Raw genomic sequence first — 56,244 nt, 5'->3', positions numbered from 1 at the left:
TATCGAGCTGGTGCCCTGGACCCGTGGTTACCAGCAGGTTCAGCATGAGGCCAACAGCGGACTGTTCTCTACCGTGCGCACGGCTAAGCGCGACCCCTTGTTTCAATGGGTCGGACCGATTGCGGTGGGGCACACCAGCTTCTATGCGCGACGCGGTAGTGGTTTGAAGGTGCGTACGTTGCAGGAAGTTGAGCGGCTCCAGAGCGTGGCGGTGCCCAAACAGTGGTACTCCTACGAGTACCTCAGTGATAGAGGCCTGAAAAACTTGTACGGCGTTCCCACGCCACAGCAGATGACCAAGATGTTCAAGCATGGTCGGGTAGCGCTGCTGGTGGCCAATAACTTGACCCTGGACGAGATGCTCGCGGAGCAGGGCATGCGCCGTGAGGAGGTCGAATTACAGTTCACTTTTATGGACAACAGTGCCTATATCGCCTTTTCAAAGAACACCGATCCTCAGTTGGTACAGCGTTGGCAGCAAGCGCTTGAACAAGCGACGCGTGATGGAAGCCTGCAGCGCATTCAGCAGCGCTGGTTTAGTGAGCCCTACAAGGTGCCTGGAATAGCACCGACACCTTGAGGTAATCCGGCGGCACTGAGCTAGCCTGACTGCATGGCTCGGAGATTTGATCATGCTGCTACGACATTGCCTGCTGAGCATTTTGCTGATGGGCTGCCTGGTTGACTCGGTATTGGCCGAATTGCAACTGCTCACAGAAGACGCCCCGCCAACCAGCTTTAGCCGCGATGGCGAGCTGCAAGGCTTGGCCGTGGAGGTGGTGCGTGCGTTGATAGCGCGTACGGGCGATCCTGCCAAGATCGAACTGTTGCCCTGGACGCGTGGTTATCACCTGGCTCAGCAGCAGGCAAACACGGCAATCTTCTCTACCGTGCGCACGCCGGAGCGCGAAGCCAAGTTCCAGTGGGTGGGGCCGCTGCTGATTGGCACCACCAGCTTCTACTCGCTGAAATCGCGCAATTTGCATTTTGACAGCCTGCAGCAAGCTGCCGAGAGCGGCCCGCTTGCCGTGCCGAAGCAGTGGTACACCTTTGAAACCCTAAGTGCGCGTGGTTTCAAGAATCTGTACGGGGTTACCAGCTCGAAGAATATGGTGACCATGCTCAGGCATGAGCGGGTGCAATTGATTGCCACTGAAGACCTGACCCTTGAGGACGAACTGGCCAGCGGCGGTTTACGCCCGGATCAGGTGCAGGCGCACCTGCCGTTTATGCGATCGGCCTACTACATCGCCTTCTCCCCGCAGACCGATGCGGCGCTGGTCGAGCGTTGGCGGCGCGCGTTAGATGCCATGCATCAAGATGGCAGTTTTGCCCAGATATTCCGCCGCTGGTTGCCACATGCCGAGTTGCCCACCGCTACCGAATAGCACGCCGCGCCGCATCGCCGGCCTGCTAACCTGGCGACTAGTCTGTTGTCACCTCGTTGAGCCTACTTATGCCTTCCCCAAGTCCTGCCCTGCTTGATCTTGCTGCGCGTGCCCAGTTGTTTGCCCATTTGGCGGCCATGGAAAAAGCCGGCGTGCCAGTCGAGCGGGCGTTGCTCAGCGTGCAAGTGCCAGCGCGCGCCAAGGCTGCGCTGGCCAGCTTGCAAACACAGATTGCCGGCGGTAGCGATATGGCCAGTGCCGGGCTGCGCAGTGGTTTGTTTACCCCGCTGGATAGCACCCTGCTGCGCGCCGCCCAGGCCAGTGGCTGTCTGGCGGCGATCTACCAGCGGCTGGCCGAGCGTTATAACCACCGGGCGCAACAGGCCGCTGCAATCAAATCACGCCTGCTGATGCCGGCGGCGGTGTTGGTGCTGGCGCTGTTTATCCAACCGCTGCCGACGCTGGTCGGCGGTCAACTGAGCATCGCCGGTTATCTGTGGGGCGTGCTCTGGCCGTTGCTGGTGCTGGGGGCGCTCTATGCTCTGGGCCGTGGGCTTTATCTGCGTCGCGAGCACGCACCCGCCGGCGCGGCTTCACCCCTTGATGGGATGTTGGCGAGCGTGCCGATCCTCGGTCCAGCGCTGCCGCGGCGTAATTTGCGCGATTTCTTCGACAGCCTGGGGCTGATGCTGGAGGCTGGCATGCCTATGCTTGAGGCCTTGCCCAAGGCCTGCGCGGTGATCAGCCATGCGCCGCTGCGTAAGCGTTTCAGTGCTGTTCATCTGGCGATACAGCGTGGGCACAGCCTGGCTCAGGCGCTATCCGCCCTCGACTTTCCCGGCCAGGGCTTGGCGCTTGGGCTGATTCGCACGGGGAGGCCAGCGGAACCTTGCCGGCCAGTCTGCTCAACTATGCCAGTGTAGAAAGCCAAAAACTGGATAGCCTCAACGAGCAGTTGGCCACCTGGCTGCCGCGCCTGTTGTACGCCGGGGTCATGCTGTGGATGGCCTATGGTTTACTCACCGGCGCAGGTTTTGGCCCGCGTTTGCCGGCTGAGCTGAGTTAAGAGCGTCGTGGTTTTAACGTTGAAAGGCGGGCGTAAGGCTGCAGGTCGATAATGTAGTTTTACTACATGGCTGGTTTTGTAGTTTTGCTACATAATTGCTCGCCCTAGCCGAACCTGACCAATGGTGCATTCCCATGCAAAGAGCTTCGCATCATGACTTGCGCGCGCAATTTCGTGCACTTCTCGCGTCGAATAGCTGCTATCACACCGCTTCCGTGTTCGATCCCATGGCCGCGCGTATTGCTGCTGACCTTGGATTTGAAGTGGGTATCCTGGGCGGTTCTGTAGCTTCACTACAAGTTCTGGCCGCCCCTGACTTTGCCCTGATCACGCTCAGCGAGTTCGTTGAACAGGCCACTCGGATTGGCCGCGTCAGCCGTTTGCCGGTGATTGCCGATGCCGACCATGGCTACGGCAATGCGCTGAATGTGATGCGCACTGTGGTTGAGTTGGAGCGCGCAGGGATTGCCGCGCTGACCATCGAGGACACCCTGCTGCCAGCGCAATTCGGGCGCAAGTCCACCGACCTGATCAGCATTGACGAAGGTGTTGGCAAGATCCGCGCGGCGCTGGAGGCACGGGTCGACCCGGACTTGGCCATCATCGCTCGCACCCACGCTGGCGTGCTGGCCGTGGACGAAGTGATTCGCCGCACCCAGGCTTATCAAGCGGCCGGTGCCGATGCCATCTGCATCGTCGGAGTCGAGGATTTTGACCATCTGGAGCAGATTAGTGCTGCCTTGAGCATTCCGCTGATGCTGGTCACCTACGGCAACCCCAAGCTGCGTGACAACGAGCGCCTGGCAAGCTTAGGCGTACGCATTGTGGTCAACGGTCATGCGGCCTACTTCGCGGCCATCAAGGCCACCTACGACTGCCTGCGTGAGCAGCGTGGCGCGCAGTCCAGCGACCTCAGTGCCACTGAGCTGACGCACACCTACACCCAGCCGGAGGATTACATCGTCTGGGCTGAAGAATTTATGAATGTGAAAGAGTAGGCCGCCGATCAGCTGCGCTTGTAAATAACCGTGGTGACGTCCATATCTTCTACTCAGTGCAACGTAGGTGGAGACGATTATGGCGGGCGGTTGGAGCAGTGACGGGGCGGTGCAAGAACAGATCGACAGCAGCATCGATGACGCCATTCAACGTGTGCGCAGCCAACTGCCCAGCGGGGAGAGCCTGACCCACTGTGAAGCTTGCGATGCAGTGATCCCCGAGGCCCGCCGTCAGGCGATTAAGGGCGTTCGCCTGTGTGTGGTTTGCCAAGCCGAGCACGACAAAGAGCAGGCCCAGTTCAGTGGCTATAACCGCCGTGGCAGCAAGGACAGCCAGCTGCGCTGACGGCGCGGCTTGAGCAGTTACGGCACTTTTCGGCGGTTATGGCGGTCATAGCACGGTGTATCGATGATCACGGAAGAGGTTAAGCCCATGACAATTTTTGAAGCCCTGCGCATCAGCCACGACCGTCAACGTGAGTTGGCCGAAAAAATGGTAGCGACCAGCGGCGACAGCCCTGAACGCCAAGCTCTGTTTAGCCAACTCAAAGAAGAGTTGGCCGCGCACTCGGTGGCCGAGGAGCGCCACTTCTATGTTCCGTTGCTGCAAGATGACCTGGGCGTTGATCTTTCACGGCACGCCATCGCCGAGCATCACGAGATGGATGAAATGATCGAAGGCTTGGAAGAAACCGACCTCAGCAGCCCGAGCTGGCTGGCCCAGGCCAAAGCCTTGTCGGAGAAGGTGCATCACCACCTGCATGAGGAGGAACAAAAGTTCTTCCAAATGGCCGGCAAGCTGTTGAACGAGACGCAGAAGAGCAAGCTCTCATCTGCCTACCTCAGCACCTATGATGAGCAAAAAGCTGCCGTCAGCTGAGCCGCGCTTGGCCCGCACGCCGCGTGCGGGCTTTCGCTTTACCTCACTATCAGCTTGGATAGAGAGCCCTCAGAACAGAAAGTAACGCTGCGCCATTGGCAACACATCGGCCGGCTCACACCAGAGCAACTGGCCGTCGGCTTTGACCTGATAGTTCTGTGCGTCCACCTCGATGTTCGGCAGATAATCGTTGTGGATCAGGTCAGTCTTCTGCACCTCACGACAGCCTTTGACCACGCCAATCTTCTTCTTCAAGCCGAGCTGCTCGGGTACTCCTGCATCGAATGCGGCCTGGCTGATAAAGGTGAAGCTGGTGGCGTGACGGCTGCCGCCATAGCTGGCAAACATCGGCCGGTAATGTACGGGTTGCGGGGTTGGGATCGAGGCGTTGGCGTCGCCCATCAGGCTGGCGGCAATCGCGCCGCCCTTCAAAATAAGCGTCGGTTTTACGCCGAAAAACGCCGGACGCCAGAGCACCAGATCCGCCCATTTACCCACTTCAATCGAGCCCACTTCATGGCTGATGCCGTGGGTGATCGCCGGGTTGATGGTGTACTTGGCGATATAGCGTTTAACCCGGAAGTTGCTGTTGCCTGCACCGTCGCCAGGCAGCGGGCCGCGCTGCTTGTGCATCTTGTCGGCGGTCTGCCAGGTGCGCGTGATCACCTCACCGACGCGGCCCATGGCCTGGCTGTCAGAGCTGATCATCGAGAAGGCGCCGAGGTCATGCAGGATGTCTTCGGCGGCGATGGTTTCACGGCGGATGCGCGATTCGGCAAAGGCCACGTCCTCGGCGATGCTCGGGTCGAGGTGGTGACAAACCATCAGCATGTCGAGGTGCTCGTCGATGGTGTTGCGGGTGAACGGCCGGGTCGGGTTGGTCGAGCTGGGCAGCACATTAGGAAAGCCGCAGGCCTTGATGATGTCCGGTGCATGACCGCCGCCCGCACCCTCGGTGTGATAGGTGTGAATGGTGCGGCCTTTGAACGCGGCCAGGGTGGTTTCGACAAAGCCGGATTCGTTGAGCGTGTCGGTGTGAATCGCTACTTGCACGTCGTATTGGTCCGCGACGCTCAGGCAGTTGTCGATGGCGGCCGGTGTAGTGCCCCAGTCTTCGTGCAATTTCAGGCCAATGGCGCCGGCTTTGACTTGTTCAATCAGCGGCTCTGGCAGCGAGGCGTTGCCTTTGCCGGTAAAGCCGAGGTTCATCGGGAAGGCGTCAGCGGCTTGCAGCATGCGCGCCATATGCCAGGGGCCCGGCGTGCAGGTGGTGGCGTTAGTGCCGGTGGCCGGCCCGGTGCCGCCGCCGATCATGGTGGTCACGCCACTCATCAAGGCCTCTTCGATCTGCTGTGGGCAGATAAAGTGAATATGACTGTCGATGCCGCCGGCGGTGAGGATCATGCCCTCACCGGCGATGACCTCGGTGCCGGCGCCGATGGCGATGGTGACGTCGGGCTGAATGTCCGGGTTGCCGGCTTTGCCGATGGCGGCGATGCGGCCATCCTTGAGGCCTACGTCGGCTTTGACGATGCCCCAGTGATCGATGATCAGCGCGTTGGTGATCAGGGTGTCGACCACATCAGCGGCGCAGAGTTGGCCCTGGCCCATGCCGTCGCGGATCACTTTGCCGCCGCCGAATTTCACTTCCTCGCCGTAGGTGGTGAAGTCTTTCTCTACTTCGATCCACAGCTCTGTGTCGGCCAGGCGCACCTTGTCGCCGACGGTGGGGCCGAACATATCGGCATAGGCTTGGCGGGAAATTTTCATCAATAAAGTCCTGACACAGTGTGTTCGCTGTCGTGCTGTGGGAGGGGCTTTAGCCGCGATACGTTGGCGTCGCGACTAAAGCCCCTCCCACAGGCCCTGTATGCGTGCGTTTAATCCAAGTCGCCCATGACTCGGCCGGCAAAGCCGAACACCCGGCGCTGCCCGGCGAGATCGACCAGTTCGACTTCACGGCTTTGGCCCGGCTCGAAGCGCACCGCCGTGCCGGCCGGAATATTCAGGCGCATACCGCGCGTGGGCTCGCGCTCAAACGCCAGTGCGTCGTTGGTCTCGAAAAAGTGAAAGTGCGAGCCGACCTGAATCGGTCGGTCGCCGCTGTTGGCGACGTTCAACGTCAAGGTGCGGCGGCCGGCATTGAGTTCAATCTCGCCGTCCTGGATCTGGTATTCACCGGGAATCATTGATGGGGCCTCGACAAGGTTTTGTAGTAGATGGCGTTGGCCCGGTAGGTACCGTCCGGGCCGCAGGCGTAATCGGGTAGGCCGCCGATGCAGCTGTAGCCCCGTGCCTGGTAGAAGGCTTCGGCGTCGCTGCCGGCTTCGGTGTCCAGGTACAACAAGCCGCGTTGCAGCTCGGCCGCTGCGCTTTCCAGGTGTTGCATTAGGCTGTTGGCGATGCTGCGGCGGCGCGCGTTGCTGTGTACCAGCAGCTTCTGCACTTCGGCGCGGTTGAGGCCGTTGGGTTTCTGGCACAGCAGCAGTTGCACGCTGCCCAGTACCTGGCCCTGTTCCAGGGCCAGCCAGAGCAGGTAAGTGCCGTCGCGCAGCCCGACTAGAACTTGGTCGAAATAGGTGTTGGCCGCGTCAGCATCGAGGTCGGCGAGAAAACCCACTGAGGCGCCATGCGCGACGGAGTCGAGCAGCAGGGCTAGCAGGCCTTGGCGATACGACTCAAAGTCAGCCGCGTCGAGACGCTCGATGCTCAGCATCAGGACGCACTCTTTTCGGGGCTAAGCATCAGTTGCATAAAGGTGAGGTCGAGCCAGCGGCCGAACTTACGGCCTACTTGCGGCATTTGTCCGCTGGTCACAAAACCCAGGCGCTCGTGCAGGCGGATCGAGGCGCTGTTGCCGCTCTCGATGGCGGCGACCATCACGTGCAGGCCTGCCGCTTGCGCGCGCTTGATCAGCGCCTGCATCAGCTGCGGGCCGAGGCCCTGGCCGCGTTGATCGCTGCGCACATACACCGAGTGTTCGACGGTATGGCGGAAGCCTTCGATGGCGCGCCAGGTGCCGTAGCTGGCGTAGCCGACAACCATGCCAGCAGCGTCATGCGCGACCAGTACCGGGAAGCCGGCAGCACTACGCTCAGCAAACCATGCTTGGCGATTGCTGAGGTCGACCAGCGTTTCGTTCCAGATCGCCGTGGTGTTTTCGACGGCATCGTTATAGATAGCGAGGATGGCGGGCAGGTCGGTGGCTGTGGCGTCTTGGATCTTCATTGGCTGTTCCTGGAGTCCATTCAAGGTCGGTGCAAGCGCCGCTCAGGCGATCGGTTGGTGGACGGTGACCAGCTTGGTGCCATCCGGGAAGGTCGCTTCTACTTGGATTTCTGGGATCATCTCCGGGATGCCTTCCATCACCTGATCGCGGCTGAGCAGGGTGGTGCCGAAGTGCATCAGGTCCGCCACGGTTTGGCCGTCGCGGGCGCCTTCCAGCAGGGCGGCAGAGATATAGGCCATGGCTTCCGGGTAGTTGAGTTTCACCCCGCGTGCTAGGCGGCGTTCGGCGACTAAGCCGGCGGTGAAAATCAGCAGTTTGTCTTTTTCGCGGGGTGTCAGGTCCATCGTTTTGCTCCGTTCGTAGGGTGGATGTCGTTTTTCACATCCACCTGTTGGTGGTGGACAAGGCTGCGCGATTGTCCACCCTACGTGCTCCAGATTCTTGGGGGGACGGCTCTGCGGCCGAGCAATTCAGGACGCAGCAGACGCCAGAGTTCGATCAGCCAGGCGCGCGCATGCAGCGCTTCGTTGGCCAGGCAGCGGGCCACCAGCAGGCCCGGCAGTTGGGTCAGGTCGCCGCGTACCGCTGTGGTCAGATTGCGGCAGCGCTCGAGTAATTCGCTGTCGATTTCACCACTGATCAGCAGGGTGGCAAATACCGGCTTGCCGTCCAGACCGATGGGCGAGTCGAGCAAGCCATCGCCACCGGTCACGCGCTGGCGTTCGTGCCAAAGCAGTTGGCCGTCGCGGCGAATATTCAGCTCAGCCTGGAAGTGCCCGGCGTCGAAGCGTTCGCCACTGGCCGGACGGCCGAGGGCGATGATGTCCCAGTACAGCAGCTTGGCATCGCCCGCTAAGTCGATCTCGGTGGTGATCTCCGCTTGGGCGCCGGCGTAGACGATGGTTTCCTGCGGCAGCCATTCCAGGGTGGCGCCGGCGGCAACGCGCAGGTTGAGCTGCTGGTAGGCCGGGCCGGCAGCGCGGTACCACTTGGCCGCGCCGGGGCTGGTCAGTTGGGCCCAGGCGTTGGCACCGACCGTGGCGCAAATATCCAAGCGGTCACCGCCGGCGATGCCGCCGGGCGGGTGCACGATGATGTGCTGGCACACTTCTGGGCCTTCGGCGTACAGGTGCTTTTGCACCCGCAGCGGGCCTTTATGCCGGCGCAGAGTGGGCCGGGTAGCGTCGCCGTCGCGGCCGTAGGCCAGCTCCAGTTCGGCCTGCCAGCTTGGGGTGAATAGGCTTGCGGGGGCGTTCATGCGCTCACCTTATTACGCCGTTGCCACCAGCTTTGGCCGGCGGAATACAGGGTCAGTAGCGCTAGACCTAGACTGACCAGCAGCCACCATTGCAGGTGCATGCCGTAGTAGGGCGGTGCGTGCATAAAGCCGCTCAGCCAGAACCCGGCTATCGCCAGCGCGAGCAGGCTGGCGCACAGGGCGCGGCCCCACGAACGGCAATAGGAGCCGGGGCGTAGCACGGCCAACAGCAGCAGGCACTCGGCCAGGATAATCGCGCAGAAGGTCAGCACCGCCTGTCGGGGGTAGTCGGGGTCGACGCCTGGCGGCAGATGGCGGAGCATCCAGTAGTCAGGCATAAAGCCGCCCCAGACGACCATGCTCAGGCCAGCTATTGCGGTGAGTGGCAGAAGCAGGTGGCGCCAGATCATTATTGGGTACTCGGGCCATAAGCGAAGCGCCGATTATGCGCAAAGTGCAGGCTCGGCGTCGCCATTCAGATCGCAACCAATCCGCGCACGCCATCGGCTTCCATGCTTTCACCGCGACCTTGCTGGACAACTTCACCGCGGCTCATCACCAGGTACTGGTCGGCCAGTTCGGCGGCAAAGTCATAGAACTGCTCAACCAGCAGGATGGCCATGTCGCCGCGTTCGGCGAGCTTCTTAATCACCACGCCGATCTCTTTGATCACCGACGGCTGAATGCCTTCGGTGGGTTCATCGAGAATCAACAGGCGTGGCTTGCTCGCCAGTGCACGGCCAATCGCCAGCTGCTGCTGCTGCCCGCCGGAGAGGTCGCCGCCACGGCGCTGCTTCATCTCGCGCAGCACCGGGAACAGTTCGTAGATAAATTCCGGCACCACTTTGGCGTCGCTGCCAGGGAAGCGTGACAGCCCCATCAGCAGGTTCTCTTCTACGGTCAGGCGGCCAAAGATCTCCCGGCCTTGGGGTACGTAGGCGATGCCGGCGTGCACGCGCTGGTGCGACTTGAGGTTTGTGATGGCCTTGCCTTCCCATTGCACCGCGCCTTCTTTGGCCGGAATCAGACCCATCAGGCATTTCAGCAGGGTGGTCTTGCCCACGCCGTTGCGCCCAAGCAGGCAGGTGACTTCGCCGACCTTGGCCTCGAATGACAGGCCGCGCAGGATATGGCTGCCGCCGTAGTACTGATGCAGTTGTTCAACTTGCAGCATGTCGATGTCCTTGTTTCTGCGTAGGGTGGATGGGTTTTTATCCATCCACCGTGCGGTGTTCTTGGTGGATGAGAAAAGCGTCATCCACCCTACGTCTGTGTTGTGGGAGGGGTTTTAGCTGCGACGCTTTTGATCATTAAGCGCTCGCGGCTAAGGCCCCTCCTACAGGTATGCATTGCCCACCCAACTGCCTGGTCAGCGGCCGAGATACACCTCGATCACTCGCTCGTCGGCCTGCACCTGCTCCAGTGAGCCTTCGGCCAGTACGCTGCCTTGGTGCAGCACGGTGACGTGGTCGGCGATGCTGCCGACGAAGCCCATGTCGTGCTCGACCACCATCAGCGAATGCTTACGCGCCAGCGACTTGAACAGCTCGGCGGTGAACTCGGTTTCGGCGTCGGTCATACCGGCTACTGGCTCATCCAGCAGCAGCAGTTGTGGGTCTTGCACCAGCAGCATGCCGATCTCGAGAAACTGCTTCTGGCCGTGGGAGAGCAAGCCGGCTGGGCGTTGCCGTGAGCTGTCCAGGCGGATGGTGTTGAGCACTTCGTCGATGCGGTCTTTCTGCTCGCCGGTCAGTTTGGCGCGCAGGCTGGCCCACACCGATTTATTGGTTTTCTGCGCCAGCTCCAGGTTTTCGAACACGCTGAGCGCCTCGAACACCGTGGGCTTCTGGAACTTGCGACCGATGCCGGATTGAGCAATTGCCACCTCGCTCATCTGGGTGAGGTCGAGGGTTTCGCCGAAGTAGGCGACGCCGTTGTCGGGGCGGGTCTTACCGGTGATCACGTCCATCATGGTGGTTTTGCCGGCGCCGTTAGGGCCGATGATGCAACGCAGTTCGCCGACGCCGATGTACAGGGTCAGGTTGGTCAGCGCCTTGAAACCATCGAAGCTGACGTTGATGTCTTCCAGGGTCAGGATGGTGCCGTGGCGGGTGTTCAAACCCTTGTTGGCCAGGCTGCTGGCGCCAATTGCATCGCGGCTACTGCCGGCGGGATCAAAGGCCGGTTCGAGCATGGTTTCGGGTACGGGTGTGGCTCTCATTGTTCTTTGCCCTTTTTCAGAAGACCAATCACGCCTTGGGGCAGAAACAGCGTCACGACGATAAACAGGAAACCCAGGGCGAACAGCCAGTATTCGGGGAAGGCCACGGTGAACCAGCTCTTCATGCCATTGACCAAGCCGGCACCAAGCAGCGGGCCGATCAGCGTGCCGCGCCCGCCCAAGGCAACCCAAACGGCGGCCTCGATGGAGTTGGTCGGCGACATTTCGCTGGGGTTGATGATGCCCACCTGCGGCACATACAACGCGCCGGCCAGGCCGCACAGCACCGCGCTCAATACCCAGATAAACAGCTTGTAGCCGCGCGGGTCGTAGCCGCAGAACATCAGGCGGTTCTCTGCATCGCGTAGCGCCGTGAGCACCCGACCGAATTTGCTGCGCGCCAGCGTCCAGCCCAGGTACAGGCTGGCCACCAACAGTGCGACGGTGGCGAGGAACAGCACTGCGCGGGTGTGCGCCGAGGTGATGTCGAAGCCCAGAATCGTCCTGAAATTGGTAAAGCCGTTGTTGCCTCCAAAGCCGGTTTCGTTGCGAAAGAACAGCAGCATGCCGGCGAAGGTCAGGGCCTGGGTTATGATCGAGAAATACACGCCCTTGATCCGCGATTTGAAGGCGAAGTAGCCGAACACCAGTGCCAGCAAACCGGGCGCCAAAACCACCAAGCACAGCGCCCAGAGGAAGTTACTGGTGCCGTACCAATACCAGGGCAACTCAGTCCAGGCGAGGAAGCTCATAAAAGCTGGCAAGCCGTCACCCGCGGCTTCGCGCATCAGGTACATGCCCATGGCGTAACCGCCGAGGGCAAAGAACAGGCCGTGACCGAGCGACAACAAGCCGGCATATCCCCAGACCAGATCGAGCGCCAGGGCGACGATGCAATAGCAAAGGATCTTGCCGACCAGAGTCAGGCTATAGGCGGAGATATGCAGGGCGTTGTCCGCCGGCAGCAGGTGCAGCAGCGGCATGGCGATCAGTACCGCCAGCACCAGTAAGCCGATGGCAATCGAGACCTGCGGGCCGAGCTTGGCGCTGGCGCGGGCCAGCAGCGTTTGGTTAAGGGGCATAGTCATCAGTCGATCACCCGTCCTTTCAAAGCAAACAGACCTTGCGGGCGTTTCTGAATAAACAGAATGATCAGCGCGAGGATGAGAATTTTGCCGAGTACGGCACCAATCTGCGGTTCGAGAATCTTGTTGGCGATGCCCAGGCCAAAGGCAGCCATGACGCTACCGGCCAGTTGGCCGACGCCGCCGAGGACCACCACCAGGAAGGAGTCGATGATGTAGCTCTGGCCGAGGTCCGGGCCGACGTTGCCGATCTGGCTCAGGGCCACGCCACCGAGGCCGGCGATGCCGGAGCCGAGGCCGAAGGCGAGCATGTCCACCTGGCCGGTTGGGACGCCGCAGCAGGCGGCCATGTTGCGGTTCTGGGTGACGGCGCGCACGTTGAGGCCCAGGCGGGTTTTGTTCAGCAGCAGCCAGGTCAGCAGCACCACAAACAGGGCGAAACCGATAATGACGATGCGGTTATACGGCAGCACCAGATTCGGCAGCACCTGGATGCCGCCCGACAGCCAATACGGATTGGCCACCTCAACGTTCTGCGCACCGAACACCACGCGTACCAGCTGGATCAGGATCAGGCTGATGCCCCAAGTGGCCAGCAGGGTTTCCAGCGGACGACCGTAGAGGTAACGAATCACCGTGCGCTCAAGGGCCATGCCGATGGCAGCGGTGACGAAGAACGCGACTGGCAGCGCGACTAACGGGTACAGCGCGAGGGCCTCGGGGGCGAAGCGCTGGAACATCACCTGCACCATGTAGGTGGAGTAGGCGCCGAGCATCAGCATCTCGCCGTGGGCCATGTTGATCACCCCGAGCAGGCCGAAGGTGATGGCCAGGCCCAGCGCCGCGAGCAGCAGGATCGAACCCAGCGAAAGGCCGCTGAATGCCTGACCGAGCAGTTCGCCGACCAGCAGTTTGCGTTTAACCTGAGCCAGGCTGGTTTCGGCAGCGGTGCGTACTGCGGCATCGCTTTCTACCGCTGGATCCAGCAGGGTCTCCAGGCGAGTGCGCGCCAGTGGGTCACCGGTTTCACCGAGCAAGCGCACGGCAGCCAAACGCACGGCGGGATCGCTGTCGACCAGTTGCAGGTTGGCCAGGGCCAAAGTCAGGGAATCGCGTACCGCATCATCGCTTTCGCTGGCGACCTGGGCGTTAAGCAATTGCAGCTGCGCCGGCTTGGCGCTTTTCTGCAATTGCTGAGCAGCGGCCAGGCGCAGCGCTGGATCGTCTGCCAGCAGCTGGTGGCTGGCCATGGCGGTGATAATCAGGCCGCGCAGGCGGTTATTCAGGCGCAGTTTGCGCGGGGTTTGCGTGGCTACAGCGTCGCCTTCGGCGGGTTGGTACTGGCCGTCCGTTTCGATAAAGGCGTGCTTGGCACTGTCGGCAGCGACGCGGCCTTGTTGCAGTGCTTCAAGCAGCGGCAGGCGAGCGGCATCGGGAGCGGCAGACCATTGCGCCAGCAGGCTGGCCTGCTTGGACGGGTTGGCCGCGACAAAGTCATTGGCGTCGCCTGCTTGGGCGGTCAGAGGCAGCATCAGCAGCAGGCTGAGCAGAATTCGGGTAAAGGCAGTGGGCATAAAGGACAGTCCTTCGAGGGAGGTCGTAGCCCGGATGTAATCCGGGGCGGCCTTTCCCGGATTGCATCCGGGCTACAGGCAGCGGGCAAACCCACTCGCTGGCTGCTCCCCCGTGTAGCGGAGAGCGCCAGAGGGCGGGGGTTGCCTTAGTTCGACTTCACCGCGTAATCCGGCTTCTTGTCGTTGCCTTCGATGTATGGGCTCCATGGCTGCGCGCGCAGCGGGCCTTCGGTCTGCCACACCACCGAGAACTGCCCGTCTTCCTGCACTTCACCGATCATCACTGGCTTGTGCAGGTGATGGTTGGTCTTGTCCATGGTCAGGGTGTAACCGCTTGGCGCGGCGAAGGTCTGACCGGCGAGGGCGTCACGCACCTTGTCGACGTCTGTGGTGCCGGCTTTCTCAACCGCCTGGGCCCACATGTTGATGCCCACATAAGTGGCTTCCATCGGGTCGTTGGTCACGGCCTTATCGGCGCCTGGCAGGTTTTTGGCCTTGGCGTAGGCCTTCCACTTGTTGACGAACTCGGTGTTGACCGGGTTTTCCACGGACTGGAAGTAGTTCCACGCCGCCAGTTGGCCGACCAGTGGCTTGGTGTCGATGCCGCGCAGTTCTTCTTCGCCCACCGAGAAGGCCACCACTGGGATGTCGGTGGCTTCGATGCCCTGGTTGGCCAGTTCTTTGTAGAACGGCACGTTGGAGTCACCGTTAACGGTGGAGATCACTGCGGTTTTGCCGCCGGCGGAGAACTTCTTGATGTTGGCGACGATGGTTTGGTAATCGCTATGGCCGAACGGGGTGTAGACCTCTTCGATGTCTTTTTCGGCGACGCCTTTGCTGACGAGGAAACTGCGCAGGATCTTGTTGGTGGTGCGCGGATAAACGTAGTCGGTGCCGAGCAGGAAGTAGCGCTTGGCTGCGCCGCCGTCTTCGCTCATCAGGTATTCAACTGCGGGAATGGCCTGCTGGTTTGGCGCGGCGCCGGTGTAGAAGACGTTAGGCGACATCTCTTCGCCTTCGTACTGCACGGGGTAGAACAGCAGGCCGTTGAGTTCTTCGAATACCGGCAATACGGATTTGCGCGACACGCTGGTCCAGCAGCCGAAGACCACATCGACTTTGTCCTGGGTCAGCAGCTGGCGGCCTTTTTCCGCGAACAGCGGCCAGTTGGAGGCGGGGTCAACCACTACGGCTTCAAGTTGTTTGCCATTCACGCCGCCCTTGGCGTTGATTTCGTCGATGGTCATCAACGCCATGTCTTTCAATGAAGTTTCCGAAATGGCCATGGTGCCGGACAGCGAGTGCAGGATGCCGACCTTGATGGTCTCGGCGGCTTGCACGGTCCAGGTCATGCCCATGGCGGCGATGGATGCGGAAAGGGTGAAGGCCTTGATCAGATTACGACGTTGCATGGTGCGATCTCCATTCACGAACTTAAGTGTTTGAGCTGCTGGTTTTAGTTGTTTATTTGGCAGTTGAAACAGGGCCGATTCTTAAGGCTTCACCGCTGGTGTTGGCATGCTGCGCTGACGCGCGTTATGCAGCATGTGCAGGGTGATGGTGTGCACTTGTGCCTTGCTGACCTCTATATGGGTCTTGAGCAATAGCTGTGCCTCTTCGCTCCGACGCGCCAAAATCGCTTCGATAATTTTTCCGTGCTCAGCATAAGTAGCGGCTACGCGCGGGCTTTGGGTGAAGTCCAGGCGCCTGATAATGCGGATCTTCTCGCTGACTTCGGCGTGTAGGCGGGCCATTTCGCGGTTGCCAGTGGCCTCGACCAACAGGCAGTGAGAACGCTCATCGAGCTGCGAGACTTCACGGCCGTCCTGCAAACGCTGCTCGGGTTGCACCAACCAGGTGCGCTTGAGTTGCTCCAGTGCGGCGGGATGCTCATCTTGGGTGCGTGCACACAAACGTCGCACGGCTTCCAGTTCGAGCACGATGCGCACCTCGTAGAGTTCCGCGAAGTGTTCAAAATCGAACGGCTTAACCTGCCAGCCGCTGCGGAAATACACCTGCAGGTAGCCCTCGCGTTGCAGGCGATACAGCGCCTGACGCACGGGGGTGCGGCTGACGGCCATGCGCTCGGCGATTTCACCTTCGGAGAAACGGTCGCCTGGCAGCAGGCGGAATTCGAAGATGTCGTCTTTGAGCTGCAGGTAGATGCGCTCGGCGAGATTCCCCGCACGCTCCTTGGCAGCTTGTGGCACGGCGTTCAGTGGCATCCTGGCTTAGCCCTGCTGCTGGCTGGCAATAAAGGAGCGCCAGCCGCCGAAGCTGGTGATGTTGCGCGCCCCACTCAAGGCGTACGGCTCGCAGATAAAACCTTTAACGCTGCGGCCATCGGTCAGGCTCAGGTTGCCGATGCCCAGTGGTGCAGGGATCTCGGCGACGAACTCGCCAAAGCGTGCCAGGGGGATGTCCCACAGCTCGACGATGATCGCTGCGCCATCGGCGGTTACCCGCGCCAGCCCAGGTTTGGGCGGTACGGTGCCGGGTAGGGCGTAAAGGTTGTAGCTTGGTGCGGTGAGGGTCTGCTCCACCAGTACTGCATCGCGACTGGTTAGCTGATGGTTCAGTGGCATGCCGGTGAGGTGCGCGCCGACCACCGCCACCCGTACGCAGCCGGGTGCAGGCGAGTTGCTCGGCGTTGCAGCGGGTAGGGCGCGGCCAGTGGCGCCGAGCGGCAGATTGAGTGCGTGTTGCCAGCGTTGGCCGAAGGCGGCCAGGGCTTGGTCATGCCAGGCTGGCGCGATCAGGGTGATGCCGGCTGGCAGCCCGTCGCTGCGCATGCCCGCCGGTAGCGCCAGGGCGCTGAGGTCGGCGAGGTTGGTGAAGTTGGTGTAAGTGCCGAACTGGCTGTTGAACAGCACGGGTTCGGCTTCCATCTCGGCGAGAGTGCGAATGGTCGGTGAGGTCGGTACCACCAAGGCGTCGAAACCGGCCAGCGCATCGTTAATCTGTCGGCTCAGTTCGGCGCGGATGTATTCGGCTTTGTAGGCATCGCAGGCGCTGTATTTCAGACCGTTCTCGACGATGCCGCGCACTACCGGGTTGATCGCGTGCGGCTGGTTCTTGAGCATGTCATCGAGGGCGACCGCGCGCTCGGCGACCCAGGATCCGTAATAGAGCTGCTCGGCCAGGGCGCGGAATGGGCTGAAGTCGATTGGGGTGATTGTTGCGCCCAGTTCGCGCAAGCGCTTGATGGCCTGCTCGAAGACCGCCTGGTTCTGGCTGTCGCCAAAGAACTCCAGTTGATCGGGAATGGCCAGCTTGGGCGCCGCCGGCATGTTGACTGGCGCGCGGTTGGGATTCTGCCGCGAGTAGGCATCGCTGGCGTCATAACCGCCGGCGATCTGGGCGACGCACTGAGCGTCGGCCACGGTCAGGGCAAAGATTGAAATGCAGTCGAGGCTGCGGCATGCCGGTACCAGGCCGGTCGTCGACAACCAGCCTTTGCTCGGCTTGAGCCCGACAATATTGTTGAAACCAGCGGGTACACGCCCGGAACCGGCGGTGTCGGTGCCCAGTGCAAATGGCACCAGGCCGCGCGCCACCACACTGGCTGAACCGGAGCTGGAGCCGCCGCTGACATAAGCAGCGTTGAAGCTATTGGCCACGGCGCCATAAGGCGAGCGGGTGCCGACCAGGCCGGTGGCGAATTGGTCGAGGTTGGTCTTGCCGATAAGAATGGCGCCGGCCGCACGCAGCTTGGCCACCACTGTGGCGTCGGTTGCAGCGGTGTAGGCGAACTCAGGGCAGGCGGCCGTGGTGGGCCAGCCAGCGGCGTCGATATTGTCCTTGATGGCGAAGGGCACGCCATACAGCGGTAACGTGCTCAGTTCGCCGTTGGCACTTTCCAGCAAGGTGGACAAACCATCGAGCTGGGCGTTGAGCTGAGCCTCGCTGGCCAGCGCAATCCAGGCGTTATCCGCCGCGCTCAATTCAAGGCGCAGGTGGTGCAGCAGTTCGGCCGGTGACTGGCCGTCGCGGAAAGCCTGTTGCCAGTCGGCGAGAGTGAAGGCGATAGGGGCGTTGGACATGCTCTGAAATCCCATCTTGTATCCAAGTGATGGAATGCTTAGAGCAAGCCCGGTGCCAGGTTTGATAAGTTGTTTTATTTCAACGAGTTAGCTTGGGTTTTTGGCGTTATAGCGCGGGGCGTCGGGCGCTTGATGCACCGCGGCGGGGCTGCTTGCCAGCTTATGGTGCGCTGCTCAGGCGGCCCGGCATACATTCGGGCTGGATCAGAGGGCGAGGTAGTTCTTTACCCCGGTAAAGATGATCTGAGCGGCCAGCGCGCACACGAACAGGCCCATCAGGCGGCTGACGATTTGTAGGCCTTGGTCGCCCAGCAGGCGTTCGAACTGGTTGGACATATACAACACCACGCCCACGGTGAAGCTGGCCAACGCAATGCCCAGCACGGCCACGGCTTTATCGCCCCAGTCCGGTTGGCTGGCGCCCATCAGCAGCAGTGCACCGATGGTGCCGGGCCCGACAGTGAGCGGAATGGTCAGCGGGACGATGGTCACGTCCTGCTGTACGTTGTCGCTCTGCACCGCCGACTTGCCTTGAGCCATGCCCAGCGCCGAGATAAACAGTACGCTGCCTGCACCGATACGGAAGGCGTCGATGGTGATGCCGAACAGGGTGAAGATGTGCTTGCCGAACAGGTACAGCAACACGCTGGCGATCAGTACACCGAGGGCTACTTTCCAGGCCAGGCGCTTACGCTCTTTGACCGTGTAGCCGCGACTCAAGCCGATAAAGCACGACAGCACGAAGAACGGGCTGTAGAGCACCAGCAGTTTCAAATACAGGCTGAATAGCGCGGACGCCATGGGACAGACTCGCTTGGCAAAAGAACGGGCAGGGTAAGAGCGTAGCGGCCGTGGGGCAACCCACGGCGTCAATCAGGAGGTCAGGGCGTCGCGTTGCCGGCGGATTTCCCGCTCGATGACCCAGTGTTCGATCAGCTCGCGCAGCTGTGACATTTCCACCGGTTTGGACATGTGCCCATCCATGCCGGCCTGGCGTGCCCGCTCTTTGTGCTCATTGAGGATGTGCGCCGTGAGTGCCACCACCGGCGTGCGCGAACGCTGTTCGGCGGCCTCCCAGGCGCGCAGTTGCTCGGTGGCGGAGAAGCCGTCGAGCACGGGCATTTCGCAGTCCATCAGCACCAGGTCGTATTGCTGGGCTTTCATTGCACTGAGGGCTTCTTCGCCGTTGCTGGCGGTGTCCGGCTGCAGTTTGAGTTTGCCGAGCATGCCGCGAATCACCTTGGTGGAGATGGTGTTGTCCTCGGCCACCAAAATGCGGAAGTCGCTGGGCACGTTCAATGGCGCACTGACCGGCGCTGGGCTGAACATTGGCGAGTCGCCCTTGCCGCGCTGCGCTAATTCATCGGCCAGGGTGGTTTTCAGGGTGTAACCGGCTACTGGCTTGGCCAGAATGCGTTTGATCCCGGCGTTGCGCGCGATGATCTTGCTCGGCGCGTTGCTGATGCCGGTGAGCATGATCACCAGAATGTCGTGATTGAGGTTGGCGTCTTCCTTGATCCGTGCGGCCAGTTGCATACCGGTCATGCCGGGCATGTCCTGATCGAGCAGCACCGCATCGAAGTATTCGCGCAGATGCGCCTTGGTGCGCAGCAGGGCCATGGCTTCCTTGCCCGATGGCACGGCGCTGACCTGCATGCCCCAGGCGCTGCATTGCTGCACCAAGACTTTGCGGCAGGTGTCGTTGTCGTCCACCACCAGCAGGCGCGCGCCTTGCAACGAGGCGTCGAGGTCGGCGGTGGGTTGCTCCAGGCGCGTGGCGTCCAGCGGCAGGGTCAGCCACAGGGTCGAGCCCTGACTGCCACCGCTTTGGATGCCGAATTCGCCTTCCATCAGGCGTACCAACTGGCGGGCGATGATCAGGCCCAGGCGACCGCCGAGTTTGGTTGCGGCGAGGAAGTCCTTGCTGTGCAGTTCGGCGTTGAGCAGGGCGTCACGTTCACTGGCGTCCAGCGGCTTGCCGCTGTCCTGCACGGCAATACGCAAACGCGGTTGCTCGCCGGTGGTGTCGAGGGCCACCACCAACAGGATTTCGCCTTCGTCGGTTTGTTTGAAGGCGTTATCCAGCAGGCTTAAAAGGGTTTGGCGCAGGCGCGTGGGGTCGCCGCTGATGACCCGTGGCACTTGCGGCTGCATAAAGCTGATCAGCTCGACCTTCTGCTGTTCGGCCTTGGCGCGGAAGATATCCAGGCAGTCTTCGATTAGCGCGTTTAGATCGAACTGCACGTCATCCAGCTCTATCTGTCCGGACTCGAGCTTGGAGATGTCGAGGATTTCGTTGATCAGGGTCAGCAGCTCGTTGCCTGAGCTGTGGATGGTTTGTACGTAATCGCGTTGTTTGGCCGAGAGTGGGGTGCCGAGCAGCAGCTCGGTCATGCCCAGTACGCCATTCATCGGTGTGCGGATTTCGTGGCTGATCTTGGCGAGAAACTCCGCCTTGGCTTTCAGTTCTGCGGAGCTGGCGGCGAGCGCGCGGCTGATGCTGAAATGGTCCTGCATGATGCGTCGCTGTCGCTCGCTCAACGCCATGCTGAGGATAAACCCGCTGGTTACCGTGACAGCCAGCAGGCCGTAGGCCATCCATTCACTCTGCACTGACCAGTAGCCGAAGAAAATCGGCAGGGCGCAGATAAACGCCGCGCAAAACAACAGCACGGCCAGGCTGAACAAGCGCGCTGGTTGGTAGCCGTGCCGCCAGTGACTCAATGACACCAGCAGGATGCTTAGACCGGCGACGATGGTGAGCAGGTAGACCAACTGATTGAATTGCAGGTTGGTGGCCACCAGCAAGATCACGCAAAGCACACCGATAACCACGACTTCGCCGGTCAGCAGGTGGTTCAGTGGCGTGCGGGGGCAGACCTTGTTGAAGAAACTGGCGGTAAAACACAAGGCGCAGAGTGTGGCGAGCAGCATCGACAGATTGGCGATTTGCGGTTGCAGGCTCTGCCAATCACTTAGCCAGGGCGTGCTGATGCCAAGTAGGCTAACCACTGCGACCAACTGGCAGGTTTGTGTTGCCGCCAGCCATAACCCACTGGCGGCGCGGGTATAGATGAAACGCACGACGTTGTAAGCCACCAGCATGCCGAGGCAGCCGAGCAGCAGGCCGAAGAGCAGCGGGCGATTGTCATCGGCGGCCATCGCTTGGGCGCTTTGCAGCGTAATGCTGGGGCGCAGCGCGTGTTCCGATGCCAGGCGCAGGTAGATATCCAGCGGCTGTTCGGCCTTGGGCAGCGGCAGGAGAAAATCACGGCTGGCCAGCGGTCGACTGGAAAATGGCAGGTTGTTGCCGGTGTGAGCCTGCTCAATCAGCGTGTCGCCTTGCAGCACATACAGATCGAGGTAGGCCAGGTAGGGGGCGAATACACGCAACATCTGCGCATCGCTATTGGCCGGCAGGCGGTGGTGCAGCCACAGTGCAGTGTCGCCGCCAGGGGTGTACAGCTGAGTCAGGTCGGTGGGGTGGAACTGCGCTTGACGCTCGGGGCGGAGCACGTCATTGAATTGCAGCGCGGCGTGCGGGTCGATGAAACTCGACCAGGATGGCTGTGGCTCTGCCTGAGCTGACGCTACAGTGAGCGCCATCAGCAGCGTGCTGAGTAGCAGGTAGGTGGCAATCCTCAGCCGGCGCACAGTGAAGTCCCTTCAATAATAAGTGGTCGGATTATAGCCAAGCTGTCCGTCAGGGAAATATGACAAAGGCGGCCAAATGACCACCTTTGTCGTGTTTTACCCTTTATTTACCTTCACTTTGCTCCGCGCTCGCGGGCAATGGCGCGGTAACCAATATCGCTGCGGTAGAAGCTGCCGCTCCAACGGACTTTCTCCGCCAGGCGATAGGCCTGCTGCTGCGCCTCCTCAACCGTCCGGCCGATGGCGGTGGCGCAAAGCACACGACCGCCGGCAGTGACGATCTGGCCGTCCTTCAACGCCGTGCCAGCATGGAACACTTTACCGTCCAGTTGCGCGGCAGCGTCCAGCCCTTCGATCACATCGCCCTTGGCGTAGTCGGCCGGGTAACCGCCAGCGGCGATCACCACGCCCACCGTCGGGCGTGGGTCCCAGGTCGCTTCAACCTTGTCCAGTGCCTTGGCCAGTGCGGCCTCGACCAGCAGCACCAAGGAGGATTCCAGGCGCACCATGATCGGCTGGGTTTCCGGGTCGCCGAAGCGGCAGTTGAACTCGATGACTTTCGGGTTGCCGGCTTTGTCGATCATCAGTCCAGCGTAGAGAAAACCGGTGTAGACGTTGCCTTCGTTAGCCATGCCGCGCACGGTGGGGTAGATCACTTCATCCATTACGCGCTTGTGCACGTCAGCGGTGACCACTGGGGCCGGAGAGTAAGCGCCCATGCCGCCGGTGTTCGGGCCGCTGTCGCCGTCGCCGACACGCTTGTGGTCCTGGCTGGTGGCCATTGGCAGCACGTTGGCGCCATCGACCATGACGATAAAGCTGGCCTCTTCGCCGTCGAGAAACTCTTCGATCACTACGCGTGAGCCGGCTTCGCCGAAGGCATTGCCAGCGAGCATGTCGCGCACGGCGTCTTCCGCTTCTTGCAAGGTCATGGCGACGATGACGCCTTTACCGGCGGCCAGGCCGTCGGCCTTGATCACGATGGGCGCGCCAACCTTTTGCAGGTAAGCCAGTGCTGGCTCGACTTCGGTGAAGTTCTGGTAGTCGGCCGTTGGAATCTGCTGGCGAGCGAGGAAGTCTTTGGTGAAAGCCTTCGAGCCTTCCAGCTGCGCGGCGGCGGCGGTGGGGCCGAAGATATCCAGCTTGCGTGAGCGGAACAGATCGACCACGCCGGCCACCAGTGGCGCTTCCGGGCCGACGATGGTCAGTTGCACGTTCTTTTCAGCGAAGTCGGCCAGCTGTTCGATGGCCAGCACATCGATGGCGATGTTTTCACATTTGGCTTCGGTGGCGGTGCCGGCGTTGCCGGGGGCGACGAAGACTTTGTTGACGCGCTTGTCCTGCGCCACTTTCCAGGCCAGGGCGTGTTCACGACCGCCGCTGCCGATGATCAATACGTTCATGTCTCTCTCCCTCTGGAGGCGGGCCGGTGGCCCGATTGGTGGATAGATAAAGCGCTATCCACCCTACAAAACGGTGTTGGGTATCGCTGCGCTCAACCCAACCTACAAATTTGTTCTTTACGATCTTTCGGGCCGTGATGGGGCGGGTGGATGCTAGGCGCGGATGGCTTCGATAAGCGCAGTTGCCGGCTGGCAATGAGCATTAGCGAAGTCGTCCGCAACAACGCAGACGCCTGCTCCAGCGTGGCCATGCCACTTAGTGACGGAAGTGGCGCATACCTGTGAAGACCATGGCGATGCCGGCTTCGTCGGCGGCGGCGATCACTTCCGCATCGCGCATCGAGCCGCCCGGCTGGATCACCGCAGTAATGCCATTGGCCGCCGCGTTGTCCAGGCCGTCGCGGAACGGGAAGAAGGCGTCAGAAGCCATCACCGAGCCGGCGACTTGCAGGCCAGCATGCTCGGCTTTGATTGCAGCTATACGCGCGGAGTTGACGCGGCTCATCTGGCCAGCGCCGACACCGATGGTCTGACGGCCTTTGGCGTAGACAATGGCGTTGGACTTAACAAATTTGGCCACTTTCCAGGCGAAGATCAGGTCGTGCACTTCCTGCTCGCTCGGCGCGCGCTGGGTGACGATTCTCAGGTCTTCTGCCTTGATCATGCCGATGTCGCGGCTCTGTACCAGTAGGCCACCGTTAACGCGCTTGAAGTCCCAGCCGGCGCTGCGCTCGGCTGGCCATTCGCCGCACTCGAGCAAGCGGACGTTGGCTTTGGCGGCGACGATAGCGCGGGCTTCAGCACTGATTTTCGGCGCGATGATCACTTCAACAAACTGACGCTCGACGATAGCCTGGGCGGTGGCGCCGTCCAGCTCGCGGTTAAAGGCGATGATGCCGCCGAAAGCCGACTCGGTGTCGGTGGCGTAGGCCAGCTCATAGGCTTGGCGGATGCCGCCTTCGCTGTCCAGGGCCACGGCCACGCCACAGGGATTGGCGTGCTTGACGATGACGCAGGCGGGCTTAACAAAACTCTTCACGCACTCCAGCGCGGCGTCGGTGTCGGCCACGTTATTGAACGACAGCTCCTTGCCTTGCAGCTGGATGGCGCTGGCGATGCTGGCCTCACCCTTCTGTGCTTCAACATAGAACGCCGCGCTCTGGTGCGGGTTCTCGCCGTAGCGCATTTCCTGAGCCTTGATGAACTGGCTGTTAAAGGTCTGTGGGAAGGCGCCGCGCTCTTCGGTGGAGAGAGTGTCGCGGCTTTGGTCGATAGTGCCCAGGTAGTTGGCGATCATGCCGTCGTAGGCGGCGGTGTGCTCGAAGGCCTTGAGCATCAAAGCGAAGCGCTCGGCATAGCTCAGGCCGCCGGCTTTCAGCGACTCAACGATACCTGCGTAGTCACCCGCGTTGACCACGATGGCCACGTCTTTGTGGTTCTTCGCCGCAGAGCGGACCATGGTTGGGCCGCCAATGTCGATGTTCTCGATGGCGTCAGGCAAGGTGCAGCCCGGTTTGGCCACCGTAGCGGCGAAGGGGTAAAGGTTGACTGCAACCAAGTCGATCGGCTTGATACCGTGCTCGCTCATGATGCCGTCATCGATACCGCGACGTCCGAGGATGCCGCCGTGGATCATCGGGTGCAGGGTCTTCACCCGGCCGTCCATCATTTCTGCGAAACCGGTGTAGTCGGCCACTTCCACGGCGGCAACGCCGTTGTCCTTGAGCAGCTTGTAGGTACCGCCGGTGGAGAGGATTTCCACATTGAGGGCGACGAGCTCACGGGCAAACTCAAGGATGCCGGTCTTGTCGGAAACACTGATCAAGGCACGGCGAACGGGGAGGCGGGTGGTCTGGTCGGTCATTTCAGAATCCATCAGAGCAGGAGTATGAGCAAAGGAAGCTTCAGCAAAAAGGGCGGCTCATGTGGGCCGCCCTTTTCGGGAGTTCGGGGTTACAGCAGGTCGTATTGCTTGAGCTTTTTACGCAGGGTGCCGCGATTCAGGCCCAGTAGTTCAGAGGCCTTGGTCTGGTTGCCCTTGACGTAATTCATCACGGTTTCCAGCAAGGGCGCTTCCACTTCGGTGAGCACCAAGTTGTAAACGTCACTGACGTCTGCGCCCTCAAGGTGGGCGAAGTAGTTGTGCAAGGCTTTCTCAACACTGCCGCGCAGGGTTTGCCCCTCTTCGCTAGGCGTATTGAGATGCTGCTTTAAACTGCTGTTGTCACTCACGGGAGCCATCGCACTTCCTAAAGTCTCAGTCAACATCGTCATGCGGCCACCCCTTCTCCATTGTTATGCCGTTCGCTGAAGAACTCGCGAACGTTGGCGCACTGCGCGTCCGTACTGTCCAGACGATTGAACTGGGCGCGGAACTCCTTGGCGCCCGGCAAGGTTGCGAGATACCAACTGACATGCTTGCGGGCGATACGTACGCCCATTACATCGCCGTAGAAGGCGTGCAGTGCAGCCAGGTGTTCAAGCAGAATACGTTCCACTTCGAGCAGGCTGGGTGCCGGGAGGTGTTCACCGGTACGCAGGTAATGCTCGATTTCACGGAATATCCAGGGCCGGCCTTGAGCCGCGCGCCCGATCAGCAGGCCATCTGCACCGGTCGCCGCCAGCACGGCCTTGGCCTTCTCGGGCGAATCGATGTCGCCATTGGCCATGACCGGAATTGACACCGCCTGCTTGATCGCGGCGATGGTGTCGTACTCGGCCTCGCCCATGTACAGGTCGGCGCGGGTGCGGCCATGCACCGCCAGGGCGACAATGCCGGCGTCTTCGGCGATTTTCGCCACGTTGATGCCGTTTTTGTTCTCGCGGTCCCAGCCGGTGCGAATCTTCAGGGTTACCGGCACATTCACCGCGGTAACCACCGCCTGAAGGATTTCGCGGACCAATGTTTCGTCTTTCAGCAGAGCGGAGCCGGCGGCCTTGTTGCAGACCTTTTTGGCCGGGCAGCCCATGTTGATGTCGATAATCTGCGCGCCCATCTCTACATTGCGCCGCGCTGCTTCAGCCAGCATCTCAGGGTCGCCCCCGGCGATCTGTACCGAGCGTGGCTCGGGATCGCCGCTGTGCATCATGCGCAAGCTCGACTTGCGGGTGTTCCACAGGCGCACGTCGCTGGTGACCATTTCCGACACCACCAGGCCTGCACCCATGCGCTTGCACAGCTGGCGAAATGGCTGGTCCGTGACGCCCGCCATGGGGGCGAGGATCAACGAGTTTGGCAATGTGTAGGGGCCGATGCGTAGCGCCGACATAGGGCTTCCCTGCTCAAGAGACCTGCTGTTGAACAATTAGGAGAGTGCGAAAAAGGGTGGGCATGATACCCGCTCTGGATGACCGGAGAAAGGCTGTTTTGAACAAATTCTGAACAGCTCTGGGCTTATCGCGAAGGGTTTGGTTGCGGCGGGTTCTCAAGCAATCCGCCGCGTACAGACTATTCCGGCGAGTGGAAGCTCAGGCTGTAGTTCACCGCCTGGTTGCCTGGGTCGAGGATGTCCAGGGAGATATGAATGGGTGTTTGTGGCGGCATTTCCGCATTGCCGGCCAGCTCGCCTGCTAGGTATTCGCTGGGTTTGAAGCGGCGGCTGGCCAGTAGCTGGCCGTTGATATCGGCAAAGCGCATTTCCAGCAGCGGGAAGGGCTGGGAGAACGCTGCGCGGTTGTAGAGGATGGCGTCGACTACCAGTGCGCCACTGAATTCTGGGTGGCTGCGCACCACCAGATTGCTGCTCTTGATCTGGGTGATATCGACCTTGGACGGCAGTTGGCAGCCGATTGCCGGGCACAGTTGCTCGAACCAAGGACGATATTGGTCTTGGCGCGCCAGCTCGTTGAAGTGGTAAATCACGTACTGTCCAGCCAAGGCGCTGGCCCCGATTAGGTTCAGCAGGCCCCAGCCGATCCAGCGGCCCCAAGGTTTTTGCGGTTGTTGCCAGTCCAGCTGCAGTGGCTCGTCATCCAGCTCAAACAGGTGCTCGTCACGCAGTTCGGGTTCGCTGCGTGGTGCCTTCTTCGGCGCGGCCGGCTTAGCCAGGGCCGCGCTTTCATCATCGTCACGCTGTGCAGTGAAAGGTTTGTGCGTGGCGTGCAGCTCAATGTGTTCGATTTCAGGCGCTGGCGGCGCGACGCGGCGGTCGTTAGCGCGAAGGTTGTAAGGCGGTTGCGCTGCGAGCGGGGCTGCTGGCGTCAGCTCCGCGGCTGCAGGTTCTACAGGCGACTGCGCCGGTATCGCAGAGGCGGTGATTTGCGCGATTGCTGGAGGCGCGTCCTGCAATGTCAGGTGGCTGGACGGTTTGGGCTGTTCATCCTGCAGCAGGGCTTCAGCCCAGCGCTCGTCATGGGGGTCATGCTCGACGGGTTGCGCGGTCAGAAAGCTTTCGTTGTAGTGGGGTGCGCTATCAATCGCCAGAAACTGCTTGGACAGCTGCTGTTCCTGGGCTTCCAGCTTAGCCAGCTCTTCGTCCAGGTCGAGGCCGTCGAGGTCCAGGTCGTCATGAATCCACAAAGTGTCGCTGCCGGTTTTGCTGCTAAGCGGCGCGACTGATACTGCCGGCGCGACACTCGGCGCTACTGGCTGGGGTGTTGGCGCTGCAGGCGGTTTGCTGGGCAGTGGCGTTGCTGCCTGCGCCGCAGGGCTGGCGGGCAATTGTTGGCCTTGTTCGCGCAACTGCTGCGCGGCATTAAACACATGCAGGCAGGCCCCGCAGCGCACAGCACCATGGGCAGCGCCCAGCTGCGTGAGGCTCACGCGAAAGCTGGTGCGGCAATGGGGGCACTGGGTGACGAAACTCTGGGTCATGCGGGGATCCGGCGGCCTGCGCTCAGGCGAAACAAGGCGGTTAGTCTAACGCAAGTGCTTAGCAATGCAGCAGCTGTGCACACTCGAGCGGTTAGCGGCGTACGCCGCTGATGCGCACCCAGCCATCTTTATCGGCCGTAGGGTCGAGGATAAAGGCCTCGTCGTAGGCGGCACGCACCTCTTCGGCTTGTTCGGCCAGGATGCCTGACAGCGCCAGGCGGCCGTTGGCCTTGACCAAACGGGTGATCTGCGGCGCGAGCGCCACCAGGGGGCCGGCGAGAATGTTGGCCACCACCACGTCGGCAGGCTCTTGTGGCATGTTCTCGGGCAGGTAGAGCGGGAAGCGCGCGGGATCAATGCCATTGCGCCCGGCATTATCACGCGAGGCCTCGATGGCTTGGATGTCGATGTCGGTGCCCACCGCGTGCGGTGCGCCGAGTAGCAGGGCGGCAATGGCGAGGATGCCCGAACCGCAACCGAAGTCGATCACGCTGCAATCTTGCAGGTTCTGACCGTCTAGCCATTCCAGGCACAGTGCGGTGGTGGGGTGGGTGCCGGTACCGAATGCGAGGCCTGGGTCGAGCAGCAGGTTAACGGCGTCCGGCTCGGGAGCGGCATGCCAGCTGGGCACGATCCACAGGCGCTGGCCGAAGCGCATCGGCTGGAAACCATCCATCCAGCTGCGTTCCCAGTCCTGGTCGGCAATCACTTCAGCGTGATGCTCGGGCAGCTCGGCGTCGGTCAGCAGCTTTAGATGGGCAAATACCGCGTTTTCGTCGGTATCGGCTTCAAACAGGGCGAGCAAGTGGGTGTGCGACCACAGTGGAGTGGTGCCCAGGTCCGGCTCGAAAATCGGCTGGTCTTCGGCGTCCATAAAGGTCACCGAGACGGCGCCCACTTCCAGTAGCGCGTCTTCGTAGGTTTCGGCCTGCTCCGGGGTGATGGCGAGACGGACTTGTAACCAGGGCATGGGAAACCTCGAGAGCGTTGTGGCGTGATAGCGCAAATTGGCGCGCAGCTTACTTGAAGCCTGGGGTCACCTGCCACCGCTGCAGGCCCGAAACGACAAGGGCTGCCGAATGGCAGCCCTTGTTTAGCATTTCAGTCATGACATCGCGAGCTAGAGCGGGACAAGGCAAAAACGGGCGAGGAAGCGGAGTTTACGTCTGTAAATGAGCATTCCTCGGGCGTTTTTAACGCAGTACCGCCGACGCGCAGCAGGTCATGGGGCTTAGTGCTTATCCATGCCTAGCTTTTTCTCTAGGTAATGGATGTTTACACCGCCTTTGCAGAAGCCTTTGTCGCGGACCAGCATGCGGTGCAGCGGCACGTTGGTTTTGATGCCGTCGACCACGATCTCGTCCAGGGCGTTGCGCATACGGGCCATGGCCTCGTCGCGGGTGGCGCCGTAGGTGATGATCTTGCCGATCAGCGAGTCGTAGTGCGGTGGCACGGTGTAGCCGCTGTACAGGTGCGAGTCGACACGTACGCCATTACCGCCTGGAGCATGGAAGTGCTTCACCTTGCCGGGGCAGGGCATGAAGTTGTCCGGGTCTTCGGCGTTGATGCGGCATTCCAGCGAATGGCCACGAATCACTACGTCACTCTGCTTGAACGACAGCTTGTTGCCAGCGGCGATGCTGAGCATCTCCTTGACGATGTCGATGCCGGTGACCATTTCCGAAACCGGATGCTCAACCTGTACGCGGGTGTTCATCTCGATAAAGTAGAAATGACCATCTTCGTAGAGGAACTCGAAGGTGCCAGCGCCGCGATAACCGATTTCGATGCAGGCATCGACGCAGCGTTGCAGCACTTCGGCGCGAGCTTTTTCATCGATGCCCGGGGCTGGTGCTTCTTCCAATACCTTTTGGTGGCGACGCTGCAGTGAGCAGTCACGGTCACCCAGGTGGATGGCGTTGCCCTGGCCGTCGGAGAGAACCTGGACTTCGACGTGACGGGGGTTACCGAGGAATTTTTCCAGGTAGACCATCGGGTTGCCGAACACCGAGCCGGCTTCGCTGCGAGTCAGCTTGGCCGATTTGATCAGGTCTTCTTCTTTGAACACCACGCGCATGCCGCGGCCACCGCCGCCGCCAGCGGCCTTGATGATGACCGGGTAACCGACGTCGCGGGCAATTTGTAGGGCAGTCTCTTCGTCTTCCGGCAGCGGGCCGTCGGAGCCAGGCACGACCGGCACGCCGGCGCGTTTCATGGCGTCTTTAGCGGAGACCTTGTCGCCCATCAGGCGGATGGTTTCGGCAGTTGGACCGACAAAGGCGAAACCGGATTTTTCCACCTGTTCGGCGAAGTCGGCGTTTTCTGCAAGGAAGCCATAACCAGGGTGAATGGCGGTTGCACCGGTCACCTCGGCAGCGGCGATAATCGCCGGAATCTGCAGGTAAGAAAGCGCGCCAGAGGCGGGGCCAATGCAGACGGATTCGTCAGCCAGGCCCAAGTGCATCAGTTCGCGGTCGGCGGTGGAGTGCACCGCGACAGTCTTGATGCCCAGCTCTTTACAGGCGCGCAAGATGCGCAAGGCAATCTCGCCGCGGTTGGCGATCAGAACTTTTTCCAACATCGCTGGCTCTCCGCGGTTCAAACGATGGTGAACAGAGGCTGGTCGTATTCCACCGGCTGGCCGTTCTCGCCCAGGATGGATTCGATCACGCCGCTAGTTTCAGCCTCGATGTGGTTCATCATTTTCATCGCTTCAACGATGCAGAGGATGTCGCCCTTTTTCACGCTCGAACCCACTTCGACGAAGTTGCCCGACGTTGGCCCAGAGGCGCGGTAGAAGGTGCCGACCATCGGCGAACGCACCACGGTGCCGTTCAGCTTGGCTGCAGCCGGAGCGGCTGCTTCAGCTGCGACCGGAGCGGCAGCGGGGGCTGCTGGTGCTGGTGCTGGTGCTGGCGCTGGGGCGTACATCGGCTGTTGCATAAAGGCCGGTTGCTTGCTGTGACGACTGATGCGCACGGATTCTTCGCCTTCGCGAATCTCCAGCTCGTCGATACCGGATTCTTCCAGCAGCTCGATCAGTTTTTTGACTTTACGAATATCCATAGTGGTTCAACTCCCGGTGAGGTCAGGGGCGCTTAAGTTCAAGTTGTTCGAGTGCAGCCTCCAGGGCCAGTCGGTAACCACTGGCGCCAAGGCCGCAGATCACGCCTACAGCTACATCTGAAAAGTAGGAGTGATGGCGGAAAGCTTCGCGTTTGTGCACGTTGGACAAATGCACTTCGATGAATGGGATGCTCACCGCCAGCAATGCGTCACGTAATGCGACGCTGGTGTGAGTAAAAGCGGCAGGATTGATCAGAATAAAGTCGACACCTTCGCTCTGGGCGGCGTGAATCCGTTCGATCAGCTCGTATTCTGCGTTGCTCTGCAGGTACAGCAGGTGGTGGCCGGCCTCGCGGGCGCGGCGTTCGAGATCAAGGTTGATCTGCTCCAGGGTGACGGCGCCATAGACCCCTGGCTCGCGGGTGCCGAGCAAGTTGAGGTTGGGGCCGTGCAATACCAACAAGGTCGCCATGATCCTTCATCCTTATTTCTACTGTGCGGGACTATGCCGCGACAGCGCGGAGCTGTCCAGTTCTCAGCAATAGTCGACACGATGGACGTAGATTGCGGCAGATATATGACTGCTGGCGCTAAAATCGTTCGCGCGCGGTGGTTAGGCGGGCGGCAAAGGTCGCCGCATCCACTTCCCCTACGACACGCAAATCCAGCCATTCGTCACCCTTGGTGTCGAATAGCAAAATAGCCGGGGGGCCAAACAGCTGGTAGCGGTCGAGTAGGGCGCGTTGTTCAGGGTTGCTTGCGGTGATGTCGAAACGTACCAGTTGATAGTCGCTCAGCTGGCGGCCGACCTCGGGGGCTGCCAACACTTCGCGTTCGATCACTTTGCAGCTGATGCACCAATCGGCGTACCAATCGAGCAGCAGCGGCTTGCTACTGTTCTTGGCTGTGAGCAGCGCCGCGTCTAGCTCGGCAGGCGTGCTGATGGTTTGCCACTGGCCTGAGTGCACCTGAGTGGCGGCGGTGCTGCTGACCATGCGTCCGAGTGGACGCAGTGGATCATCCTGCCCCTGCAGCGCGCCAACCCAGGCGACTAGGGCGTAGATCAGCAGTGGCAGGCCAAGCAGCTGTGCAAATTTTTGGTGATGGGTTTTTGGTGTGAGCTCCAGCGTACCGAGCCAGAGGGCCACGCCTGCGGCCAGCAGCCCCCACAGGGCCAGGCTGACCGGGCCGGGCACCACGCGTTCGAGCAGCCAGATCGCCACCGCCATTAGTAGCGCACCAAACAGGTTGCGCACCGTAATCATCCAGGTACCGGATTTTGGCAGCAGGGTGCCGCCGCCGACGGCAAACAACACCAGCGGCGCGCCCATGCCCAAGCCCAGCGCCAGCAGTTTAAGACCGCCGCCGAGAGCGTCGCCGCTCGCGCTGATATACAGCAGTGCGCCTGCCAGCGGCGCGGATACGCAGGGTGAAACCAGCACGCTGGAGAGCACGCCCAGGGCCGCTGCGCTCACGATCGTGCCGCCTTTCAAACGCTGGCTCAGGCGCTGTAGCGGGCCGTCAATGGCGGCCGGCAGGCGCAGTTCGAGGAAGCCCAGGCTAGCGGCACCGAACAGCGCGAAGAAAATCGCAAAAGGCACCAGTACCCAGGGCGATTGCAGGCGTGCTTGCAAATTGAGTTCGGCGCCAAACAGCCCCATCAACGCGCCGAGGATGGCAAAGCTCAGGGCCATCGGCAGTACGTAGGCCAGCGATAGCACCAGGCTGCGTAGGCCGCCTGGTCGTCCGCGCAGCACTACACCGGTGAGGATCGGCAGCATTGGCAGCACGCAAGGCGTGAAGGTCAGCGCCAGACCGCCGAGGAAGAACAGTGCCAGGTCGGTCCAGCGCCATGGCGTTGTGGTATCAGTTGCGTCGTTGTTGGCGATTGCGCCGCCGCCAATCGCCAACACTTCAGTTTCGGGCGGGTAGCACAGGCCTTTGTCTGCGCAGCCCTGATAGTTGACGCTGAGGTTGAAGGGCCGGTTATCGGGATTGTCGACCGGCACCTCGACATCGAGCACCTCGTAATACACCTCGACATCACCGAAGAACTCATCGTGCTTGGCCTGGCCTGCCGGCAGAATGGCTTGGCCCAGGCGGAGATCGGCCGGCTCACTGCTGAAGCTGAAGCGATGCCGGTAGAGGTAATAGCCCTCGGCGGCGACAAAGCGCACTTTGATTGACTCGCTGGAGCTGCTGATCAGGCTCAGCTTGAATGCTTCGCTCACCGGCAAGAAATCGGCGCTGTTGTTGAGCGGCGCACCCAGTTGTGCCGGGGCGGGCGGCTTGTCGAACAAGCTGGCGCTGGCAGGTAGTACGACCAGAAGCAGAATTAGGCTGAGTAAACGGTGCATGGCAGGCTCATGATGCGGGAGTCGCCGCATCATAGCGGAGGCAGATCGTTCAAGGCACGGTTGAGGCTGTAAGCGGTCTTGTCAGCGCGCCGGATGGTGCGCGACAGATTGCCGACAACGACCATTAACAGGCCGTCTAAAAACGTTGGCGAGGCAGCTAGCGCAAGGCAAAAACAGGCGAAAAAGCGGAGTTTACGAGTTGTAAATGAGCATTTCGAGCCTGTTTTTAACGCCGCGATGGCAACGCAGATAGTTTTCAGCAGCCTGTTAGACGCGAAACGCCTGCACCGCGGTGTGCAGTTGACCGCCGAGTTGCAACAGTTGCTCGCCCTGCTGACGACCTTCGCCGATGCGTTGCAGATTATCGCCCCCCAACTGGTGGATACGCTCGCTGTGCCCGCGAATCTCGCTGACGGCGTCGCTTTGCTGGGCGGTGGCATCGGCGATGCGCTCGGCCATGTTGGCGATGGTGCGGATGGCCACGACGATTTCATCCAGCGCGCCATCAGCTGCCTGGGCTTGGCTGGCGGTGATTTCGGCATGCTCGACCTGGGTGCGCATCGCCCGTACTGACTGTAAGGCGGCCTGTTGCAGGCGCCCGATCAGCTCCTGAATCTGCGCTGTCGCACCGCTGGTACGTTGCGACAGCGAGCGCACCTCATCGGCGACCACGGCAAAGCCGCGACCCATCTCGCCGGCCCGCGCGGCTTCGATGGCGGCATTCAGGGCCAGTAGATTGGTTTGCTCGGCAATGCCGCGAATCACGGTGAGCACGTTGCCGATGGTGGCGGTTTCCTCAGCCAGTTGTTCGATGGCCTGGGCGTTGCCTTGCACTTCACTGACCAGCCCATGCAGACCGGTGAGGCTCTGCCCGATAACCTGCTGGCCCTGTTCCAGTGCGCGATTGGCATCGTAGCTGGCGCCGGCGGCTTGGCTGGCATCGCCGGCTACTTGTTGGATGGTGGTCTGTAGCTCGCCCAGGGCATCGCGGATTTGTGCAGTGTCGCCGGCCTGACGTTCGGCGCCGCCATGCAAACCACCGCTAAGATCCGCCAGGGTGCGGCTGGAGCCGACCACCTGCTCGGCATGCCGGCGAATGGTGCCGACCAAATCAACCAAGTAGGCGCGCAGGCGGTTCAGTGACTCTTCGATGTCGCGTAACTCCTGGGTGCGCGAGTCGAGGTGGATGTCGGCGGCGAAATCGCCCTGGGCCCAAGTCGACAGCGCCGGTGCCAGATGGCTGAGCACGCGGGTGAGGCGGCGTTGAAGGGTGTCGATGATCAGTGCAATCAACAGAATCAGGCCGATCATCAAGCCAAGTATCAGCTGCACCTCGCCCTGAATGCGCCCGTGTTCGGCACGTACCAAGGGCTCCAGCGCCGCCAGTGCTTGCTGCACCTGGTCGATCTGGGTGCGGGTGCTGTTGGCCAGAGCGCTGCGCTGTTCAATCAGGCTGCGGGTGCGTTGCAGCTCGCCGGGGTAACGGCTGATCAGGTTGGCCAGGTCGCGTTTGAGGGCGATGCCACTGTCTTCGGCTTGGCTGCTCTCGCTGCTGGCGTCCAGCCCGAGCAGATCGGCAAATGAGTCACTGGACGATTGGCTGGCATCGACCACGCCGAGCAGCGGCAAATCGCCGATTGCCTGCGCCTGTTTGCTCAGGGAAGTCAGCTCGCGTTCGAGCTCGCTGGCCAGCTCGCTGCGGCCGCTGCGCACCAGCTTGTCGCGGGCGTGAGCCAGGCGGGTGAGATGGCGTGCCGCGCTAAGCAGCGGTCTGTGGTAATCGGTCGCGGCGCTGGCTGCGGCGCTGTCGGCGTACTGCGCGAGTTGCTCAAGGGTCGCGTCCATCTCGCGCTCGGCCTGCAGCAGCAGGCCTTGCGGGTCGGCGGAGAGCTTGCCAGCAGCCAGCAGTTGGTTGGCGCTAAAGGCTTTGAGCTCGGCGAGGCTTGGACGCAGGTTAGCGGCCAATTGTGCGGGCAGTTCGGTCGTGGCCTGTTCGAGGTTGTCCAGCGATTGCAGGGCGGCGCTGTGGCGCAGGGCGTCGCCGTTTTCCAGGTAAGCGCTGATGTTCTGTGCGGCTTCGCCCTGAAATTGCTGGGACAGGCTCAGGTAGCGCGTCATCAGCAAGTAAGGGCGTTCCAGAGCGCGCTGCGACCACCAAAGGGTGATGGCCAGGGCCACGCAAACGGTAACCAGCAGCAAGGTATTAAGGTTGGTAAAGGATTTCAGGCGCATGAGGCTCGACCGATGACGAACGGTTCCGGCCGCCGACGCATGCGTCAAGGCGGCTACTAAGCTTCAGAATTTATTGCTTTTTCATGACCGCAATATGACGGCGCCGACTGCGTCACAGTTTTCTGCTGGGTGATCGCAGGTGGCTCAGGGGAAGCGCACTCAGTCGCCCTGATAGATCGCCACCTGATTACGCCCGCCGTGTTTGGCCACATATAGCGCCAGATCGGCCTGTTGCGAGAGCAGTTTGCCGTCCAGCTTTGGCGCCAACTGAGCGATGCCGCAGCTGAAGGTGCAGGACAGGTCATTCGGCTGCGCCGAGTACTGGATTTCCGCGAAACGCTGACGAATCTCATCAAGCACTCGGTAAGCCGATTCGGCGTCTGTGTCGGGCATTACTACGGCGAACTCTTCACCACCGTAACGGCCGATATGGTCGCTCTTGCGCAGGCGCTGTTTGAGAAACAGCGCCAAACTCTTGATCACCCGGTCGCCCATGGGGTGGCCGTAGGTGTCGTTAACCTTCTTGAAGAAGTCGATGTCGATCATCGCAAAGCTCAGCGGTTGACCGTCACGCTCGGCGCGAAAGCGTGCATCTTCAAGCAGCTGCAAGGTGTGGGTGTGGTTGTACAGGCCGGTTAGGCTGTCGCGCACCATGCGTGCCTTGAGGTTGCGTGCGCGGGCTGCACGGTTACGTACCGTGGCAATTAGATGGCGCGGTTTGATTGGTTTGGTCAGGAAGTCGTCGCCGCCTTCACTCATCGCATCGAGTTGTTTGTCCAGATCATCTTCGGCCGACAGGTAGATGATCGGTACGCTGACATAACGGTCGTTGTGGCGGATCACCTGGGCCAACTCGGGGCCGTCGCACTCGGGCATGTACATGTCGAGGATGATCAGGTCTGGCTGAAAGTCGGCCAGGTGGCTCATGGCCTGGATGGGCTCGATAAGCGTACGAGTGACGATACCGGCGCTGTTGAGTACGCGCTCGGTGTGCGTGGCTTGAGCCCGCGAGTCGTCGATGATCAGCACCTTATAGGGCTCGTACTGCGAAACGTGGGTCAGCACCTCGATGCGCTCGAACAGGTTCGAGGCGTCCAGGCTGCCGGTGAAGAACTCCTGGCCGCCAGCACGCACGGCAGATAGGCGGGTCATGGTGTCGGTGTCTTCCGGGCTGAAGAACAGCAGCGGAATCGGGTGCTCAAGACCTTCTTGTACGCTCTTGGCGAGGAGCAGGCCGCACCCTGGGCCAGAGAAATCGACTTCCATCAGGATCGCGGCCGGGTGGCGTTCAAGCATGGCGTTGCGAAATGCGTTGGCGCTGTCCAGTGCGATGGCGGTCATGCCGAAAAACTCCAGCCGCTGCACCAGTTGCTCGGCGCGCTCCATATGCTGCAGAGCCAGGTATATCGGTTTGCGCAAGGGTGGCAGCACGGTTTGCTCAAAGCGATCGCCGTGGCGTAAGCCGGTGCGTGATAGGCGCTGCAGGAGCTGGTTAAGCTGGCTGATCAGTTCGCTGTTGAGGCGGCCGCGGTTGTCTGCCACCAGTTGCAGGCAGCTATTGATCTCGCCTGCCAGCTGGCTGTGGTCGGCCTGATCAAAGCGTTCGGCATAGCGCTGCAGCAGCTGCGTCGCTTCGCGCAGTTCGCCCATCCCGGTTTCGTTCCATTCGCTGCGCTGCAGGCGCTGCCAAACCTCCAAGACCTGGCGTGCCTGATTGATCACGCGCTGGGCGAAGTGCTGCTTGAGGCGGTCGCGGCTGGGGTCTTCTTGCTCGATCATGGCCCGGTTTCGTTTATCGCAGCGTTTTGCCGCAGGTGATGGCTTAGTGCTAGCAATGCTAACACCGACATTTTTTTTTGCGAGCACCGTCGATCTATTGGCGTCGGCCTTCTGTCTATAACATCACATATACGCCATCGGCTTAACCGACGCTAAGTTTGCCGTTCTTCGCTGCGCACTGAGCCGCGCTTCACTTATAGTGCAAGGCAGTTGCGCAACCCTGCTGAGTGGTTGTGGTCAAACGAGCAGCCTCCGATTTGTGTCGTACGGTGGCACGCTTGCTACTTGGGTAAAAAAGGACAATGCCATGCTGGATTGGAAGAACCGAACTGCCGGAGCGTCTGATGGCGCGGCAGGTACCGCCAACACATCGCCGAGCAAATCCACTGGAGGCTGGGCTGTGCGCCTGGTCGGTGGCCTACTGGGCCTGTACCTGCTGTTGGCGTTAGTGATTGGCTGGTACTGGAGTCAGGAGCCGGCACAATTCTCCGTGCAAGAGCGCGCCGAGGCGGCTTCCCAGGCACGCGGGCACAAGCTGGTGAATGGCTACACCACCGGCGAGACTCTTAAGCAGGTGGCTAACACCTTGCTCAAGAAGCCGGGTGGCTACCTGTCTAACGATCTCGCGCCGCCTGGTCTGTGGCTCGACAATATGCCGAGCTGGGAGTTTGGCGTGCTGGTGCAGGTGCGCGACATGTCCCGTGCGCTGCGCAAAGACTTCACCCGTTCGCAGTCGCAATCCACCGAAGACCCGGATTTGGCCAAGGCCGAACCGCGCTTCCACTTCGACAACAAGAGCTGGGCACTGCCGGCTTCCGAGGCTGAGTATGCCGAGGGTATCAAGTCACTTGACCGGTACCTTGAGCGCCTGAGCGACCCGAGTAAAGGCAATGCGCAGTTCTACACCCGTGCCGATAACCTCAACAACTGGTTGGGTGATGCGGCGACCCGTCTGGGCTCGTTGTCACAGCGTCTCTCGGCCAGTGTTGGACGGGTACGCTTGAATACCAACGAGGTCGATCCAGTCCTGGCTGACGGTATGGTGCAGGCCGATTTTGTCGAAGGGGTGGACTACGAAACGCCGTGGTTGCAGATCGACAATGTGTTCTATGAGGCCCGCGGCCAGGCTTGGGCGCTGGCGCATCTGCTGCGTGCGATTGAGGTGGACTTTGCGGATGTGTTGGCCAAGAAAAATGCCACCGTTAGCGTGCGCCAGATCATTCGCGAGCTAGAGGCCGCGCAGGAACCCCTGTGGAGTCCGATGATCCTCAACGGCAGCGGTTATGGCTTGTTGGCTAACCACTCGCTGGTGATGGCCAACTACATCTCACGGGCCAATGCGGGGTTGATCGACCTGCGTCAGCTGCTGTCGCAAGGCTGATCGGTGGCCTGGTCCGCTGCTGAGGTGGCGCACCGCGCCGCCTCCGATGCCGAGCGCATCGCCTGGGTCGACGAACACGATCGTCCGCTCGGCGGTGTGTTGCGCAGCGAGCTGCGCGCACGGCATTTGCTCGGGCGCGGCACCTACATCTTGTTGTTCAACAGCGCCGGCCTGCTCTGCGTGCATCGCCGTACCTTGAGCAAGGCGCTGTATCCCGGTTACTGGGACGTGGCCGCCGGCGGCATGGTGCTCGAAGGCGAAAGCTATACTGACTCCGCTGCCCGCGAACTGGCTGAAGAGCTGGGTATCGAAGGTGCGCCGCTGGTCGAGCATGCGCATTTTCTCTACGACGCGCCGGAAAGTCGCTTGTGGTGCATGGCCTATTCGACGGTGTCCGATGCGCCGTTGGTGTTACAGCCTGAAGAGGTGCTGGAAGCGCGCTTTATCTCCATCGAGCAGGCGCTGGACGAGACCCAGCACTTGCCATATTGCCCTGACTCGCTGGCCGCCTTGCAGCGTTATCTGGATGCCGTTGCGTAAGCTGGGTTAGCCGTAGGCGTAATCCATCATGTTGGCCGCATGGGTATCATGAGGGGCATCCATGTCCCTCACCCTGCGGGCAGCTGAAGCTGTGCAGTTAGACATCCTGCCGTTTTGTCGCTCTGTGCAACCCATCCTACAGTTACAGTCCGGCGAGCCAAACCCACGCCTTTACTGGCTTTGTGCGGATTTTTTGGACGTTTTGTTCGGCATCTCGCACAGCGTCGCCAATCCACCGATTAATGGCGCATTTTTACCCTTAGCAGCAGCGTTTTTTGCCGTTACACTGCGCCGCCTTCAAGCCTTGGCCATCAGCCAGGGTGCGCTGCCCCTGCCAGAGTGGGGCTTTGCGGCTGATCATTATCAGCCTGTCGCTATCCTGACCCCTACGAGGAAAAGCCGGTGGTCAAGAAAGCTTCGTCACTGTCCGCCTTGAGCGGCTTGGTGTATTCCACCGACAGCGGCCGGCATTGCCCGGACTGCAGTCAGCCAGTGGACGCCTGCATTTGCAAACAGACCCAGATCCCCGAAGGTGATGGCATCGCCCGTGTGCGCCGTGAGACCAAAGGGCGCGGCGGCAAGACGGTGACCAGCATCAGCGGTGTACCCTTGGCCGAAGAGCCGCTCAAGGAGCTTGTGGCTAAGCTTAAGAAGCGCTGCGGTTGCGGCGGTTCGCTGAAAGACGGTGTGATCGAAATTCAGGGCGACCATGTCGAGCTGCTGATCGCCGAGTTGATCAAGCACGGTTTTAAAGCCAAGAAGTCCGGCGGCTGACCCAGTCTTTTCTAAACTTGCCCGGCAGTTGCATTGTCAATTGCCGGGTGACTGTCATTTCCAGACTTTAATCTGTACGCGCCTTGGTCAACCCAAGGCCACCATCGCCAGTAAGGGAGACTTCAATGTCTGCACGACGCACACGCAAAGATGACGGCAGCCAATGGACGGTTGCGGACAGCCGCAGTGTTTATGGCATTCGCCATTGGGGCGCGGGTTACTTCGCGATCAATGACGCGGGTCGCGTTGAGGTCCGTCCGAACGGTCCCGACAGCACGCCTTTCGACCTGTCTGCGCAGATCGATGAGCTGCGCAAGAGTGGCCTGAGTCTGCCGTTGCTGGTGCGTTTTCCCGACATTCTGCAAGACCGCGTGCGCCAGCTCACCGGCGCCTTCGATGCCAACATCGCGCGCCTTGAGTACCAGAGCCAGTACACCGCGTTGTACCCGATCAAGGTCAACCAGCAGGAAGCGGTGGTGGAAAACATCATCGCCACGCAGAACGTTTCGATCGGCCTGGAAGCCGGCTCCAAGCCTGAGCTGATGGCCGTGCTGGCGCTGTCGCCCAAGGGTGGCACTATCGTCTGCAACGGCTACAAGGACCGCGAGTTCATCAAGCTGGCGCTGATGGGGCAGAAACTCGGCCATAACGTATTTATCGTCATCGAAAAAGAATCCGAAGTGCAGCTGGTGATCGAAGAGGCGGCCGAGCTTAAAGTCGCCCCACAGATCGGTCTGCGTGTGCGCTTGTCTTCGCTGGCATCAAGCAAGTGGGCGGACACCGGCGGCGAGAAGTCCAAGTTCGGTCTGTCGGCGGCGCAGTTGCTGTCGGTGGTTGAGCGCTTCCGTGCGGCCAAGCTGGATCAGGGCATCCGCCTGCTGCACTTCCACATGGGTTCGCAGATCGCCAACCTGGCCGACTATCAACACGGTTTTAAAGAAGCCATTCGCTACTACGGCGAGCTGCGGGGCCTTGGCCTGCCGGTCGATCACATCGACGTCGGTGGTGGTCTCGGTGTGGATTACGATGGCACCCACTCGCGCAATGCCAGCTCGATCAACTACGACATGGACGACTACGCCGGTGTAGTGGTCGGCATGTTGAAAGAGTTCTGCGACGCTCAGGAGCTGCCGCACCCGCACATTTTTTCCGAGAGCGGCCGCTCGCTGACCGCGCACCACGCCATGTTGGTGGTGCAGGTCACTGACGTGGAAAAGCACAACGACGAGGTGCCGGTAGTCGAGGACAAGGCCAGCCTGCCGGAAACCGTGCAGTACCTGGTCGAGCTGCTCGGTCCGACCGACATCGAGATGGTCACCGAAACCTACTGGCGCGCCACCCACTACATGAGTGACATCGCCAGCCAGTATGCCGATGGCAAGCTCAGCCTGACCGAGAAGGCCCTTGGCGAGCAGTGTTATTTCGCCGTGTGCCGTCGCCTGTATAACTCGCTGAAGGCGCGTCAGCGTTCGCACCGCCAGGTGCTCGATGAGCTCAACGACAAGCTGGCCGACAAGTACATTTGCAACTTCTCGGTGTTCCAGAGCCTGCCGGACACCTGGGCCATCGGCCAGGTGTTGCCGATCCTGCCACTCAACCGCCTCGACGAAGAGCCGATGCGCCGTGCGGTGCTGCAGGATCTGACCTGCGACTCTGACGGCAAGATCCGTCAGTACGTGGATGAGCAGAGCATCGAAACCAGTTTGCCGGTGCATGAGGTGCGCGAGGGCGAGGACTACTTGCTGGGAATCTTCCTGGTCGGCGCCTATCAGGAAATTCTCGGTGACATGCACAACCTGTTCGGCGACACCGACTCGGTGAACATCTACCAAAACGCCGATGGCAGCGTGTACCACGCCGGTATTGAGACCCACGACACCATCGAAGACATGCTGCGTTACGTGCACCTGTCGCCGGAGGAGTTGATGAACCACTACCGTGACAAGGTCGCCAGCGCCAAGATCAGCCCGCGCGAGCGCACCCAGTTCCTCGACGCGCTGCGTTTGGGGTTGACTCGTTCGTCGTACCTCTCCTCATAAGCTCGCGCTGAATACAAAAGGCCCCGCACTGCGGGGCCTTTTGCTATCTGCTGACACTGATCAAGAGCCGTAGCTCGGGTGCAGTTCGGGGGCGATTAAGCGCCAGGGCAGTAGGGTGGATGACGCTCTTTTCATCCACCTTCAGGGGGCAATGGGTGGATGGGTGAAGCGTCATCCACCCTACGAAGGTCGAGATGTTTCTGTGGGAGGCGCTTCAGCGGCGCGCTTGCAGTGGTTGTCGTCGCGGCTAAAGCCCCTCCCACGGCATCTATGTCACAGGGTGTCGGGGGCTAACCTTGGCTGTTGTGGGCAACGATCAAGCGCCCAGCAGGCTTTGCCCGCAGACGCGCAGTACTTGTGCAGTGGCGGCGCCCGAGCCTGGCTGGGCGAACCACGCCACAGCCTCGGCGACGTCCTGCGGCAGGCCGCCTTGACCCATGGAGTTCATACGGCGGCCGGCTTCGCGGATGGTCAGCGGGATGGCGGCAGTCATCTGGGTTTCGATAAAGCCCGGAGCCACCGCGTTAATGCTGATGCCGCGTTTGCCCAGCGTCGGCGCCCAGGCTTGAGCCAGGCCAATCACGCCGGCTTTGCTGGTTGCGTAGTTGGTCTGGCCCATATTGCCGGCGATGCCGCTGATCGAGGCGATCAACACCACGCGGCCGTTGTCATTCAGCTTGCCGGCGTCCAGCAGCGCTTGAGTCAGCACCTGCGGCGCATTCAGGTTGACGTCAATCACCGAGTTCCAGAACGCGTCGCTCATCTTCGCCAGGGTTTTGTCACGGGTGATGCCGGCGTTGTGCACGACGATATCGATGCCATCCGCCAGCGCTTCAATAAGCTGTGCGGCCGCATCGGCGGCGCAGATGTCCAGCGCCAGGCTGCGACCACCCAGGCGGGCGGCTAACGCATCGAGGGCTTCTTTGGCTGGCGGTACATCCAGCAGCACCACCTCGGCGCCATCACGGGCCAGGGTTTCGGCGATGGCGGCACCGATACCACGGGAGGCACCAGTGACCAGTGCCTTCTTGCCGGCCAGTGGTCGGGTCCAATCCTTGACCTGCTCGGCGCAGGCATTCAGGCGTAGCACCTGGCCTGAAATGTAAGCGCTTTTGGGCGAGAGGAAGAAGCGCAGCGCGCCTTCCAGCTGTGCCTCGCCGCCTTTGCCGACGTAGATCAACTGCACGTTGCCACCCCGACGGATTTCCTTACCCAGCGAGCGGCTGAAGCCTTCCAGCGAGCGCTGTACGCTGGCGGCAATCGGGTCTTTCAGCGATTCCGGGGCGCGGCCGAGAATGACCACGCGTGGGCAGGTGTCCAAGCCTTTGAGGGCGGGCTGGAAGAAGTCGCGCAGCTCGATCAGTTGCTCGAAACGGGTCAGGTGGCTTGCGTCAAATACCAGCGCCTTGAGTTTGGGGCCGTGCTCGGCGGTCCAGCGTGGCAGCTCGAACTGGGCTTCACGGGCCGCGAACAGGGCGTCGGTCAGTTTGTTGGCAAATGGCAGTACGGCGTTGGCCAGGCTGCCTTCACCACCGAGTAGCAAAGCGCCGTCTACCGGTCGGCTGCGCCCAGCGCTCCAGCGCTCCAGCAGCAGCGGGGCGGGCAGGCCGAGTGCGCCGACCAAGCGGCGACCGGTATTGGAGTTGGCAAAGGCGAGATAACGGTCGGACATGGGGCGGCTCCTGCACATAAATCAAAAGTGCGCCTACTCTACGCAGACCACAGCAATGCGCAATTGACCGTGCAGACTGCTGCGCCGGCAAGGCGGCCAATGCGACACTGCGGCGACAGGTTAGCCTGTGCGCCATTCATTGAACCTGTTCAACGTCTGCTGCGCGTCGCCCCCGTCGAGGCGGTTACTCACGTAGCGCCTTGCAAGACGCTAGCTCGCGAGACGTTGAACAGATTTTCAGTCCTACCTCAGAACAGGAGTCATCCATGACCCAGCCGCGTCGCGTCGCCATCGTTGGTGGTAACCGTATTCCGTTCGCCCGCTCCAACACCGTTTACGCCACAGCGAGCAACCAAGAGATGCTGATCAGCGCGCTGGATGGCCTGGTCGAGCGCTTCAACCTGCACGGTGAGCGCCTCGGTGAAGTGGTGGCCGGCGCAGTACTCAAGCACTCACGCGATTTCAACCTGACCCGCGAATGCGTGCTTGGCTCGCGACTGGCCCCGGAAACCCCAGCCTATGACCTACAACAGGCTTGCGGCACGGGTCTGGAAGCGGCGTTGTTGGTGGCCAACAAGATCGCGTTGGGGCAGATCGAGTGCGGCATCGCCGGCGGTGTCGACACCACTTCGGATGCGCCGATCGGCGTCAATGAGGGGTTGCGCCAGATTCTGCTGCAGGCCAACCGTGGCAAAAGCACCGGCGACAAGGTCAAAAGCCTGCTGCAAATTCGCCCACGCCATCTGTCTCCGTCGCTGCCGCGTAATGGTGAGCCGCGCACCGGGCTGTCGATGGGTGAGCATTGCGAACTGATGGCGCAGACCTGGGCCATTCCCCGCGATGAGCAAGATCAACTGGCCGTGGCCAGCCACCAGAAACTCGCCGCTGCTTATGCCGAAGGCTGGCACGACGACCTGCTGACGCCGTTTCTCGGCCTGACCCGCGACCAGAACCTGCGCGGCGATATCAGCCTGGAAAAGCTCGCGACCCTTAAACCCTGTTTCGAACGTAGCGCGCGCGGCACCTTGACGGCCGCCAACTCCACACCGTTGACCGATGGCGCATCCTTGGTGCTGCTGGCCAGCGAAGAGTGGGCCAAAGCCCGTGGTTTGCCGATTCTGGCCTACTGGAAGGACGGCGAAGCGGCGGCGGTGGATTTTGTCGGCGGCAAGGAAGGCCTGCTGATGGCCCCAGCCTATGCAGTGCCGCGCCTGCTGGCGCGCAATAACCTGACCTTGCAGGATTTTGATTATTACGAAATCCACGAAGCCTTCGCCGCCCAGGTGCTGTGCACCCTCAAGGCCTGGGAAGACGCCGACTACTGCAAAACCCGCCTGGGCCTGGATGCGCCGTTGGGTTCTATCGACCGTAGCAAGATGAACGTCAAGGGCAGCTCGCTGGCCGCCGGTCATCCCTTTGCTGCCACGGGCGGGCGCATCGTCGCCAACCTGGCCAAGCTGCTTTCGGTGGCACAAGAAGGGCGCGGGCTGATCTCGATCTGCGCCGCTGGCGGTCAAGGTGTGACGGCAATCCTGGAAAAGTAATCAAACAGCGGTATCCGCACGCTGTGCGGGTACTGATGTATGCAACTCCGTGATTTGCAGCGGCCCACGCAAGTGGTGCCGCTGTTTTTTTGTGCCGTTTTCTCTGGGAGGGGCTTTAGCCGCGATGGACATAGGCCGCGCTAAAAGCATCACGGCTAAAGCTTCTCCCGCCCAAGTCCTGCATGTTCGCCCTCAAGCAGCACCGCCTTGCGCGCAATGCCCCAGCGGTAACCGCTGAGGCTGCCATTGCTGGCGATCACCCGGTGACAAGGCACCAGCAGGTCCAGCGCATTGCTGGCGCAGGCGCGTGCCACGGCGCGCGGGTGACTGTCGATCTTCGCGGCCAGCTCGGCGTAGTTGCGCGTCTGCCCCGCCGGAATCTGCTGCAAGGCGCGCCATACCTGCTGCTGAAATGCCGTGCCGCGAATATCCAACGGCAGCTGTGCGGCGCGTTGTGGCTCGTTGAGCTGTGCGAGGACCTGGCGCAATTCGTTACCCAATCCAAGGTCATCCAGGTGCAACTCGGCGGCAGCAAAGCGGTGTTGCAGCTCGGCCAGCAGCGCGTCGGCGTCGTCCCCAAATAGCAATGCACAGACACCCTTGACGCTACTGGCCAGCAACAACTGGCCGAGCGGGCAGGGCACGATGCTGTAGCGCAACCGCTCGCCCGCCCCTTGCTTGCGTCGCTGCGCCGGGCTCAGTGCTGCCAGCTGTTGATACAGGCCACGGGTGCCGGAGTAGCCGGCGCACAACGCAGCATCCAGTACGCTGCCGGCTTGGGGCAGCTGCTGTTCCAGGCACGCACGGCGTTGCGCTTCACTCCAGCCTTTTGGCGTCAGGCCGGTGCGGGCCTTGAAGGCGCGTGCCAGGTGTGACGCAGAAAGGCCGATGCGTGCAGCCAACTGCTCAAGAGTGGGTGGTGGCTCGCTGTTATCGAGCAGCTCACAGGCGGCTATGACCAAAGCATCCAGGTTTTCGGCCGGGCTCTGCCCGTGCGGTGAGCAGCGTTTGCACGGGCGAAATCCGGCTGCCGCAGCGCTGGCAGCATCGGGATGAAAGCTGACGTTGTCACGCTTGGGGCGTCGAGCAGGGCAACTGGGGCGGCAGTAGATGCCGGTGCTGCGCACGGCAAAGATGAACTGACCGTCCTGCGCGGCATCACGCTCGCATACGGCTTGCCAGCAGCGGTCGGCATCAAGCATGGCGCGATCCTCAATAGTTATGGGTTGATTGTCGGCTGCGCCTGGCGGGCTGCCAATCCACATCTGACTTTCAAACCGGTTACACGCTGGTACGCGTGGACTTCGCGAAGCTCGCCTAGACTCCTTGCATTCGCAACGGCGTACACGCCAGGAGGGGGCAATGTTCAGACTGCGTCATTTGGGGCTCTTACTGGTGCTTGCCAGTGTATGCGCCGCCGCGCAACCGCCGTTGCCGGTGCGTCTCGACACCAGTTTCGAAGAGCCCTATCAAGTGGTGGTCGATGGGCAGCTGGGCGGGCTTTCGGTCACGGTGCTCGAATGCATTTTCAACAGGATGCAGCAGCCCTATCAGATTCAGTTGACCTCCTTGCAGCGAGCTCGGCGCAATGTCAGCCGGCAGATTGCTGATGGCTTCTTCAGCTCGGCGCCCAACAGCCTGGTGGATGGCTACGCGGTGCTCTCGGCGCCGCTGCTGATCGAGAAATGGTACTGGTATGCGCTGGACCCCAGCTTGCTCAATTTGCCCATTTGGGACTAGCAGCTGCGCATCGGCAGTGTGCTGGGCAGCAACAGCATGATCTGGCTTGAATCACGAGGCATCGAGATCGAACAGAAAGTGCCGCGGCTGGAGCAGCTGGTGGCAATGCTCCGTCATGGTCGGATCAACATGCTGTTGGCCGACAACAACGCCATGCACAGTACCCTGCAGCAGGCTCAGGGGGAGCAGAAGCTGCATCAGCGTTTTGTGCGCTACTCACCGCTGGGTGTGTATTTCTCCAAAAACTTTATTGATGAGCATCCGGACTTCCTCAAGGCGTTCAACCGCCAAGTGGAAAGTTGTGCGCCAGCCAGTACTGAGCTGAGTCAGGCCGAGCAGGCCTATCTGCGCCAGCTGGCCACGCAGCATGTGGCGCGTTGGGGGCTGCATGCGGACCTGCTCAGCGCGTTGCGTGAAGCGCCGCAGCGCGATAACAGCCATGAGCGGATTCAGGAGCTGGATCGCCAGTGGCGGCGCGAACGCATCCTTGAGGAGAAGCCGCTGATCCGGCGCATGCTTAAGCTGCGTCCGTCACAGTTGCTGGCCGGTATCGCTCAGCAGTACTCACCACTGTTTAATGAGATTTTTATCAGTGATGCCAGCGGCCAACTGGTTGCCCTGAGCGAGCCCACTAGCGATTACTGGCAGGCTGATGAGGTGGATTTCCAGCGCGCTGAGCGAATGCCCGCCGGCGAGGTTTATATTGGCGCGATTGAATATGACGGCTCGACGCAGAGCTTTCAAAGCAAGGTGTCGGCACCGCTTTATGACCCCGATACCGGTGCGTTGTTGGGCGTGATCAGCCTGGGCATCAATATCGGAACAGCGTTTGGCGACAACCTGCCTTGAGTGGTGTTCGCCAGAATCCCGACAGGCCCTAAGCTGAAGACCAATGATCACCCACAAGGATGCCGCCATGCCGCGCCTCTGCTCTCTGTTGCTGCTTAGCCGGCTGTCACTCGCCGCGTCAGCGTCAGCGGCGGTGTCGTTGAGTGAGCAGGAGCGCGCCTAGGTCGCCGACGCGGCCTCGATTCATGCCGAGCTACAGCGTTTGGACGACGCGTTGGCGGAACGTATCGAGCTGACCCTGCCTGCGGGGTGACTACTGCCAGTCGAGGTTCAGCTCGGCTTGCCAGGCGAAGCGCTCGAAGTGGGTGGCGATCAAGTGTTTGAGCTTTTCCAGGTCTTGCGCACTATTGCTCAGGGCCGTGAGGTGCAGACCGGCGCTGTCGGCATGCAGGTGCGCGAGGCCAAACGCAAACTCGATACAGCCGTGCTGCTCATCAACACTGACGGGCAGTTTGTGAGCAAATTGCGCGCACAAGAGGCTGATATAGCGTGCGGGTGTGGCGGTGACGACATAGCTAGAAGCGATGCACGGCGCGCTGATGCCCTTGCACCGGCTGGGGTGGGCATGACGCTGGGCTGCCAGATCGCTCAGCGCGCTGTGTCGGTAGAGGGTAGGCCTCTGCGTAACAGTGCTTAGGCCAGATTGGGCGCTTTTCAAGGTTATTCCCCATGACTACAGGCTCAGGCCAGTGAGTGCCGCACGTTTTGGGGCACTAATTACTGGCTGATGCGTACCCCCACTCCGACAGTGCGTGATCCTCTTTGGTTGCATCGCTGCTGGCTGGTGGCGCATGGCGTATCTTGGTAGACGGTCTTGGATGGGCCTGGAACCGTTGCGCTTGAGCGATTCTTTGTGCGTTGTCGCGATGGCGACAACGGTCTGAAAAGACGACCTTGCGGTGCTGGCGCTGGAAAATTCTGCGGCAAGCATGCCGTCCATGCTGACAGGAGGGTGGGCGCTGCTTAAAGATTGCCGTATAACGGGCGGCAGAGTCGACTTGGGCAACACAGGACCCCTGATTAAAGCTGATGAAGACGCCAAAACGTATTGAACCCCTGGTCGAAGCCGGGCTGGTCGATGAAGTGATACGCCCGCTGATGAGCGGTAAAGAAGCGGCGGTTTATATAGTGCGCTGTGGTGACGAATTGCGTTGCGCCAAGGTTTACAAAGAGGCCAATAAGCGCAGTTTTCGCCAGGCCGCCGAATATCAAGAAGGCCGCAAGGTACGCAACAGCCGTGATGCCCGGGCCATGGCCAAAGGCTCCAAGTACGGTCGTAAGGGGCAGGAAGACGCCTGGCAGAACGCTGAGGTTGCCGCCTTATTCCGCTTGGCTAATGCCGGTGTGCGGGTGCCTAAGCCCTATGACTTCCTCGAAGGCGTATTACTGATGGAGCTGGTCGATGACGGCGAAGGCGATGCTGCGCCGCGCCTCAACGATGTTGACCTGCACCCCGACGATGCCCGTGAATTCCATGCCTTCATGATTCATGAAGTAGTGAAAATGCTCTGCGCCGGCCTGGTGCATGGTGACTTGTCGGAATTCAACGTACTGCTCGATCCCGGTGGCCCGGTGATTATCGACCTGCCGCAAGCGGTTGATGCTGCAGGCAACAACCATGCATTCAAGATGCTTGAGCGTGACGTCGGTAACATGTCGGCCTACTTTGGGCAGTTCGCGCCAGAACTGCGCTTTACCAAGTACGCCAAGGAAATGTGGGCGCTGTATGAGGCTGGTGATCTAACCCCGGAAACCCCGCTGACGGGTGAGTTCGACGACCCGGAAGAAGACGCCGATATCGATGCAGTGATGCGCGAAATCAAAGCCGCGCTGGCTGACGAAGAGCGCCGTCAGGCGCTGCTGAATGCCGAAGACGCGCCCAAAGGCGAGGAGCCACCTCCGCCCTGGGCGCAGTAGAGGGTGCTGCTGAGAAAAATGCCGCTCACCTGACCAGGTGAGCGGCATTTTTTATGTCCGTTATCCATGCCTGGCAACGTTCAGCCTGTAGCCCTTCGGCATGAGGCGGCTACAGGCGCGTGGCCTTGAAGGTATCGCAACGGCCGATATCACCACCGTCGAAACCGGTTTTGAACCAGCGCACGCGTTGCTCGGAACTGCCGTGGGTGAAGGAATCCGGCACCACCTGGCCGCTGGCCTGTTTCTGTAAGCGGTCATCGCCGATGGCGTTGGCTGCGTTCAGCGCCTCCTCGATATCCCCCGGCTCCAGCCAGTCATGCCGGCGCTGGCCATGGTAAGCCCATACGCCTGCCAGGCAATCGGCTTGCAGTTCCTGGCGGACCAGTAAGCCGGTGGCGCCTTCCACCCGCTCGCCACGTTGGCGTGCGGCATTGACCCTGGCTGAGACACCCAGCAGGGTTTGCACGTGATGGCCGACTTCATGGGCAATCACATAGGCTTGGGCAAAATCGCCCGCTGCGCCGAAGCGCTGCTCCAGCTCGCGAAAGAACGCCAGGTCGATATACACCCGTTGATCGCCCGGGCAGTAGAACGGCCCGACCGCCGAGTTGGCAAAACCGCAGGCCGAATTTACTCCGCCACTAAACAGCACCAGGGTTGGGTCGCGGTATTGCTGTTTGGCGCCTTGAAAGATCTCCCGCCAGGTGTCTTCGGTGTCGCCGAGCACGGCGCGGACGAACTCGGATTGCTCATCATTAACTGGCGGTGCCGTACTCTGTTGCTGGCTTGGCGAGCCGCCTTGCATGGCTTGCCCGGCCAGCTGGCCGAGGATCTGCATGGGGTCTTGGCCGCTGAGCAGGCCAACGATCACCACGATGGCCACACCACCGAGGGTCAGGCCTTTGCCTCCACCCATGCGCCGTCCACTGCTGCCGCGCGCATCCACCACGTTGTCACTGCGTCTTGCCCGTTTCCAGCGCATTTGTTGCATTCCTTATGGTTTAGCACCTTTGAGTGTCGTCGGCCGGCGGCGCTTGTCCAGCCCAGTCGTCAGCGGCTCAGTTGCTTGGGTAATCGCTGAGCACGCGTTCTTGGCCTTGCTTATCCAGGCCGATGACCTGGTAGGCATCGCGGATATCGCCACGTTCCATGCCGGGGGAGCCGGTGGGCATGCCCGGTACTGCCGCACCCAGCAGGTCAGGCTGTCGGCTCAACTTGAGAATGTCAGCCGCCGGTACATGGCCTTCGACGAACTTGCCGTCGATCACGCCGGTATGGCACGAGGCCAGGCGCGGCGGCACACCGAGACGTTGTTTAAGCGCACTCATGTTGTCTTCGACATGGTCGTTGACGGTAAAGCCGTTGTCTTGCAGGTGGCTGATCCAGGCTTTGCAGCAGCCGCAGTGCGGGTCGCGGTGCACGTCGATGGTCAGCAGTTCGGCGGCGTTGGCCAGGCTGCTGAAGAGTCCGGCGAGCAGAATAAGGCGGCGCATGTGCATGATCTCCAAGGGTGATGAAGCGAGCATAACGCTGTGCGCGGGCGAGCCCAAGTGATGCGGGTTTGCGGATTGGTCGGGGCGGCTTATGCTGCGCGCACGACTCTCGGGGTAAGGACGCTTTCCATGCTGTTTGCACGCGTAGTTCTGGTGATTCAACTGCTGGCGTTGGCCGGCCTGGGCTTGGCTTATTTTGTTCGACCGCATGAAATGGCCAACCTCAGCGGCATGCTGTTGATGTCGCCGGCGGCAGCCACTGACATGCGCGCGTTTTACGGCGGTTTGCAGATTGGGCTGGCGGCATTTATCGGCTTGTCATTGAGCCGTTTTGACCTGACTCGCGCAGCCTTGACTTTGCTGGTGCTGCTGTACAGCTCGCTGGCATTGGCCCGCATCGGCGGGCTTTGGCTCGATGGTGGCGCGCAGCAGACGTTTAATTTCTATGCGCTGCTGCTTGAGGTGGTGTCGGTGGGCCTGTGCTTCTGGGCGCTGCGCGGCGTGCAACGTCTCTGAGTTAACGCGCGTCGGGGAAGCCTTGCAGAATCTCGGCCACGCCACGGTTGAAGTTTTCCTGGCTCATGTCCGGGTTGTGCAGCTGGCGGCTGATCTGCGCCTGGAACAGCACCGCTTGGGTTTGGCTGTCGAGAATGCGTAAGGCCAGGCGCGCCCGCTCATCGTCGGTGGCGCGGGTCTGGGTGTAAACCGTGCCGCCCACGGCCACTGGCGCGAGCTCAATACCTTGTTCATGGGCCAGGCCTAAGGCGTAGATGACCTGCATATCAGGCTGCGCTGCATTGAGTCGATAGCCTTTGGCGAGCAGCGCGTTCTCAACCGCAAGGTTGAAACGCTGCTCCAGATCCATGCGGTGGCCGCTGGTTCTTATCGCGCTGACATTGAAGGTTTGCTGTGGGTTATCTGGCGCCGGCTGCAGCACGTGCGCTGAGGGTTCAGGTGCGCTGATGCAGGCGCTCAGCAAGGGCAGCAGCAGGGCTAGCAGATAACGGTGCATTGGCGACTCCTCGGGAGAAGGGTGCTGGCGCACCCGCGGTCAGCAGTTTAGATAACGGCGCAACCTGTTACGCCAATCTGCCGATGGGTCTGCTGCTTGAGCAATCAACCGCTGGGGGTGGCACGGTAACGCTAGCGCCGCTCCAGCAATACGCCTGATTCCATATGGTGGGTGTAGGGGAACTGGTCGAACAGCGCGCAACGCGTCACTTTGTGGGTGTCGCTGAGCTGGGCGATGTTGGCGGCCAAGGTTTCCGGGTTGCAGGAGATGTAGAGGATGCGCTCGAAGCGGCGGGTCAGCTCGCAGGTATCCGGGTCCATGCCGGCGCGCGGCGGGTCGACGAAGACGCTGCCGAAGTCATAGCTTTTCAGGTCGATGCCGGCCAAGCGGCGGAACGGGCGCACCTCATTAAGTGCTTCGGTCAGCTCTTCGGCGGACAGGCGCACCAGGGTAATGTTGTCCACGCCGTTATCAGCCAGGTTGGCCAAGGCTGCATTAACTGATGTTTTACTGATCTCGGTGGCCAGTACTTTGCGCACGCGGGTGGCCAGCGGCAGGGTGAAGTTGCCGTTACCGCAATACAGCTCCAGCAGGTCGTCCTGGCGCTCGCCAAGCGCTGCAAAAGCCCAGTTGAGCATCTTCTGGTTCACATCGCCGTTAGGCTGGGTGAAGGCGCCTTCGGGTTGGCGATAGCTGAAAGTCCGGCCCGCGACTGTGAGCTTTTCCTCGACATAGTCCTTGCCGATCACGCTGCGTTTGCCTTTGGAGCGGCCAATGATGCTCACCTGCAATTCGCTCGCAAGTTGCTCGGCGGCAGCTTGCCATGCGGCGTCTAGCGGGCGGTGGTAGCACAGGGTAATCAGCGCATCGCCGGCCAGTGTGGTGAGGAACTCGACCTGAAACAGCTTAAAACTCAACGCGCTGCTGGCTTGCCACGCCGCTTTCAGGCGCGGCATGAGCGTATTGATTTGCGCGCTGGCAATGGGGAAGTCTTCGAAGAAAATCGGATTGAGGTTATCGCCGGCCTCGAACATGGCGTAATGACGATCACCGTCTTCGCGCCACAGGCGGAATTCGGCGCGCAAGCGATAGTGCTCACGCGGCGACTCGAATACCTCCGGGGGAGGGGCGTCGAACGGCGCCAGCAGCTCAATCAGGCGCTGTTGCTTTTCAGCAAGTTGGGCGGCGTAACTGGCGGGATCGAACTGGGAACGACTCATGCAGGACTCTTTCAAAAAAGGGCTGGATCGGGAGCGCCGATCCAGCGGGTCATCAGGCGAAGTAGGCCAGTTTGATTACAAACAAGGCGGAAAGCACCACTAGCGCCGGGTTGAGGTCGCGCCAGCGGCCGGCGAGCAGCTTGATCACGGTCCAGGCGATAAAGCCAAAGGCAATGCCGTTGGCAATCGAGAAGGTCAGCGGCATGGCCAGGGCAGCGATGACGACCGGAGCGGCGACGGTGAGGTCGTCCCAGTCGATCTGCGCCAGGCTGCTCATCATCAGTACGGCGACGAACAGCAGCGCCGGCGCGGTGGCGAAGGCGGGTACGGCGCCCGCCAGCGGAGCAAAGAACAGCGCCAACAGGAACAAAATGGCGACTACGCACGCGGTCAGGCCGGTACGGCCGCCGGCGCTAATGCCTGCTGCGGACTCGATGTAGCTGGTGGTGGTCGAGGTGCCCAGTGCCGCGCCGGCCATGGTCGCGGTGCTGTCGGCCAGCAGGGCGCGGCCGAGCTTGGGCATTTTGCCGTCTTTATCCAGCAGGTTGGCTTTCTGCGCCACGCCGACCAGAGTGCCCGAAGTGTCGAACAGGTCGACGAAGAGGAAGGCGAAAATCACGCTGAGCAGGCCGATATCCAGCGCGCCCATGATGTCCAGCTGCATCAGCGTTGGCATCAGTGATGGTGGCATCGAGACCACACCGCTGAGCTGCGACAAGCCGAACAGGATCGACAGGCCAGTGACCAGCAGAATGCCAATCATCACCGCGCCGGTGACACGGCGATAGGCCAGTGCAGCAATCACGAAGAAACCCAGGCAGGCCAGCAGTGGGCCGCCCTGGCTGAGGTCGCCCAGACCCACCAAGGTGGCTGGGTTATCCACCACGATACCGGCGTTTTTCAGCGCGATGATCGCTAGGAACAGGCCAATACCCGCCGCAATGCCGGCGCGCAGCGCCATGGGGATGCTGTTGATGATCCACTCACGAATCTTGAAGATCGACAGCAAAAAGAAGATCACCCCCGAGAGGAAGACCGCGCCCAGCGCCACCTGCCAGGTATGACCCATGGTCAGTACCACGGTGTAGGTAAAGAAGGCGTTCAGGCCCATGCCCGGTGCGAGGGCGATTGGGTAGTTGGCAACCAGGCCCATGATGGCCGAGCCAATGGCTGCGGCTAGGCAGGTGGCAACAAACACCGCGCCCTTGTCCATGCCGGTTTCGGCGAGCATGTTGGGATTTACGAAAAGAATGTAAGCCATGGTCAGGAAGGTGGTCAGCCCCGCCAGAACTTCAGTGCGCACCGTGGTGTTGTGGGCGTTGAGTTGGAACAGTCTTTCCAGCATGGCGGAGCTCCCCGTAGCGGTTTTTTATCGTGTTTAGACAAAGCGAAAGCAAAGCACATCCACGCATCTGTGCATGCTTTGCGGGTGATCTGGAAAACGCCGCGCATCATATCAGCTAGTCTGAAATGGGTGAATTTATGACCGTGCAGACAGTTTTCGGACTCGATTTGCCAGGAGTGATCGAATGACCCAACGCGCCCTTATCAGCATCGCCGATGGCGTAGAAGACCTTGAGTGCGTGACACTGATCGATGTGTTGCGCCGTGCCGAGATCGAGGTGGTGGTGGCCAGTATCGAAAGTCGACGGATGATCACCTGTGCCCGTGGCACGCGCCTGACGGCCGACACCATGCTGGTGGATGTACTGGCCCAGCCCTTCGACCTGATTGTGCTACCCGGTGGCATGCCCGGCGCGCAGCGTCTGGCGGAGAGTGAACCGTTGGCCGAGCGAGTGCGTGAACAGGCCAAGGCCGGCAAGTTGTTCGCCGCCATCTGCGCGGCGCCTGCTGTGGCCTTGCAGCAGTACGGCGTGCTCAAGCAGCGGCGCATGACCTGCTATCCGACCTTTAGTGATCGCCTGAGCGGCTGTGTGTTTGTTGATCAGCCCGTGGTGGTGGACGGCAATTGCATCACCAGTCAGGGCCCAGGCACAGCTCTGGAGTTTGCTCTGACCCTGGTCGAGCAGTTGGCTGGCCGCTCCATGCGCAAGCAGGTGGCGGAGGCCATGCTGGTCGGTTAAGCGGCTGCGCTCGGCGGTTGCGGATTTGGCTGTGGATGCATGTGGTCGCGCTTGGCCAGCTCTGGGAATAGGCGAATCCACAAACCGGTGACCACTAACGCACCCACCCCGCCAATCATCACCGCTGGCACTGTGCCGAACCACGCGGCGCTGACGCCGGCGCGGAAATCCCCGAGTTGGTTGGACGCACCGATAAACAGACCGTTGACGGCGCCGACTCGGCCGCGCATCTCATCCGGGGTTTGCAGCTGCACGAAGGCGGAGCGAATCACCATGCTGATCATGTCCGCGGCGCCCAGCAGTACCAAAGCGGCGAGGCTGAACCAGAGTGAGGTGGAGAGGCCAAAGCCGATGGTCGCCACGCCGAAGATCGCCACCGAGGTGAACAGCACCGGGCCGACTCGGCGCTCGATGGGGAAGCGCGTCAGCCACAGTGACATCAGCAGTGCGCCCACCGCTGGCGCCGAGCGCAACAGGCCGAGGCCCCAGGGGCCGGTGAGCAGAATGTCCTTGGCAAACACCGGGAGCAGCGCGGTGGCGCCGCTCAGCAGCACCGCACACATGTCCATAGAAATCGCGCCGAACACGGCCGGGCGGCTGCGAATAAAGCGAAAACCCGCCAGCAACGATTCCAGTGAGACTTTCTGTTTAAGCGGTAATTGGCGCGCAGGCAGGCTCAGCATCAGGCTCAGGGCGCAGCTGTAGAGCACCACGGCAGGGCCGTAGACCCAGTGAGTGCCGAGCGCATAGAGCAAGCCGCCGAGCGCCGGGGCGACGATGGTGGCGGCCTGCATGGCCGATGCCGAGGCGGCGACGGCGGCCGGGAACAGGTTGCTTGGCACGATGTTCGGCAGTAGCGCTTGGGTGGTGGGCATCTCAAACGCGCGGGCGGTGCCGAGCAGAAAGGCGATGACAAAGATCATTTCCCGGCTG

At 61.2% G+C, this 56,244-nt stretch carries 54 protein-coding genes and 1 pseudogene (2 of these 55 cut by a window edge); 18 read left to right on the top strand and 37 right to left on the bottom strand.

What is annotated here, in order from left to right:
- The 7 genes from D8779_RS04440 to D8779_RS04415 form a co-directional block, all read left to right on the top strand.
- Window positions 1–580 carry the 3' portion of a substrate-binding periplasmic protein gene (locus D8779_RS04440; protein ID WP_136663245.1) on the top strand. 182 nt of this gene lie to the left of the window's left edge, so 580 of the gene's 762 nt are visible here — the last part of the coding sequence; its start codon lies beyond the left edge, outside the window; it ends in the stop codon at window positions 578–580.
- Between the two features lie 52 nt (window positions 581–632).
- On the top strand, window positions 633–1,388 hold the full coding sequence (locus D8779_RS04435) for a substrate-binding periplasmic protein (protein ID WP_136663244.1): 756 nt from the start codon (window positions 633–635) through the stop codon (window positions 1,386–1,388).
- Between the two features lie 68 nt (window positions 1,389–1,456).
- Window positions 1,457–2,311, top strand: a complete 855-nt coding sequence (locus D8779_RS04430) for a type II secretion system F family protein (protein WP_240789679.1) — start codon at window positions 1,457–1,459, stop codon at window positions 2,309–2,311.
- Window positions 2,278–2,454 (top strand): hypothetical protein, encoded by a 177-nt coding sequence (locus D8779_RS20765; protein WP_240789678.1) that lies wholly within the window; start codon window positions 2,278–2,280, stop codon window positions 2,452–2,454. The genes D8779_RS04430 and D8779_RS20765 overlap by 34 nt, the downstream gene beginning before the upstream one ends.
- A 134-nt stretch (window positions 2,455–2,588) precedes the next feature.
- Entirely contained in the window at window positions 2,589–3,452 is an 864-nt protein-coding gene (locus D8779_RS04425) for an isocitrate lyase/PEP mutase family protein (protein WP_136663243.1), read from the top strand.
- 79 nt (window positions 3,453–3,531) lie between these two features.
- Window positions 3,532–3,798 (top strand): DksA/TraR family C4-type zinc finger protein, encoded by a 267-nt coding sequence (locus D8779_RS04420; RefSeq protein WP_136663242.1) that lies wholly within the window; start codon window positions 3,532–3,534, stop codon window positions 3,796–3,798.
- 87 nt (window positions 3,799–3,885) lie between these two features.
- Window positions 3,886–4,332 carry a hemerythrin domain-containing protein gene (locus tag D8779_RS04415; protein ID WP_136663241.1) on the top strand — a complete coding sequence of 149 codons (447 nt, stop codon included), beginning with the start codon at window positions 3,886–3,888 and terminating at the stop codon, window positions 4,330–4,332.
- Window positions 4,333–4,401: 69 nt separating this feature from the next.
- Here the strand turns inward: D8779_RS04415 and ureC are convergent, their stop codons facing one another.
- The 28 genes and pseudogenes from ureC to D8779_RS04275 form a co-directional block, all read right to left on the bottom strand.
- The gene (gene ureC / locus D8779_RS04410) at window positions 4,402–6,102 is read right to left on the bottom strand and encodes an urease subunit alpha (protein WP_136663240.1); all 1,701 of its coding nucleotides are present in this window, start codon (window positions 6,100–6,102) and stop codon (window positions 4,402–4,404) included.
- A gap of 110 nt (window positions 6,103–6,212) precedes the next feature.
- On the bottom strand, window positions 6,213–6,521 hold the full coding sequence (locus D8779_RS04405) for an urease subunit beta (RefSeq protein ID WP_136663239.1): 309 nt from the start codon (window positions 6,519–6,521) through the stop codon (window positions 6,213–6,215).
- Window positions 6,518–7,048 (bottom strand): GNAT family N-acetyltransferase, encoded by a 531-nt coding sequence (locus tag D8779_RS04400; RefSeq protein WP_136663238.1) that lies wholly within the window; start codon window positions 7,046–7,048, stop codon window positions 6,518–6,520. Before D8779_RS04400 ends, D8779_RS04405 begins: the two co-directional genes overlap by 4 nt.
- Window positions 7,048–7,560: a GNAT family N-acetyltransferase gene (locus D8779_RS04395; RefSeq protein ID WP_136663237.1), complete on the bottom strand. Its 513-nt coding sequence runs from the start codon at window positions 7,558–7,560 to the stop codon at window positions 7,048–7,050. Before D8779_RS04395 ends, D8779_RS04400 begins: the two co-directional genes overlap by 1 nt.
- A 42-nt stretch (window positions 7,561–7,602) precedes the next feature.
- Window positions 7,603–7,905 (bottom strand): urease subunit gamma, encoded by a 303-nt coding sequence (gene ureA, locus D8779_RS04390; protein ID WP_136663236.1) that lies wholly within the window; start codon window positions 7,903–7,905, stop codon window positions 7,603–7,605.
- Between the two features lie 80 nt (window positions 7,906–7,985).
- Window positions 7,986–8,819, bottom strand: a complete 834-nt coding sequence (locus D8779_RS04385; RefSeq protein ID WP_136663235.1) for an urease accessory protein UreD — start codon at window positions 8,817–8,819, stop codon at window positions 7,986–7,988.
- On the bottom strand, window positions 8,816–9,229 hold the full coding sequence (locus tag D8779_RS04380) for a hypothetical protein (RefSeq protein ID WP_136663234.1): 414 nt from the start codon (window positions 9,227–9,229) through the stop codon (window positions 8,816–8,818). Before D8779_RS04380 ends, D8779_RS04385 begins: the two co-directional genes overlap by 4 nt.
- Before the next feature lie 65 nt (window positions 9,230–9,294).
- Window positions 9,295–9,993 carry an urea ABC transporter ATP-binding subunit UrtE gene (gene urtE, locus D8779_RS04375; protein WP_136663233.1) on the bottom strand — a complete coding sequence of 233 codons (699 nt, stop codon included), beginning with the start codon at window positions 9,991–9,993 and terminating at the stop codon, window positions 9,295–9,297.
- A 195-nt stretch (window positions 9,994–10,188) separates the two neighbouring features.
- Window positions 10,189–11,040 carry an urea ABC transporter ATP-binding protein UrtD gene (gene urtD, locus D8779_RS04370; RefSeq protein ID WP_136663232.1) on the bottom strand — a complete coding sequence of 284 codons (852 nt, stop codon included), beginning with the start codon at window positions 11,038–11,040 and terminating at the stop codon, window positions 10,189–10,191.
- A complete protein-coding gene (gene urtC / locus D8779_RS04365; RefSeq protein WP_136663231.1) occupies window positions 11,037–12,128 on the bottom strand; it encodes an urea ABC transporter permease subunit UrtC in 1,092 nt (363 codons plus the stop codon). Before urtC ends, urtD begins: the two co-directional genes overlap by 4 nt.
- Window positions 12,128–13,699, bottom strand: a complete 1,572-nt coding sequence (gene urtB / locus D8779_RS04360) for an urea ABC transporter permease subunit UrtB (RefSeq protein ID WP_136663230.1) — start codon at window positions 13,697–13,699, stop codon at window positions 12,128–12,130. The genes urtC and urtB overlap by 1 nt, the downstream gene beginning before the upstream one ends.
- A 146-nt stretch (window positions 13,700–13,845) precedes the next feature.
- Window positions 13,846–15,111, bottom strand: coding sequence for an urea ABC transporter substrate-binding protein (gene urtA / locus D8779_RS04355; protein ID WP_136663229.1), 1,266 nt, complete (start codon window positions 15,109–15,111; stop codon window positions 13,846–13,848).
- 81 nt (window positions 15,112–15,192) lie between these two features.
- Window positions 15,193–15,924 (bottom strand): GntR family transcriptional regulator, encoded by a 732-nt coding sequence (locus tag D8779_RS04350; RefSeq protein WP_136663228.1) that lies wholly within the window; start codon window positions 15,922–15,924, stop codon window positions 15,193–15,195.
- Between the two features lie 6 nt (window positions 15,925–15,930).
- Window positions 15,931–17,742: an allophanate hydrolase gene (gene atzF / locus D8779_RS04345; protein ID WP_205895781.1), complete on the bottom strand. Its 1,812-nt coding sequence runs from the start codon at window positions 17,740–17,742 to the stop codon at window positions 15,931–15,933.
- A gap of 204 nt (window positions 17,743–17,946) precedes the next feature.
- Window positions 17,947–18,543, bottom strand: coding sequence for a MarC family protein (locus tag D8779_RS04340; RefSeq protein WP_136663226.1), 597 nt, complete (start codon window positions 18,541–18,543; stop codon window positions 17,947–17,949).
- 72 nt (window positions 18,544–18,615) lie between these two features.
- A complete protein-coding gene (locus D8779_RS04335) occupies window positions 18,616–21,396 on the bottom strand; it encodes a hybrid sensor histidine kinase/response regulator (RefSeq protein ID WP_205895780.1) in 2,781 nt (926 codons plus the stop codon).
- Between the two features lie 113 nt (window positions 21,397–21,509).
- On the bottom strand, window positions 21,510–22,799 hold the full coding sequence (purD, locus tag D8779_RS04330; RefSeq protein WP_136663225.1) for a phosphoribosylamine--glycine ligase: 1,290 nt from the start codon (window positions 22,797–22,799) through the stop codon (window positions 21,510–21,512).
- A 256-nt stretch (window positions 22,800–23,055) separates the two neighbouring features.
- Complete coding sequence (gene purH / locus D8779_RS04325) at window positions 23,056–24,663, bottom strand: bifunctional phosphoribosylaminoimidazolecarboxamide formyltransferase/IMP cyclohydrolase (protein WP_136663224.1); 1,608 nt, start codon at window positions 24,661–24,663, stop codon at window positions 23,056–23,058.
- An 89-nt stretch (window positions 24,664–24,752) separates the two neighbouring features.
- Window positions 24,753–25,073: a DNA-binding transcriptional regulator Fis gene (gene fis / locus D8779_RS04320; RefSeq protein WP_136663223.1), complete on the bottom strand. Its 321-nt coding sequence runs from the start codon at window positions 25,071–25,073 to the stop codon at window positions 24,753–24,755.
- Complete coding sequence (dusB, locus tag D8779_RS04315) at window positions 25,070–26,068, bottom strand: tRNA dihydrouridine synthase DusB (RefSeq protein WP_136663222.1); 999 nt, start codon at window positions 26,066–26,068, stop codon at window positions 25,070–25,072. Before dusB ends, fis begins: the two co-directional genes overlap by 4 nt.
- Window positions 26,069–26,247: 179 nt before the next feature.
- Window positions 26,248–27,612: a DUF3426 domain-containing protein gene (locus D8779_RS04310; protein ID WP_136663221.1), complete on the bottom strand. Its 1,365-nt coding sequence runs from the start codon at window positions 27,610–27,612 to the stop codon at window positions 26,248–26,250.
- 91 nt (window positions 27,613–27,703) lie between these two features.
- Window positions 27,704–28,582 (bottom strand): 50S ribosomal protein L11 methyltransferase, encoded by an 879-nt coding sequence (prmA, locus tag D8779_RS04305; RefSeq protein WP_136663220.1) that lies wholly within the window; start codon window positions 28,580–28,582, stop codon window positions 27,704–27,706.
- Between the two features lie 261 nt (window positions 28,583–28,843).
- On the bottom strand, window positions 28,844–30,193 hold the full coding sequence (accC, locus tag D8779_RS04300) for an acetyl-CoA carboxylase biotin carboxylase subunit (protein ID WP_136663219.1): 1,350 nt from the start codon (window positions 30,191–30,193) through the stop codon (window positions 28,844–28,846).
- Window positions 30,194–30,210: 17 nt separating this feature from the next.
- Window positions 30,211–30,678, bottom strand: a complete 468-nt coding sequence (gene accB, locus D8779_RS04295) for an acetyl-CoA carboxylase biotin carboxyl carrier protein (RefSeq protein ID WP_136663218.1) — start codon at window positions 30,676–30,678, stop codon at window positions 30,211–30,213.
- 22 nt (window positions 30,679–30,700) lie between these two features.
- Window positions 30,701–31,150, bottom strand: coding sequence for a type II 3-dehydroquinate dehydratase (gene aroQ / locus D8779_RS04290; protein ID WP_136663217.1), 450 nt, complete (start codon window positions 31,148–31,150; stop codon window positions 30,701–30,703).
- A gap of 118 nt (window positions 31,151–31,268) precedes the next feature.
- Window positions 31,269–33,035 (bottom strand): protein-disulfide reductase DsbD, encoded by a 1,767-nt coding sequence (locus D8779_RS04285; protein WP_136663216.1) that lies wholly within the window; start codon window positions 33,033–33,035, stop codon window positions 31,269–31,271.
- 267 nt (window positions 33,036–33,302) lie between these two features.
- Window positions 33,303–33,818, bottom strand: a pseudogene (locus D8779_RS21020) (methyl-accepting chemotaxis protein); the annotation flags it as partial.
- Between the two features lie 1,608 nt (window positions 33,819–35,426).
- On the bottom strand, window positions 35,427–37,046 hold the full coding sequence (locus D8779_RS04275; RefSeq protein WP_136663214.1) for a diguanylate cyclase: 1,620 nt from the start codon (window positions 37,044–37,046) through the stop codon (window positions 35,427–35,429).
- A gap of 307 nt (window positions 37,047–37,353) precedes the next feature.
- Here D8779_RS04275 and D8779_RS04270 point away from each other — a divergent pair, with 307 nt between their 5' ends.
- From D8779_RS04270 to speA, 5 genes are all read left to right on the top strand, one after another.
- Complete coding sequence (locus D8779_RS04270) at window positions 37,354–38,427, top strand: DUF2333 family protein (RefSeq protein WP_136663213.1); 1,074 nt, start codon at window positions 37,354–37,356, stop codon at window positions 38,425–38,427.
- Window positions 38,428–38,430: 3 nt separating this feature from the next.
- Window positions 38,431–38,967, top strand: coding sequence for an NUDIX hydrolase (locus D8779_RS04265; protein ID WP_136663212.1), 537 nt, complete (start codon window positions 38,431–38,433; stop codon window positions 38,965–38,967).
- A 61-nt stretch (window positions 38,968–39,028) separates the two neighbouring features.
- Entirely contained in the window at window positions 39,029–39,403 is a 375-nt protein-coding gene (locus D8779_RS04260) for a hypothetical protein (RefSeq protein WP_136663211.1), read from the top strand.
- Entirely contained in the window at window positions 39,370–39,741 is a 372-nt protein-coding gene (locus D8779_RS04255; RefSeq protein WP_136663210.1) for a translation initiation factor Sui1, read from the top strand. The genes D8779_RS04260 and D8779_RS04255 overlap by 34 nt, the downstream gene beginning before the upstream one ends.
- Before the next feature lie 125 nt (window positions 39,742–39,866).
- Complete coding sequence (gene speA / locus D8779_RS04250; protein ID WP_136663209.1) at window positions 39,867–41,780, top strand: arginine decarboxylase; 1,914 nt, start codon at window positions 39,867–39,869, stop codon at window positions 41,778–41,780.
- A 316-nt stretch (window positions 41,781–42,096) separates the two neighbouring features.
- Here speA and D8779_RS04245 read toward each other — a convergent pair whose 3' ends face one another.
- Window positions 42,097–43,452 (bottom strand): 3-oxoacyl-ACP reductase, encoded by a 1,356-nt coding sequence (locus D8779_RS04245; RefSeq protein WP_136663208.1) that lies wholly within the window; start codon window positions 43,450–43,452, stop codon window positions 42,097–42,099.
- A 266-nt stretch (window positions 43,453–43,718) separates the two neighbouring features.
- Between D8779_RS04245 and D8779_RS04240 the strand changes: the two genes are divergently transcribed.
- Window positions 43,719–44,996, top strand: coding sequence for an acetyl-CoA C-acetyltransferase (locus D8779_RS04240; RefSeq protein WP_136663207.1), 1,278 nt, complete (start codon window positions 43,719–43,721; stop codon window positions 44,994–44,996).
- Between the two features lie 155 nt (window positions 44,997–45,151).
- On the opposite strand, the gene ada is transcribed toward D8779_RS04240, so the two are convergent.
- Window positions 45,152–46,198 carry a bifunctional DNA-binding transcriptional regulator/O6-methylguanine-DNA methyltransferase Ada gene (gene ada, locus D8779_RS04235; protein WP_136663206.1) on the bottom strand — a complete coding sequence of 349 codons (1,047 nt, stop codon included), beginning with the start codon at window positions 46,196–46,198 and terminating at the stop codon, window positions 45,152–45,154.
- Between the two features lie 160 nt (window positions 46,199–46,358).
- Between ada and D8779_RS20760 the strand changes: the two genes are divergently transcribed.
- Together D8779_RS20760 and D8779_RS04230 are read left to right on the top strand one after the other, a co-directional pair.
- Window positions 46,359–46,736, top strand: a complete 378-nt coding sequence (locus D8779_RS20760) for a hypothetical protein (protein ID WP_240789677.1) — start codon at window positions 46,359–46,361, stop codon at window positions 46,734–46,736.
- Between the two features lie 36 nt (window positions 46,737–46,772).
- On the top strand, window positions 46,773–47,585 hold the full coding sequence (locus D8779_RS04230; protein WP_240789676.1) for a transporter substrate-binding domain-containing protein: 813 nt from the start codon (window positions 46,773–46,775) through the stop codon (window positions 47,583–47,585).
- 253 nt (window positions 47,586–47,838) lie between these two features.
- Here the strand turns inward: D8779_RS04230 and D8779_RS04225 are convergent, their stop codons facing one another.
- Window positions 47,839–48,243 (bottom strand): DUF2218 domain-containing protein, encoded by a 405-nt coding sequence (locus D8779_RS04225; protein ID WP_338109858.1) that lies wholly within the window; start codon window positions 48,241–48,243, stop codon window positions 47,839–47,841.
- A gap of 371 nt (window positions 48,244–48,614) precedes the next feature.
- Between D8779_RS04225 and D8779_RS04220 the strand changes: the two genes are divergently transcribed.
- Window positions 48,615–49,502 carry a PA4780 family RIO1-like protein kinase gene (locus tag D8779_RS04220; RefSeq protein WP_136663205.1) on the top strand — a complete coding sequence of 296 codons (888 nt, stop codon included), beginning with the start codon at window positions 48,615–48,617 and terminating at the stop codon, window positions 49,500–49,502.
- Between the two features lie 109 nt (window positions 49,503–49,611).
- On the opposite strand, the gene ypfJ is transcribed toward D8779_RS04220, so the two are convergent.
- Window positions 49,612–50,484 (bottom strand): KPN_02809 family neutral zinc metallopeptidase, encoded by an 873-nt coding sequence (ypfJ, locus tag D8779_RS04215; protein WP_136663204.1) that lies wholly within the window; start codon window positions 50,482–50,484, stop codon window positions 49,612–49,614.
- Between the two features lie 76 nt (window positions 50,485–50,560).
- On the bottom strand, window positions 50,561–50,995 hold the full coding sequence (locus tag D8779_RS04210) for a DUF411 domain-containing protein (protein ID WP_136663203.1): 435 nt from the start codon (window positions 50,993–50,995) through the stop codon (window positions 50,561–50,563).
- A gap of 129 nt (window positions 50,996–51,124) precedes the next feature.
- Between D8779_RS04210 and D8779_RS04205 the strand changes: the two genes are divergently transcribed.
- Window positions 51,125–51,511 (top strand): DUF4345 domain-containing protein, encoded by a 387-nt coding sequence (locus tag D8779_RS04205; protein WP_136663202.1) that lies wholly within the window; start codon window positions 51,125–51,127, stop codon window positions 51,509–51,511.
- Between the two features lies 1 nt (window position 51,512).
- Here D8779_RS04205 and D8779_RS04200 read toward each other — a convergent pair whose 3' ends face one another.
- The 3 genes from D8779_RS04200 to D8779_RS04190 form a co-directional block, all read right to left on the bottom strand.
- Window positions 51,513–52,007, bottom strand: coding sequence for a DUF4136 domain-containing protein (locus tag D8779_RS04200; RefSeq protein ID WP_136663201.1), 495 nt, complete (start codon window positions 52,005–52,007; stop codon window positions 51,513–51,515).
- A gap of 131 nt (window positions 52,008–52,138) precedes the next feature.
- Window positions 52,139–53,227, bottom strand: a complete 1,089-nt coding sequence (trmA, locus tag D8779_RS04195; protein ID WP_136663200.1) for a tRNA (uridine(54)-C5)-methyltransferase TrmA — start codon at window positions 53,225–53,227, stop codon at window positions 52,139–52,141.
- A 52-nt stretch (window positions 53,228–53,279) separates the two neighbouring features.
- Window positions 53,280–54,572 carry an NCS2 family permease gene (locus tag D8779_RS04190; protein ID WP_136663199.1) on the bottom strand — a complete coding sequence of 431 codons (1,293 nt, stop codon included), beginning with the start codon at window positions 54,570–54,572 and terminating at the stop codon, window positions 53,280–53,282.
- A gap of 184 nt (window positions 54,573–54,756) precedes the next feature.
- On the opposite strand from D8779_RS04190, the gene D8779_RS04185 reads away from it, so the two are divergent.
- Window positions 54,757–55,311, top strand: a complete 555-nt coding sequence (locus D8779_RS04185; protein WP_136663198.1) for a DJ-1 family glyoxalase III — start codon at window positions 54,757–54,759, stop codon at window positions 55,309–55,311.
- On the opposite strand, the gene D8779_RS04180 is transcribed toward D8779_RS04185, so the two are convergent.
- On the bottom strand, window positions 55,308–56,244 hold the 3' portion of the coding sequence (locus tag D8779_RS04180) for an MFS transporter (protein WP_136663197.1). Its footprint extends 302 nt past the window's final position; only the last 937 of its 1,239 coding nucleotides appear in the window; its start codon lies beyond the right edge, outside the window; it ends in the stop codon at window positions 55,308–55,310. The genes D8779_RS04185 and D8779_RS04180 overlap by 4 nt on opposite strands.

This window comes from Pseudomonas leptonychotis (assembly GCF_004920405.1).
Taxonomy (GTDB): domain Bacteria; phylum Pseudomonadota; class Gammaproteobacteria; order Pseudomonadales; family Pseudomonadaceae; genus Aquipseudomonas; species Aquipseudomonas leptonychotis.
This window is presented reverse-complemented; position numbering and strand designations above follow the sequence as displayed.

Bases quoted from the DNA above. Each gene is read 5' to 3' on its own strand.
- D8779_RS04435 (WP_136663244.1), top strand. From the start codon at position 633: ATGCTGCTACGACATTGCCTGCTGAGCATTTTGCTGATGGGCTGCCTG.
- D8779_RS04430 (WP_240789679.1), top strand. From the start codon at position 1,457: ATGCCTTCCCCAAGTCCTGCCCTGCTTGATCTTGCTGCGCGTGCCCAG.
- D8779_RS04425 (WP_136663243.1), top strand. From the start codon at position 2,589: ATGCAAAGAGCTTCGCATCATGACTTGCGCGCGCAATTTCGTGCACTT.
- D8779_RS04420 (WP_136663242.1), top strand. From the start codon at position 3,532: ATGGCGGGCGGTTGGAGCAGTGACGGGGCGGTGCAAGAACAGATCGAC.
- D8779_RS04415 (WP_136663241.1), top strand. From the start codon at position 3,886: ATGACAATTTTTGAAGCCCTGCGCATCAGCCACGACCGTCAACGTGAG.
- ureC (WP_136663240.1), bottom strand. From the start codon at position 6,102: ATGAAAATTTCCCGCCAAGCCTATGCCGATATGTTCGGCCCCACCGTC.
- D8779_RS04405 (WP_136663239.1), bottom strand. From the start codon at position 6,521: ATGATTCCCGGTGAATACCAGATCCAGGACGGCGAGATTGAACTCAAT.
- D8779_RS04400 (WP_136663238.1), bottom strand. From the start codon at position 7,048: ATGCTGAGCATCGAGCGTCTCGACGCGGCTGACTTTGAGTCGTATCGC.
- D8779_RS04395 (WP_136663237.1), bottom strand. From the start codon at position 7,560: ATGAAGATCCAAGACGCCACAGCCACCGACCTGCCCGCCATCCTCGCT.
- ureA (WP_136663236.1), bottom strand. From the start codon at position 7,905: ATGGACCTGACACCCCGCGAAAAAGACAAACTGCTGATTTTCACCGCC.
- D8779_RS04385 (WP_136663235.1), bottom strand. From the start codon at position 8,819: ATGAACGCCCCCGCAAGCCTATTCACCCCAAGCTGGCAGGCCGAACTG.
- D8779_RS04380 (WP_136663234.1), bottom strand. From the start codon at position 9,229: ATGATCTGGCGCCACCTGCTTCTGCCACTCACCGCAATAGCTGGCCTG.
- urtE (WP_136663233.1), bottom strand. From the start codon at position 9,993: ATGCTGCAAGTTGAACAACTGCATCAGTACTACGGCGGCAGCCATATC.
- urtD (WP_136663232.1), bottom strand. From the start codon at position 11,040: ATGAGAGCCACACCCGTACCCGAAACCATGCTCGAACCGGCCTTTGAT.
- urtC (WP_136663231.1), bottom strand. From the start codon at position 12,128: ATGACTATGCCCCTTAACCAAACGCTGCTGGCCCGCGCCAGCGCCAAG.
- urtB (WP_136663230.1), bottom strand. From the start codon at position 13,699: ATGCCCACTGCCTTTACCCGAATTCTGCTCAGCCTGCTGCTGATGCTG.
- urtA (WP_136663229.1), bottom strand. From the start codon at position 15,111: ATGCAACGTCGTAATCTGATCAAGGCCTTCACCCTTTCCGCATCCATC.
- D8779_RS04350 (WP_136663228.1), bottom strand. From the start codon at position 15,924: ATGCCACTGAACGCCGTGCCACAAGCTGCCAAGGAGCGTGCGGGGAAT.
- atzF (WP_205895781.1), bottom strand. From the start codon at position 17,742: ATGTCCAACGCCCCTATCGCCTTCACTCTCGCCGACTGGCAACAGGCT.
- D8779_RS04340 (WP_136663226.1), bottom strand. From the start codon at position 18,543: ATGGCGTCCGCGCTATTCAGCCTGTATTTGAAACTGCTGGTGCTCTAC.
- purD (WP_136663225.1), bottom strand. From the start codon at position 22,799: ATGAACGTATTGATCATCGGCAGCGGCGGTCGTGAACACGCCCTGGCC.
- purH (WP_136663224.1), bottom strand. From the start codon at position 24,663: ATGACCGACCAGACCACCCGCCTCCCCGTTCGCCGTGCCTTGATCAGT.
- fis (WP_136663223.1), bottom strand. From the start codon at position 25,073: ATGACGATGTTGACTGAGACTTTAGGAAGTGCGATGGCTCCCGTGAGT.
- dusB (WP_136663222.1), bottom strand. From the start codon at position 26,068: ATGTCGGCGCTACGCATCGGCCCCTACACATTGCCAAACTCGTTGATC.
- D8779_RS04310 (WP_136663221.1), bottom strand. From the start codon at position 27,612: ATGACCCAGAGTTTCGTCACCCAGTGCCCCCATTGCCGCACCAGCTTT.
- prmA (WP_136663220.1), bottom strand. From the start codon at position 28,582: ATGCCCTGGTTACAAGTCCGTCTCGCCATCACCCCGGAGCAGGCCGAA.
- accC (WP_136663219.1), bottom strand. From the start codon at position 30,193: ATGTTGGAAAAAGTTCTGATCGCCAACCGCGGCGAGATTGCCTTGCGC.
- accB (WP_136663218.1), bottom strand. From the start codon at position 30,678: ATGGATATTCGTAAAGTCAAAAAACTGATCGAGCTGCTGGAAGAATCC.
- aroQ (WP_136663217.1), bottom strand. From the start codon at position 31,150: ATGGCGACCTTGTTGGTATTGCACGGCCCCAACCTCAACTTGCTCGGC.
- D8779_RS04285 (WP_136663216.1), bottom strand. From the start codon at position 33,035: ATGCACCGTTTACTCAGCCTAATTCTGCTTCTGGTCGTACTACCTGCC.
- D8779_RS04275 (WP_136663214.1), bottom strand. From the start codon at position 37,046: ATGATCGAGCAAGAAGACCCCAGCCGCGACCGCCTCAAGCAGCACTTC.
- D8779_RS04270 (WP_136663213.1), top strand. From the start codon at position 37,354: ATGCTGGATTGGAAGAACCGAACTGCCGGAGCGTCTGATGGCGCGGCA.
- D8779_RS04260 (WP_136663211.1), top strand. From the start codon at position 39,029: ATGTCCCTCACCCTGCGGGCAGCTGAAGCTGTGCAGTTAGACATCCTG.
- speA (WP_136663209.1), top strand. From the start codon at position 39,867: ATGTCTGCACGACGCACACGCAAAGATGACGGCAGCCAATGGACGGTT.
- D8779_RS04245 (WP_136663208.1), bottom strand. From the start codon at position 43,452: ATGTCCGACCGTTATCTCGCCTTTGCCAACTCCAATACCGGTCGCCGC.
- D8779_RS04240 (WP_136663207.1), top strand. From the start codon at position 43,719: ATGACCCAGCCGCGTCGCGTCGCCATCGTTGGTGGTAACCGTATTCCG.
- ada (WP_136663206.1), bottom strand. From the start codon at position 46,198: ATGCTTGATGCCGACCGCTGCTGGCAAGCCGTATGCGAGCGTGATGCC.
- D8779_RS20760 (WP_240789677.1), top strand. From the start codon at position 46,359: ATGTTCAGACTGCGTCATTTGGGGCTCTTACTGGTGCTTGCCAGTGTA.
- D8779_RS04230 (WP_240789676.1), top strand. From the start codon at position 46,773: ATGATCTGGCTTGAATCACGAGGCATCGAGATCGAACAGAAAGTGCCG.
- D8779_RS04220 (WP_136663205.1), top strand. From the start codon at position 48,615: ATGAAGACGCCAAAACGTATTGAACCCCTGGTCGAAGCCGGGCTGGTC.
- ypfJ (WP_136663204.1), bottom strand. From the start codon at position 50,484: ATGCGCTGGAAACGGGCAAGACGCAGTGACAACGTGGTGGATGCGCGC.
- D8779_RS04210 (WP_136663203.1), bottom strand. From the start codon at position 50,995: ATGCGCCGCCTTATTCTGCTCGCCGGACTCTTCAGCAGCCTGGCCAAC.
- D8779_RS04205 (WP_136663202.1), top strand. From the start codon at position 51,125: ATGCTGTTTGCACGCGTAGTTCTGGTGATTCAACTGCTGGCGTTGGCC.
- D8779_RS04200 (WP_136663201.1), bottom strand. From the start codon at position 52,007: ATGCACCGTTATCTGCTAGCCCTGCTGCTGCCCTTGCTGAGCGCCTGC.
- trmA (WP_136663200.1), bottom strand. From the start codon at position 53,227: ATGAGTCGTTCCCAGTTCGATCCCGCCAGTTACGCCGCCCAACTTGCT.
- D8779_RS04190 (WP_136663199.1), bottom strand. From the start codon at position 54,572: ATGCTGGAAAGACTGTTCCAACTCAACGCCCACAACACCACGGTGCGC.
- D8779_RS04185 (WP_136663198.1), top strand. From the start codon at position 54,757: ATGACCCAACGCGCCCTTATCAGCATCGCCGATGGCGTAGAAGACCTT.